Source organism: Herbaspirillum sp. GW821-FHT09A12 (assembly GCF_059418325.1).
In genome coordinates this window covers 168814-210077 of the sequence record NZ_JBWKPR010000006.1, presented here as the reverse complement: position 1 = coordinate 210077, position 41264 = coordinate 168814, and the positions used below count along the sequence as shown (strand labels likewise).

General features: G+C 65.7%; 38 protein-coding genes (1 of these 38 running past the window's edge). 11 read left to right on the top strand and 27 right to left on the bottom strand.

All coding sequences use genetic code 11. The features are described 5' to 3' along the window. Positions 1-263: 263 nt before the first annotated feature. The 5 genes from AC07N6_RS15605 to AC07N6_RS15585 form a co-directional block, all read right to left on the bottom strand. Positions 264-617, bottom strand: a complete 354-nt coding sequence (locus AC07N6_RS15605) for a BON domain-containing protein (RefSeq protein WP_494782250.1) — start codon at positions 615-617, stop codon at positions 264-266. 232 nt (positions 618-849) lie between these two features. Then, the gene (locus tag AC07N6_RS15600; RefSeq protein ID WP_494782251.1) at positions 850-2223 is read right to left on the bottom strand and encodes a sigma 54-interacting transcriptional regulator; all 1374 of its coding nucleotides are present in this window, start codon (positions 2221-2223) and stop codon (positions 850-852) included. Positions 2224-2274: 51 nt separating this feature from the next. Beyond that, positions 2275-2775 carry a hypothetical protein gene (locus AC07N6_RS15595; RefSeq protein WP_494782252.1) on the bottom strand — a complete coding sequence of 167 codons (501 nt, stop codon included), beginning with the start codon at positions 2773-2775 and terminating at the stop codon, positions 2275-2277. Further along, positions 2765-4243 (bottom strand): HAMP domain-containing sensor histidine kinase, encoded by a 1479-nt coding sequence (locus AC07N6_RS15590; protein ID WP_494782253.1) that lies wholly within the window; start codon positions 4241-4243, stop codon positions 2765-2767. The genes AC07N6_RS15595 and AC07N6_RS15590 overlap by 11 nt, the downstream gene beginning before the upstream one ends. 448 nt (positions 4244-4691) lie before the next feature. After that, complete coding sequence (locus AC07N6_RS15585) at positions 4692-5936, bottom strand: ArgE/DapE family deacylase (protein WP_494782254.1); 1245 nt, start codon at positions 5934-5936, stop codon at positions 4692-4694. Between the two features lie 235 nt (positions 5937-6171). Here AC07N6_RS15585 and AC07N6_RS15580 point away from each other — a divergent pair, with 235 nt between their 5' ends. Beyond that, the gene (locus AC07N6_RS15580) at positions 6172-7599 is read left to right on the top strand and encodes an MFS transporter (protein WP_494782255.1); all 1428 of its coding nucleotides are present in this window, start codon (positions 6172-6174) and stop codon (positions 7597-7599) included. Between the two features lie 44 nt (positions 7600-7643). Here AC07N6_RS15580 and AC07N6_RS15575 read toward each other — a convergent pair whose 3' ends face one another. Together AC07N6_RS15575 and folE are read right to left on the bottom strand one after the other, a co-directional pair. Then, positions 7644-8069 carry a BLUF domain-containing protein gene (locus AC07N6_RS15575; RefSeq protein WP_494782256.1) on the bottom strand — a complete coding sequence of 142 codons (426 nt, stop codon included), beginning with the start codon at positions 8067-8069 and terminating at the stop codon, positions 7644-7646. Positions 8070-8198: 129 nt separating this feature from the next. After that, positions 8199-8915 carry a GTP cyclohydrolase I gene (folE, locus tag AC07N6_RS15570; RefSeq protein WP_494782257.1) on the bottom strand — a complete coding sequence of 239 codons (717 nt, stop codon included), beginning with the start codon at positions 8913-8915 and terminating at the stop codon, positions 8199-8201. 340 nt (positions 8916-9255) lie between these two features. On the opposite strand from folE, the gene AC07N6_RS15565 reads away from it, so the two are divergent. After that, positions 9256-9921 (top strand): flagellar basal body L-ring protein FlgH, encoded by a 666-nt coding sequence (locus AC07N6_RS15565; RefSeq protein ID WP_494782258.1) that lies wholly within the window; start codon positions 9256-9258, stop codon positions 9919-9921. Between the two features lie 86 nt (positions 9922-10007). On the opposite strand, the gene AC07N6_RS15560 is transcribed toward AC07N6_RS15565, so the two are convergent. After that, positions 10008-10586, bottom strand: coding sequence for a cell division protein FtsI (locus AC07N6_RS15560; RefSeq protein WP_494782259.1), 579 nt, complete (start codon positions 10584-10586; stop codon positions 10008-10010). A gap of 213 nt (positions 10587-10799) precedes the next feature. On the opposite strand from AC07N6_RS15560, the gene AC07N6_RS15555 reads away from it, so the two are divergent. Then, positions 10800-11243 (top strand): hypothetical protein, encoded by a 444-nt coding sequence (locus AC07N6_RS15555; protein WP_494782260.1) that lies wholly within the window; start codon positions 10800-10802, stop codon positions 11241-11243. 32 nt (positions 11244-11275) lie between these two features. Here AC07N6_RS15555 and AC07N6_RS15550 read toward each other — a convergent pair whose 3' ends face one another. Together AC07N6_RS15550 and AC07N6_RS15545 are read right to left on the bottom strand one after the other, a co-directional pair. Beyond that, positions 11276-12541: a D-amino acid dehydrogenase gene (locus AC07N6_RS15550; RefSeq protein WP_494782261.1), complete on the bottom strand. Its 1266-nt coding sequence runs from the start codon at positions 12539-12541 to the stop codon at positions 11276-11278. A gap of 26 nt (positions 12542-12567) precedes the next feature. Further along, a complete protein-coding gene (locus AC07N6_RS15545) occupies positions 12568-13353 on the bottom strand; it encodes an SDR family NAD(P)-dependent oxidoreductase (protein ID WP_494782262.1) in 786 nt (261 codons plus the stop codon). A gap of 421 nt (positions 13354-13774) precedes the next feature. Between AC07N6_RS15545 and AC07N6_RS15540 the strand changes: the two genes are divergently transcribed. Genes AC07N6_RS15540 through AC07N6_RS15530 form a run of 3 tightly spaced genes read left to right on the top strand, consistent with a single transcriptional unit; the run spans position 13775 to position 15714 of the window. Then, the gene (locus tag AC07N6_RS15540; RefSeq protein ID WP_494782263.1) at positions 13775-14440 is read left to right on the top strand and encodes an amino acid ABC transporter permease; all 666 of its coding nucleotides are present in this window, start codon (positions 13775-13777) and stop codon (positions 14438-14440) included. 21 nt (positions 14441-14461) lie between these two features. Beyond that, positions 14462-15238, top strand: coding sequence for an amino acid ABC transporter ATP-binding protein (locus AC07N6_RS15535; RefSeq protein WP_494782264.1), 777 nt, complete (start codon positions 14462-14464; stop codon positions 15236-15238). 29 nt (positions 15239-15267) lie between these two features. Beyond that, on the top strand, positions 15268-15714 hold the full coding sequence (locus AC07N6_RS15530; RefSeq protein WP_494782265.1) for an Lrp/AsnC family transcriptional regulator: 447 nt from the start codon (positions 15268-15270) through the stop codon (positions 15712-15714). 108 nt (positions 15715-15822) lie between these two features. Here the strand turns inward: AC07N6_RS15530 and AC07N6_RS15525 are convergent, their stop codons facing one another. Continuing rightward, the gene (locus AC07N6_RS15525) at positions 15823-16665 is read right to left on the bottom strand and encodes a transporter substrate-binding domain-containing protein (RefSeq protein ID WP_494782266.1); all 843 of its coding nucleotides are present in this window, start codon (positions 16663-16665) and stop codon (positions 15823-15825) included. A gap of 394 nt (positions 16666-17059) precedes the next feature. On the opposite strand from AC07N6_RS15525, the gene AC07N6_RS15520 reads away from it, so the two are divergent. The 4 genes from AC07N6_RS15520 to AC07N6_RS15505 all read left to right on the top strand — a co-directional run bounded on the left by AC07N6_RS15520 (position 17060) and on the right by AC07N6_RS15505 (position 21384). Continuing rightward, the gene (locus tag AC07N6_RS15520; protein ID WP_494782267.1) at positions 17060-18241 is read left to right on the top strand and encodes a saccharopine dehydrogenase C-terminal domain-containing protein; all 1182 of its coding nucleotides are present in this window, start codon (positions 17060-17062) and stop codon (positions 18239-18241) included. Continuing rightward, entirely contained in the window at positions 18207-19286 is a 1080-nt protein-coding gene (locus AC07N6_RS15515) for a DUF1338 domain-containing protein (protein WP_494782268.1), read from the top strand. Before AC07N6_RS15520 ends, AC07N6_RS15515 begins: the two co-directional genes overlap by 35 nt. Positions 19287-19322: 36 nt before the next feature. Beyond that, on the top strand, positions 19323-20855 hold the full coding sequence (gene amaB, locus AC07N6_RS15510; RefSeq protein WP_494782269.1) for an L-piperidine-6-carboxylate dehydrogenase: 1533 nt from the start codon (positions 19323-19325) through the stop codon (positions 20853-20855). 199 nt (positions 20856-21054) lie between these two features. After that, positions 21055-21384 carry a hypothetical protein gene (locus AC07N6_RS15505; RefSeq protein ID WP_494782270.1) on the top strand — a complete coding sequence of 110 codons (330 nt, stop codon included), beginning with the start codon at positions 21055-21057 and terminating at the stop codon, positions 21382-21384. Between the two features lie 26 nt (positions 21385-21410). On the opposite strand, the gene AC07N6_RS15500 is transcribed toward AC07N6_RS15505, so the two are convergent. The 5 genes from AC07N6_RS15500 to AC07N6_RS15480 form a co-directional block, all read right to left on the bottom strand. Then, entirely contained in the window at positions 21411-22721 is a 1311-nt protein-coding gene (locus tag AC07N6_RS15500) for a DUF2863 family protein (RefSeq protein WP_494782271.1), read from the bottom strand. Positions 22722-22739: 18 nt separating this feature from the next. After that, positions 22740-23675 carry a DMT family transporter gene (locus AC07N6_RS15495; protein WP_494782272.1) on the bottom strand — a complete coding sequence of 312 codons (936 nt, stop codon included), beginning with the start codon at positions 23673-23675 and terminating at the stop codon, positions 22740-22742. Positions 23676-23776: 101 nt separating this feature from the next. After that, positions 23777-25378 carry a carboxylesterase/lipase family protein gene (locus tag AC07N6_RS15490; RefSeq protein WP_494782273.1) on the bottom strand — a complete coding sequence of 534 codons (1602 nt, stop codon included), beginning with the start codon at positions 25376-25378 and terminating at the stop codon, positions 23777-23779. Positions 25379-25595: 217 nt separating this feature from the next. Continuing rightward, entirely contained in the window at positions 25596-25832 is a 237-nt protein-coding gene (locus tag AC07N6_RS15485; RefSeq protein WP_494782274.1) for a tautomerase family protein, read from the bottom strand. Positions 25833-25904: 72 nt separating this feature from the next. Then, the gene (locus AC07N6_RS15480; protein ID WP_494782275.1) at positions 25905-26126 is read right to left on the bottom strand and encodes a tautomerase family protein; all 222 of its coding nucleotides are present in this window, start codon (positions 26124-26126) and stop codon (positions 25905-25907) included. Between the two features lie 343 nt (positions 26127-26469). Here AC07N6_RS15480 and cuyB point away from each other — a divergent pair, with 343 nt between their 5' ends. Continuing rightward, complete coding sequence (cuyB, locus tag AC07N6_RS15475; RefSeq protein ID WP_494782276.1) at positions 26470-27924, top strand: cysteate racemase; 1455 nt, start codon at positions 26470-26472, stop codon at positions 27922-27924. Positions 27925-27937: 13 nt separating this feature from the next. Here cuyB and AC07N6_RS15470 read toward each other — a convergent pair whose 3' ends face one another. The 11 genes from AC07N6_RS15470 to AC07N6_RS15420 all read right to left on the bottom strand — a co-directional run. Then, the gene (locus tag AC07N6_RS15470; protein WP_494782277.1) at positions 27938-28765 is read right to left on the bottom strand and encodes a MetQ/NlpA family ABC transporter substrate-binding protein; all 828 of its coding nucleotides are present in this window, start codon (positions 28763-28765) and stop codon (positions 27938-27940) included. A 103-nt stretch (positions 28766-28868) separates the two neighbouring features. Then, positions 28869-30572 carry an ABC transporter ATP-binding protein gene (locus tag AC07N6_RS15465; protein WP_494782278.1) on the bottom strand — a complete coding sequence of 568 codons (1704 nt, stop codon included), beginning with the start codon at positions 30570-30572 and terminating at the stop codon, positions 28869-28871. 29 nt (positions 30573-30601) lie between these two features. Beyond that, on the bottom strand, positions 30602-31972 hold the full coding sequence (locus tag AC07N6_RS15460; protein ID WP_494782279.1) for an LLM class flavin-dependent oxidoreductase: 1371 nt from the start codon (positions 31970-31972) through the stop codon (positions 30602-30604). A gap of 17 nt (positions 31973-31989) precedes the next feature. Next, on the bottom strand, positions 31990-32541 hold the full coding sequence (locus tag AC07N6_RS15455; protein ID WP_494782280.1) for a carboxymuconolactone decarboxylase family protein: 552 nt from the start codon (positions 32539-32541) through the stop codon (positions 31990-31992). Positions 32542-32550: 9 nt separating this feature from the next. Continuing rightward, on the bottom strand, positions 32551-33438 hold the full coding sequence (locus AC07N6_RS15450) for an ABC transporter permease (protein ID WP_494782281.1): 888 nt from the start codon (positions 33436-33438) through the stop codon (positions 32551-32553). A 10-nt stretch (positions 33439-33448) separates the two neighbouring features. Continuing rightward, on the bottom strand, positions 33449-34498 hold the full coding sequence (locus tag AC07N6_RS15445; protein WP_494782282.1) for an ABC transporter permease: 1050 nt from the start codon (positions 34496-34498) through the stop codon (positions 33449-33451). Positions 34499-34516: 18 nt separating this feature from the next. Continuing rightward, positions 34517-36145 carry an ABC transporter substrate-binding protein gene (locus tag AC07N6_RS15440; protein WP_494782283.1) on the bottom strand — a complete coding sequence of 543 codons (1629 nt, stop codon included), beginning with the start codon at positions 36143-36145 and terminating at the stop codon, positions 34517-34519. Between the two features lie 34 nt (positions 36146-36179). Then, the gene (locus AC07N6_RS15435) at positions 36180-37778 is read right to left on the bottom strand and encodes an ABC transporter substrate-binding protein (RefSeq protein WP_494782284.1); all 1599 of its coding nucleotides are present in this window, start codon (positions 37776-37778) and stop codon (positions 36180-36182) included. 178 nt (positions 37779-37956) lie between these two features. Beyond that, complete coding sequence (locus AC07N6_RS15430) at positions 37957-39216, bottom strand: SfnB family sulfur acquisition oxidoreductase (RefSeq protein ID WP_494782285.1); 1260 nt, start codon at positions 39214-39216, stop codon at positions 37957-37959. A 50-nt stretch (positions 39217-39266) separates the two neighbouring features. Continuing rightward, entirely contained in the window at positions 39267-40514 is a 1248-nt protein-coding gene (locus AC07N6_RS15425; RefSeq protein ID WP_494782286.1) for an SfnB family sulfur acquisition oxidoreductase, read from the bottom strand. A 279-nt stretch (positions 40515-40793) separates the two neighbouring features. Further along, positions 40794-41264 carry the end of an MFS transporter gene (locus AC07N6_RS15420; RefSeq protein ID WP_494782287.1) on the bottom strand. The gene runs 747 nt beyond the window's last position, so only the last 471 of its 1218 coding nucleotides appear in the window; its start codon lies beyond the right edge, outside the window; its stop codon occupies positions 40794-40796.

The window sequence follows — 41264 nt, the reverse complement described above, 5'->3', positions numbered from 1 at the left end:
CGCTTCGTTTTTCTCGTCGCTTCGTGTGTCGCGTCAGCAGGGGGCGAACTATAGCAACCCACCTCAACCCACGCAAGTACTTTTTTAAAAATAATGAAAAATAATTTACCCAACTCCTTCCAACCTACTTCGCCTTCACCGCCAAACCCGCGCCAGCACTGGCTTGGCGGCAAGCGGCACCACGAGTGAATAATTCAAAAAGAGCCGGGGCTGCCCCTGACGGGACGGCCCCGGCTCTTTTTCTGCCTGCTCAATTCACTTCTTCAGCCGGCCTTGACGGTAAGTTCGCTCTTCACATCCTGCACGCCTTCGACCCCGGCGGCCAACTGCAATGCATGCTGGCCGACTTCAGCGCTGGGCACCGCCCCCTTGAGCGTCACCACGCCGTCCTTGGTCGTCACCTTGATCTTCATGGCCGATACCTGCTTGTCCCCCACCAGTGCCGCCTTAACCTTGGCGGTAATAACGGAGTCGTCTATATAGGCGCCGGCTTTCTGGGTGCTCTTGGGCGAACCGCCGGTATCGGCAGTGTCTGCCGCCCGCGCGGCCGGCGCCGCAGCAACGGCCGCGAGGAAAGATGCGGCAACCAGCCTGGCAATGAACTTGGTCTTTTCCATGATGGGTTCCTTATATATAGAGAAGAAAAACGGTGGGCGCCTAAAAAGGCGCCGCCTGCCCTGTTCTTCGCAATCCCCATGCCACCCACTCACTTTTCCAATATTTTCAATGACTTAGGAGAAAGTCCCCCGCCATACATGCGCTCCAGGACCGTCCATATCCCTGCTTTCCGTCTCCTCAAGGCGACAGGGTCATCTGCCGAAATAAGCTAAGTCATTGATTTATAAGGAATCATGCCTGTCGCTCGGCAATGACACTCTCCTCTCCGCCCCTGAACATCCGTGGATCAAGTCCATTCTTTTGCAACAGCCGATAGAACTCGGTGCGGTTGCGATCGGCCAGCCGGGCGGCATCCGACACATTGCCGTCGGTCAACTTCAACAGGCGGATCAGGTAATCCCGCTCGAACTTCTGCTTGGCCTCGGCATAGCGCAGCAGATCCAGCGTCGGCGCATGCAAGGCACGCTGCACCAGCGACGCCGGGATCAGCGGCGCGGTCGACAAGGCGCAAACCTGCTCCACTACGTTATAGAGCTGGCGCACGTTACCCGGCCAATGCGCCAGGCTCAACAGTTCCAGCGCATCGGGCGCGAAGCCGGCCAGGCGCTTGGCATACTTGGCGGCGGTCGTCTTGAGGAAATGGTTGGCCAGCAGCGCAATGTCTTCACGCCGCTCTTCCAGCGACGGCAGGTGCAGCGCCACCACATTGAGCCGGTAATAAAGATCTTCCCGGAACTGCCCCTCGGCCATCGCCGCCTCCAGGTCGCGATGGGTAGCCGAGATGATGCGCACATCCACGCTACTGGACTGGTTGGCGCCGACCTGGCGCAACGTCTTCTCCTGCAGCACGCGCAAAAGCTTGACCTGCAAGGGCATCGGCATATCGCCGATCTCATCCAGGAACAGCGTGCCGCCATCGGCGGCCTGGAACAGGCCTTCCCGGCTGTCCATCGCGCCGGTGAACGCCCCCTTCACGTGGCCGAACAGTTCGGACTCCAGCAACTGCTCGGGAATGGCGCCGCAATTGACCGCGACAAAAGGCTTGTCCGCACGCTGGCTGGCGCGGTGGATGGCGCGCGCCAGCAGTTCCTTGCCGGTCCCGCTGTCGCCACGGATCAGGATGCTGGCATCCGATGCCGCCACCAGCCGCGCCTCGGCCAGCAATTCCGAGACCCGCTGGCTGCGGCTGATCAGGTCGGCTCGCCAGGCCTGGTCTTCCGTTTCGAACGCCGGGGCGGAAAGACTCAGGCCCTGGGCGACCTTCTCCAGCAACAGCGTGCCGTCGAAAGGCTTGGTGAGGTAGGCGAAGGCCCCGCGCGTGGTGGCCTCGACCGCGTCGGGAATGGTGCCGTGGGCGGTCAGCAGGATCACCGGCAAGGTCGGATGGCGGCTGCGGATCTCATCGAACAGCGCCAGGCCGTCCATGCCCGGCAGCCGGACATCGGTGATCACCAGCGACGGCAGCGCGATGGCCAGTTGCGCCAGCGCCGCCTCGGCGCTTTCCACGGCGACCACGCGATGGCCGCTGGCCTTCAGGCGCAGCGTCAGCAGGCGCAACAGGTCGGGATCGTCGTCGACCAGCAATAAGGGGGAAGAATGTCCCATCGGGGCTCCTGTTCCTGATATGGGGAACGGGCCCGACGGGAGATGGCGCTGTTACTTGCCGCCGGCCGGCAGGCTCCGTTCGATGTTCTTGAGGGCCTCAAGCTTGTCGTTGAGCTGGTCCACCTTGCGTTGCGCCTCCTTGAGCTGGATGGACGACTTCTCGGCGTTGTCGGCCACGCGGCGCAAATCGGCGTAAGAGCTGACCAACAGCTGAACCAACGGCTTGAGCTTCTCCGCTTCGACGCTGTTATCGGCCATGACGTTCCACAGTTGGGCTTCGGCCTTGGCCAGATCGATCGGATCGCGCGTCATCGACAGCGCCATGGCGCGCCGCACGTTGTTGGAAGGGCTGGCCGGATAAGCGTTGATGCGCTGCAGTTCGCGCCCCAGCTCGGCCGCCGGCATCTTGCGCAGCACCGCGTTATAGGCCAGCAGCTCATCGGTGTTGCTGGCGGCGTGGATCAGCTTGATATTAGAGGTCGGCGCATCCGGCTGCGCAGCGCAAGCCGCCAGCAAAAGACAGCAGGCCAATAGCAGGATTTTATTTTTCATCAGGCAACTCGATTCTGAAATGCGCGCCGCTCTCGCACGGCATCAACTGCACATAGCCGCTGTGCGCCTGCACATACTCGCGCACCACCGACAGGCCGATGCCATTGCCGCGGCGCGCGCCGGTCGGCTGGTGCAAACCCTGGTAGAACGGTTCGAAGATACGGTTGGCGTCGGTCGGCGCCACACCGGGGCCCTGGTCGATGCATTCTACGCGCACCATCCCCGGCGCATCGGACAGCAAGAAACGGATGAAGCCGCCTTTCGGGCTGAAGCGCACGGCGTTCGACAGCAGGTTGCCCAGCACGATCGCCATCTTCTCCGGATCGACCACCACCGTGCGCGCGGCGCCTTCGATCTCCACCTTCAGCTCGCGCGCCAGCCATTGCAGGCGCTGGTCGTCGATCACCTTGTGCAGCAGCGCACGCAGGTCGACCGGCACCGGCTGGATATGCTGGGCATCGAAGGAAACCTCGTTATAGCGCAACAGGTCCTCGATCTGCGTCTGTAGCGACTGCGTATTCTGGCGCAGGATGCGGGCGATCTCGCGCTGGTTGTCGGAGAGCTCGCCGGCCACGCCATCGTCCAGCAGCGCCGCCCCTTCGCACAAGGCCGACAGCGGCGTCTTCAACTCGTGCGATACATGGCGCAGGAAACGCGACTTCTCCGCCTCCAGGTCCGCCAGGCGCTGGCGCAACCAGTCCAGTTGCTGGCCCAGGCGGCGAATGTCGGCCGGGCCGTGTACCTCGATATGCTGGTCGAAACGGTTATCGCCCAGGCGGCCGATGGCATGCTCCAGCTGCGCCAGCGGGCGCGACAGCCACAGCCCGAAGCAAAACGCCAGCAACACCGCCAGCAGGATGGCGCCGACCACTTGCAACGTCAGCATCTGGCGCTGCTGTTCGAGCGCGGCCGAGAGCGCGTTGTTGCGGCGCTCGACTTCGAGCCGGCTTTCCTGCGACACGCGCTCGTTCAACGGCGGCAGGCGGGCGAAGTCCTGGAACACCTTCAACTGTTCGGACTTGTCCTTGCGCGATTCGGAATCCAGCACGGCCGCCGCCTCGTCGGCATATACGCCCCATTGGCTGAAGATGTCGCGCGGCGCCATCGGCAACGAATCGGACAGCTCGCCCAACGCTTCCCTGGCCTGGTCGCGCGCCTCCACGAAACGGTCGCGGAAGGCCGGATCGTCCAGCACCAGGTATTGGCGCGCGCTGCGTTCCATCGCCACGGTACGCTCGGCCAGGCGTTGCGCGGCCTCGGTCAGTTGCACCGCCTGGCGCGCCGTGTCGCTGCTGTTGGTGGCCATGCGGTCCAGCGTAAACAACGCATGGACGGAGGTACCGCTCAACAGCGCGGCGATCAGCAGGAACGCGGCCAGCAGCAACTGCCGGAACGACAATCCAAGATAGCCGGGCCTGGCGGCAGGCTGTGTCGCCAGATTAGAGGTGTGCTCGATGGCGTTCTGCATGCGATTGATTAGGATCCTCACAAGATTTTCGGTGACATCCTGGCATTCATGCCCTCTCGGAAACCTGCCGAAGCGCTCTCCGAAGGGCCGTACAAATACGCTTTCAGGATAAGGGCGAGGTACAAAACCCAGGCAAACCGTGTGGCCTGGATGCCGCAACCGGCCTGAAGGGCCGTTGAACGGCTCCAGCGGGAAGTGCGAACAAGGTTCTCAGCCCTGCTTCGCATCCGGACCGTCCCTCCGGCACGCCATCGCTCTTTTGTTTGTTATCGGTCGACAGCTGCCGCAGGAAAGCCTGATGCGGGCTCCCATTGTAATCAAGATGAGCTTTCCAGAAAAATTTCTATGCGTTGTCATATCGGCAACGCATGTATCCCGGGCCAAGCGGCGAGGCCGTCATGACAATGGCCCGATCGGCCGATGGCGCCGATCGGGCCGGACGACGCCCTCAAGCCTGCGGGCCGACGAAGTCCAGGAGCGTCATGGCCACTACCTTGGTGGCCTTCTTCAAGTCGTCCAGCGCCAGGTTCTCATCGGCCTGCTTGGCATTCGATTCCATCAGCGTGCGCGGGCCGGCGCCGAACAGCACCACCGGGATGCCATGCTCGCCATACAGGCGCGCATCGGTATACAGCGCCGAACCGTTGGTGGCCAGCGTCTCGCCCATGACTTCCTGCGCATTGCGCAACAGGCTGTCGACCAGCTTCTCGTGGCCCGGCAGCGGGCGCAGCGCGCGCGCCAGCAGCAGGCGGCGGATCTCGACCCGGATGCCGGGCAAACCGGCCACCGCATCCTCGATCATCTTGCGCACGCCGGCTTCGACCTGCGCCGGATCCTCTTCCGGGATCATGCGCCGGTCCATCTTCAGCACCACCTTGCCCGGCACCACGTTGGTGTTGGTGCCGCCGTCGATGCGGCCGACGATCATGGTCGGGTGGCTGATGCCGGGGATCGCCGAACGGATATCCTTCAGGCCCGGTACCGCCGCATAGATGGCATTGAGAATGGCGGTTGCCGCCTGCAAGGCGTCGTGGCCGGTTTCGGGCATGGAGCCGTGAGTCGCCTTGCCATTGACGGTGACTTCAAACTGCAGGCAGGCATTGTGGGCGGTGACGATGTTGTAGCTGAAGCCGGCCGCGATCACGAAGTCAGGTTTGGTCAGCTTCTGCTCCAGCAGCCAGCCGGGGCCGAGCAGGCCGCCGAACTCTTCATCGTAGGTGAAATGCAGTTCCAGCGCGCCGCGCAGATCGACGCCCAGCGCCTCCAGCGCGCGCACCGCGAAGATATAGCTGGCGAAGTCGCTCTTGGAAACCGCCGACGCGCGGCCGTAGATGCGGCCGTCGGCGATCTCGCCGCCGTAGGGATCGTGGCGCCAGCCCTCGCCCGGCGGCACCACGTCGCCGTGGGCATTGAGCGCCACGGTCGGCCCGCCGGCGGCGTAAGGGCGACGCACGATCAGGTTGGTCACGCTTTGCATGCCGTAGTCGGCCACCTGCTGCTGCGGCACCGCATGCTTTTCGGCATTCCAGCCCCAGGCCTTGACCAGCTCGGCCACCGCATCCGCATGCGGCGCGTTGTTGCCGGGCGGGGTATCGGTGGGAATGCGGATCAGCTGCTGCAGGACGCCGACTTCCTCATCGAAATGCTGGTCGATCCATGCACACAGGCGCTGCGACAACTGCTTATTGGACATGCTTGCGACTCCATCATCAAAACGCGCCGGCCGCGCCGGCGCAAACCGCCATCATAGCGCACCATCCCGCCAGCAGGCACCGTCGCCAGCAAACCCCGCGTTTCCCCGCTATCATTGAACGCCGCCTCAACCGAGGGCCGGCCGGAGCCAATGCCGGAAACAGGCTCTTCTATATCAACAGACAAGCGGCGCACCTTGCCGCTAGCAGGCATACCGCCCTACCTCGCCCAACCACATGTCATCGCTGCCCTCATCCACCGGCGCCGCCGAACCCGCCCATCACCTGGTCATCGCCGGCGAAGGCCTGCCGCCCGAACAACGCGGCCGCGCCATCATGACGCTGCTCATCGCCGTCGGCCTGGCCACGCTGGACACCGCCATCGCCAATACCGCCCTGCCGGCCATGGCGCTGGACCTCAATACCACGCCGGCAGGCTCGGTCTGGATCGTCACCGCTTACCAGCTGGCCATGATGGTGTCGCTGCTGCCGCTGGCGGCGCTGGGCGAAATCGTCGGCTATCGCCGCATCTACGTCTGGGGACTGGTGCTGTTTACCGCCGCCTCGCTGCTGTGCGCGGTCGCGTGGTCGCTGCCCACGCTGGTCATCGCCCGCTTCCTGCAAGGACTGGGCGGGGCCGGGATCATGAGCGTCAACACCGCGCTGATCCGCTTCATCTATCCCACCCGCTCGCTGGGCCGGGGCGTCGGCCTGAACACGCTGATCGTGGCCATCGCCTTCACCGTCGGCCCCAGCGTCGCCTCCGGCATCCTCGCCATCGCGCCGTGGCCGTGGCTGTTCGCGGTCAACGTGCCGCTGGGCATCGTCGCCATCGTGCTGGCGCTGCCTTCGCTGCCGCACACCGCGCTGTCCAAACATGCATTCGATGTGCGCAGCGCGCTGCTCAATGCCGCCGCCTTCGGCCTGCTGATCCTGGCCATCGGCGAAGGCGCGCACCAGGCCCAGGCCAGCGTAGTCGGCATCGAACTGGCGGCGGCCATCGTATGCGGGCTGTTCCTGCTGCGCCGCGAGGCCTTGCACCCGGCGCCGATGCTGCCGGTCGACCTGTTCCGCCACCCCATGTTCTCGCTGTCGGCGATCACCGCCGTGTGTTCCTTCGCCGCGCAAGGCCTGGCCTTCGTCTCGCTGCCCTTCTTCTTCCACCACGACCTCGGCCGCAGCCAGGTCGAAATCGGCCTGCTGATGACCCCGTGGCCGGTGGCCGTGGCCATCATGGCGCCGATCGCGGGCCGCATGTCCGACCATTATCCGGCCGGCATCCTCGGCGGCATCGGCCTGGCGCTGCTATGTGCGGGCCTGTTGTCGATGACCTTCATGCCGGCCGCGCCCAGCGTGTGGGAAATCAGCTGGCGCATGCTGTTGTGCGGCATGGGTTTCGGCTTCTTCCAGTCGCCCAACCTGAAAGCCCTGATGACCAGCGCGCCGCCGCACCGCAGCGGCGGCGCTTCCGGCATCGTGGCCACGGCGCGCTTGCTGGGCCAAAGCATCGGCGCGGCACTGGTGGCGCTGTGCTTCAATCTGTCGGAAAGCCAGGGATCGCGTTTCGCGCTGGGTTGCGGCGCCGCCTTCGCCGGCGCGGCCTGCCTGGCCAGCTTCCTGCGTCTGCTGACCAAGAACCCGTATGCGCCGCCGCTGAAAAAATAAGGCAAGAAAACCGATGGCGGCAACGCCATCCGGCATGGCCGGGCTCAGTCGCGCTGGGTGAAGGCCGCGGTCGAGGCCAGCTCGTTGAGCAGCGCCACGGTGGCGCAATTGGAGACCAGGTAAGGATTCAGTTCGCCGCACACCGAATATTTCAGCAGCAGCGAACGATTGATCTTGTCCAACCGGATCTTGCCCATGGTCCATGACGAGTACTGCCGTTCGTCGATCGACTCATACCCCAGCAACACCAGGTCGTGATGGCGCTCGTCGCGCTGCAACTGGCCATACATCTGGTTCACCTGGTCGCGCCCGCCCTCCAGCACCTGCACGAAGATGGCCTCGCTGTAGCACAGCACGCCGGTGATCCCCTGCCGGGGATTGTGCTTGCGCGCGCTGGCCAGGATGGCCTCGACCACCTCGTGGGAAATCGGGCTGTGTGCGCGGCTTGCATAGATCAGACGAACTAACATAATGAGAACTCATTTGATGAATAGGCCTGAGTGCGAGCTTACCCCATTTGGGATGAAGTGCAAGGCGCGCAACGCCGCCAGCGCCCTTTCTGGGCAGAACACATCTCACGCCTGTTCACGCAATGAGTTCTAACCTCGTTGACGTTGGGAAATCAGCGCCAGGAATTCGCGCCGCAGGTTGGCGTCGCGCAAGAAGGAGCCGCGCATGACGCTGTTGATCATCTTCGACTCCATATCCTTCACGCCGCGCCAGTGCATGCAGAAATGGTCGGCTTCCATCACGATGGCCAGGCCGTCCGGCTGCAGTTTCTGCATCAGCAGGTCGGCCGCCTGCGACACCGCCTCTTCCTGGATCTGCGGGCGGCTCATCACCCACTCCAGCAGGCGCACGTACTTCGACAGGCCGATCAGGTTGGAATGCTCGTTGGGCATCACCCCCACCCACACCTTGCCCATGATCGGGCACAGGTGGTGCGAGCAGGCGCTGCGCACGGTGATCGGGCCGACAATCATCAGTTCATTGAGGCGCTCGATGTTGGGAAACTCGGTCACCGCCGGCGGCGCCTGGTAACGGCCGCGGAAGACTTCGTTGAGATACATCTTGGCCACGCGCTTGGCGGTGTCCTGGGTATTGTGGTCGCTCTCGACATCGATGACGAGGCTTTCCAGCACCGCCGCCAGCTTGCCCTGCACTTCAGCCTGCAGCTGTTCCAGCTCGCCGTCTTCGATGAAGGCGGCGATATTGTCGTTGGCGTGAAAGCGCACGCCGGCGGCCTTGATGCGCTCGCGGATGCGTGCCGACACGAGTTGCTCATGCACGCTGGGCTGGTTTTTTTCTGTTGCCATGATTGGGTGCGGGTGCCCCGGACGGGCCCGCCGTATCGGTGGAATAACCGCCATTATGCCCCGAAAAGGACATCCCATCAGGCGCGGCGGCCGCCACGAACCTCCGGAACATCCGTCGGCGGGCACCGCTTGCATGAGAAATACGCCGCAAATACCCGGCATTTCCGCGGCTTGACCATGGCTGATTTTTGTTTGCAGGCATTTACACCGGATTAACCCCCGCTTACACCGTTCGCGAACATTATCCGCAACACGAGCCGCCGCGTATTGCACATATGCCGCCGGCGCTCGGTAGCGCCAGACAGTCCAGTCCGGCCGTCAATTCTCGGGGGGGATCGCCATGAAGTTCCAATATCGTCTGGCCGGCGCATGCGCGCTGGCCGCATCGCTGTCAGCCTGCTACAGCCCGGCGCCGATGGTGAGCGGCCCGACCAGCGTACGACCATCCTATCCGGTGGCCAACGTCGAGAACAACGGCGCCATCTTCCGCGTCTCCAGCGCGCAGCTGTTCGAGGAGCCGACCACCTACAACGTCGGCGACATCATCAAGATCGACATCTCCGAATCCATCAGCGGCAGCAACAAGTCGGCCACCACCAACAGCACCGACACCACCCTGTCGCAGAAGGGCCCCGGCTCATCGGCGCCGCTGGGCGGACTGTTTACCCAACTGTATGACGCCAACTATTCGGCCGCCGGCAGCAATACGTTCAAGGGCTCCGGCGACACCAGCAACAGCAACACCATGACCGGCACGCTGATGGTCTCCATCGTCGAAGTGCTGCCCAACCGCAACCTGGTGGTGGCGGGGGAAAAGCGCATCGGCATCAACAGCAACGTCAACACGCTGCGCTTCTCCGGCGTGGTGCGTACGCGCGACATCCGCGGCGGCGTGGTGGCGTCGGCCAACGTGGCCGATGCGCGCCTGGAGCAAGTGGGCGGCGGCACGGTCGCGGACGCCAGCACGGACAGCGGGTTTTTCCGCCGCCTGCTGACGATCTGGTAAGCCGGCGCGTGGCCGGCATGCGCGCCGCGACGGCGCGCGCAAGAACGGCAACCGAGGTTGCCGTTCTTCATGTTGCCTGGTGAAGTTCAGTAGCCGCCGCTGGCGCTCTTGACGCCTTGCGGCGAGTTGTCGGCGATGATCGCGGGGTTGCCCGGCAACAGCGCATCCACCAGCGGGCCCAGCTTGTCGTTGACGCTGGCCCACTTGTCCTGCCCGAAGGAGCCGATGCGGTATTGGGCCGAACCCAGCACGCGGCCATCGCGGCGCAGCGTCAGGGCGGCATAGGTGAGGTAAGGGGTATAGGCATCGGAGAACACCTTGGTGTCCCATTTGACGTAGCCGACATAGGTCAGCGTCACCGGGCAACCGACGGATTGGGTGCCGGCGTCATACACGCGGCTCGACACGCCGTGCTTTTGCAGTTCAATCTGCAAGCCCGGCACAAAATCGCTCAAGGCCAGGGCGCCGTTCCACTCGATGCAGATTTCGCGGATCGGGTCCTTGCTGTAGACGACGGGATTGATCGGCGGATTGGGCGTCATCCCCTTCACGCCGGATGCGGCGTATCCGACCACGCTGGCGGCATCGACCAGCGGATTGGACGACATCACGATGCAACCCGACAATGACGATGCCAGCAATGTAGCGGAAATGATGGTGCGCATGATGCTCCCCCCGGAACGGAACCCAGTTCGACAGACACGGGCTCCAGGCTGGATATCATATCCGCGCGGATTCCCGCGCCAGGCTTGTTTTACCTTGATTTACGCTGCGTCCGCGCATGCTTTACAGCCGGCATTTTCCGCCTACATTTCCCGCCTGCGCGCGCCATGGCACAATGCCCCCGCACGATGTTCCCTTGTCCACAGGAGATCCGAATGAAGCCATCCATCCCGCGCCCGCTGCTTGCCGCCCTCGCGCTGGCCGGCATCTGCCACACCGCCCACGCCGATACGCTGGCCTCCGAAAGCGAGATCCGGCCGCTGGCCGACAAGATCATGGCGCAGGCCGGCGCCGGCCGCACCGACGACGCCTACGGCGCGATGTCGCCTTACGCATTGATCGACATCCGCGCGCTGGAGGCGGCCCGCGTCAACGCGCGCAGCTCGCGCATGGCGATCGAAGCGCAGGTCGGCAATTCAGTCGGTTACGAATTCATCCGTTCGGAGAAGGTCGGCGACTCGCTGCTCAAGCTGACCTATATCGAGAAGACCGAGAAGCAGGCCATTCCCTGGCAGTTCATCTTCTACAAGACGCCGGCCGGTTGGGCCATCAGCGCTTTCAGCAACGGCGACAACGTGGACGCGCTGTTCGATCGCTGACCAACGTGTAGATCCGCTGCGCGGCGCCAGGCTCAGATCGCCCGCTGCGGCTCCAGATCATCGCTTTCGATATCGGTCGCCACGCCGGCGATCTTGTCGGCGATGATGCGGCTGGAACCGCAGGCCGTGGTCCAGCCGTTCGACCCGTGCCCGGCATTGAGCCACAGGTTGGCATAGGGCGTCTTGCCGATCAGCGGCGCGCCGTCCGGCGTCATCGGCCGCAGGCCGGCCCAGTATTCGACCCTGGCCAGGTCTGCCCCGTTGGGATAAAGGTTCTTCAAGGACTTGATCGCGGTGGCGCAGTCGCGCGGCGTGACCTTGGTGTCCCAGCTGCCGATCTCGGCCGTGCCGGCCGCGCGGATGTGCTTGCCCATGCGGGTGATCGCCACCTTGTAATACTCATCCATGACGCCGCTCCTGGGCGCGCCGTCGGGGTCGGCCACCGGCACCGTGATGGCGTAGCCCTTGACCGGATAGATCGGCAGATCCAGGCCCAAAGGCTTCAACATCGGCACCGATGCGGCGGCGCAGGCCACCACATAGGCATCGGCCTGCAGCGTGCCGGCGCTGGTGCGCACCCCCGCCACCCGGCCGCCGGCGACCTCGATGCCTTCCACCGTCGTCGACAGGCGGAACGCCACGCCCTGCGTCTTGAGCCACGCCGCCAGCGCGCGGGCGAACAGCGGGCAGTTGCCGGTCTCATCCATGGGCAGCAGCAGCCCGCCCTTCAATTCATTGCGCGCCGCGCGCAAACCCGGGTCGAAGGCCACGCAGCCGTCGCCATCGAGCAGCTCGAACGGCACCCCGGCCTCGGCCAGCACCCTGGTCGACAAGCCCGCGTTGTCCACCCCTTCCTGGCTACGGAACAACTGCAGGTTGCCGCCGCTGGTCTGCTCATACTGGATGTCCAGGCGCTCGCGGATCTGCTTCAACTGCGAGTGGCTGTAACGCGCCAGGCGGCCCATGCGCGCCTTGTTGACGGCATAGCGCTCAGGCGTGCATTGCGCCAGGAAGGTCTTGAGCCACTTCCATTGGTGCGCGTCCAGCCGCGGCGTAAACCGCAGCGCGGCTTCGATGCCCAGCCAGCTCTGCAGCGACCACTTGAGCGACTTGGCCGGCATGCCCGGCGCCGCCCAGGGCGTGGCGTAGGAGGGACAGACGTGGCCGGCGTTGCCGACACTGGTCTCGGCCGCCACGTCGGCACGGCGTTCGACCACGGTGACCTCATGGCCGCGCTCGCGGAGAAAATAAGCGGTGGTGACGCCGACGATGCCGGCGCCAAGCACGATGATGCGCATGGTGTTCTCAGAGATGGATAGATGAGTTAAAGGGTCAGTCCGCCGTCCACATGCCAGATTTGGCCGGTGACATAGGAAGCCGCGGGGCTGAGCAGGAAGCCGATGACATTGGCGATCTCCTGCGGCTGCCCCAAGCGGCGCAACGGGATGCGGTCGAGCGCGGCCTGCCAGGCAGCCGGGTCGATGGCCGATTTGGCCGGGTCGCTTTTTTGCACATAACCGGGCGCGACCGCGTTGACCGTGACGCCGGCCGGCGCCAGCTGCACCGCCAGCGATTTCACCAGCGCCTCGATGCCGGCCTTGGCCGCGGCCGATGCCGGAAAGCCCGATTCGCCCAAGCGGAATACATGCGCCACGAAGGAACTGACCGCCACCACCCGCCCCGAGCCGGACGCTTGCAATGCCTCCTTGCAGGCGGTCGTCAGCCGGAAGAATCCCGAGAGCAGCGCATCGAGCGAACGCGACCAGTCGGCATCCGACAGTTCACCGATACGCTTGCGGTCGGCGAAGCCGGCATTGGCCACCAGCGCATCGAGCCGGCCGAACTCATCCAGCGCCGTATCGCGCAGCAATGACGCGGTGCCGGGCTCGGCCATGTCGCCCAAGGCCAGCACGCAGCGTGCGCCTTGTTCGCCGCAGCGCTGCGCGGTGGCTTGCAGTTCAGCGGAGTCGCTGCGCGCATGCAGCACCAGCGACACGCCGGGCCTGGCCACCGAGACGGCGACCGCCGCGCCGATGCCGCGCGCGGCGCCGGTGATGAGGATGGTACGGTGCGCATCGGCGGAAGGGAGGGAAGGGGAAATCTGGCTCATGGTCGTTGTCGGATTGGGCGCTTTCCCAATCGCTGGGAAAGCCGGCGGGCGGCGTATTCAAGCACGTCGCAGCGAGTGCGCTATTTTAGAACTCATTTCATCAACAGGCGCGGGATGCGTTTCAACCGAACGCCACCAAACGCCGTAACGGCGTGGGGCGCCAAGCCGATCCGGCATGGCCCGGATGTGTCCGCCGCCGGCCGTTCTCCATTACAATTGCCGGATTCGCGGGTTGCGACCATGCAATCCTTATAAAAGATATCCGTGCCCTCCCCCATGCCTTCCCGAGACTTGCCAGCGACAGCGGCCCATGCCCGAAACCGTGGCCTTGCGGCATGGATCATGCTTGGACACCCCGCATCCCGCCCGCTCCGAACCAGGCCTCTGGTTCATATTGAATCGTATTGAAGGAAAACCGCAGATGTATCAATGGGACTTCGGCTCGCTCTGGCAATTCAGGAGCATCATCGGCATCGGCTTCGTCTACACGCTGGGCTATACCGTGGCCTGTATCGCGCTGGGCCTCCTGGTCGGGCTGGCGGTCGGCCTCGGCCGCCTCTCTTCCAACCCGTTCATCTCGGGGCCGCTGCGCGCCTTCGTCGAAGTGTTCCGTTGCACCCCGGTGCTGGTGCAGCTGGTGTGGTTCTACTACGCGCTGCCGGTGCTGCTGGGCATCGAGATGTCGGCCGGCACCGCCGCCATGCTGTCGCTGGCGCTGTATGGCGGTGCGTTCTACTCGGAAATCATCCGCGGCGGCATCGTCTCGATCGATGTCGGCCAGTCCGAAGCCGGCTGGGCGCTGGGCATGACCCGCTTCCAGCTGATGAAGCGCGTGATCCTGCCGCAGGCGTTCAAGCGCATGACCCCGCCGCTGGTGAACCAGTCCATCATGCAACTGAAGAACACCTCGCTGCTGTCGGTGCTGGCCGTGCCCGACCTGCTCTACCAGGGCCAGATCATCGCCCACGAGACCTATCGCCCGCTGGAAATCTATACCCTGGTCGCGATCATCTATTTCCTGATCCTGCTGCCCGCCACCATCTGGGCCAAGCGCCTGGAAACCCGCCTGTCGGCGCAGCACGGTTAAGGAACGCTTAAGGAACCAATGATGAGCAACGGCAATTCGATGATCCAGATCAGCAACCTCAAGAAGGCCTTCGGCGACCATGTGGTGCTCAAGGACATTTCCATCCAGATTGACCGCGGCTGCGTGGTCGCCATGATCGGGCCGTCCGGCTCGGGCAAGTCGACCCTGCTGCGCTGCCTGAACCTGCTGACCGTGCCGGACCAGGGTTCGGTGCGCATCGGCGAGCGCCACTTCGACTTCGACAGCAAGAACGGGAAGCAAGCGCGCCTGCCCAAGGACAAGGAGCTGGCCGGCTTCCGCGCCCGCACCGGCATGGTGTTCCAGCACTTCAACCTGTTCCCGCACATGACCGCGCTCGAGAACGTGATGGAAGGCATGCTCACCGTGCTGCGCACGCCCAAGGCCGAAGCCCGCGCCAAGGCCCTGGCGCTGCTGCAGAAAGTCGGCCTGGCCGAACGCGCCGACATGTATCCGCAAAAGCTTTCCGGCGGCCAGAAGCAGCGCATCGCCATCGCCCGCGCGCTGGCCATGCAGCCGGACGTGATGCTGTTCGACGAAGCCACCTCGGCGCTCGACCCCGAACTGGTAGGTGAAGTCCTGAACGTGATCCGCAGCCTGGCAGCCGACGGCATGACCATGATCCTGGTCACCCACGAGATCGCCTTCGCGCGCGAAGTGGCCGACCAGGTGGTGTTCATGCGCGATGGCGTGGTGGTGGAAGCCGGCCCGCCGTCGCAGGTCATCGACAACCCGCAACAGGCGGCGACCCAGGCGTTCCTGGCGCGCTTCAACGCCTGACCGTCCATGATCGCCCACATAGCGACCACATGAAAACGCGGCTCGACACCCTCGACGACACCGACCGCAACCTGATCGCGCTGCTGCAGGTGTCGGCGCGCGAAAGCGTGGCCAACCTGGCGCGCAAGCTGGGCGTGGCGCGCACCACCGTGGTGGCGCGCCTGGCCCGGCTGGAAAAGAACGGCATCATCGCCGGCTACACCGTCAAGCTGGGCCAGGAAGTGACCGACAACGCGCTGCGCGCGTATGTCGGCATCACAGTCGAGGCCAAGGCCGCGCGCGACGTCTTGAAGCGCTTCAAGCGCATGCCCGAGATCGAACTGCTATGTTCGGTCTCCGGCGAATTCGACTACGTCGCCTGGCTGCGCGCCTCCTCCGCCGAACGGCTCGACCAGCTGCTCGACGAGATCGGCGAAATCGACGGCGTCACCCGCACCACCACCTCCATCGTGCTGGCGCGCAAGATCGAGCGCTGATCCCGCGCAGGCCGTCTCTCCCGCATCCGAAAAAAAGCCCCGCAGCTCATCCGAGCGCGGGGCTTGTCGTATGCGGCCATGGCTATGCGTCAGGCCGCCCCGATTCGATTACAGCGGAATCTGCGGCGGCACGTCCTCCGGCTTCACGCCGGAGAACTTCTGCAGGTTGCCCAGCACGGTCGGCTTGATCTTGCCGGCATTGCGTTCGGCCACGATCCACTTATTGATGGTCTCGACCCAGGCCTTGTCGTCTTCCTTGGGCACGCCGATGTTGGTGGAAGTGGCTTCCAGCGGCAGCGGCACGTACATCTTGCCCAGCGACGGGTTCTTCTTGAGGATGTTGAGCGACAGCAGCCACACCAGCACCTGCACGTCGACGCGGCCGGTCTGCAGCGCCAGGGTGGCGTCGTCGGCCTTTTCCAGGCGCACGATGGTGGCGTTGGGGCACACGCGCGAGATCATCTGGTCGTGCGAGGAACCGATGTCCACGGCGATCTTCACTTCCGGCTTGTTCAGGTCGGCCCAGGTCTTGTATTCCTTCTTGGAGACGATGGTGAAGGCGTTCAGGAACAGCGGTTCGGAAAAGCCGATCACTTCACGCCGCGCCGGGGTCGGGTTCATGCCGAAGAAGATGTCGATCTTGCGCGTCTGCAGGTCCAGCACCGAATTGCCCCAGGTGGTTTCGGTGATGTCCAGCTTGACGTTCAGGCTGGCCGCCAGGCTCTTGGCGAAGTCGATCATGAAGCCGCCCCACTCGCCGCTGGCCAGGTCCTTGTTGTAGTACGGCGCCGCGCCGCGCACCGCGCCGATGCGCAGGGTCTTGGTGCGCTGGATGCGCGCGAAGGTGGCTTCGGTGGAAGCCGGCGCGGCGGCTTGCGCGAAGGCATTGGGCAGGTACGACGCGGCGGCGAGGCCGGCGACGTTGGCGATGAAACTGCGGCGGTTGGTCATGGATTCTCCCTGTTTGGCGGATGGCGGCGACTGTTGTGCGTCAAAAATATGTCCGGCAAACAGCCGGACAGCGCCGTTGATTTTAGCCCAGGCGCGGGCGGGTGCGTGGGCAATTGCCGGATGAAATTTGTTGTTGCGGCGTCCTCCGGAGATCCACCGGCCCCGCCCTCCCAACCAACGGGAAACCAGGAAGAATCCGCATCCGGCAGATCGTCGTCCGGACGCAAGCCGGGCCCCGGCCTTTGCCGGGACGATTGCGGATAATTCGACGTTTTGTATTTTCATATAGAACAAAACGTCAGCAAAACCACCATTTCAACGTCAATCTTCATCTTTTTATCGTATGAACCTTTGCCTAGAATGCGCTACAGGGAACATCGAAAAAGGAGCCGCCATGAAGATCGTATTGCTCGGCGCCGGCCACATCGGCCTGGCCATCGCACGCCGCCTGCACGCCTGCGGCGACTATGAGGTGCTGGCCGCCGACCGCGACGCGGCGGCGCTGACGCCGCTGGCGCAACTGGGCGTCGCCACCGAATGCGCCGACTTCAGCGATGCCGCCTGCCTGCAGGCCCTGCTGGCGCGCGGCGACGCCGTCATCAACGCCCTGCCCTGGCACATGGCCATCACTGTGGCCGAAGCCGCGCGCGCGGCCGGCGTGCATTACTTCGACCTGACCGAAGATGTGCAGGCCACGCGCCGCATCATGCAGCTGGCGCAGGACGCCGAATCCGCCTTCATGCCGCAATGCGGGCTGGCGCCGGGTTTCATCGGCATTGCCGCGCACCATCTGGCGCAGGCGTTCGACGACATCGCGGAAATCAAGATGCGGGTCGGCGCGCTGCCGGAGTTCCCCACCAACGAGATCAAGTACAACCTGACCTGGAGCGTGGACGGGCTGGTCAACGAGTACTGCCATCCCTGCGAGGCGATCCGCGATGGCCGCCTGCAGGAAGTGCAGCCGCTGGAAGGCCTGGAACACTTCTCGCTGGACGGCGTCGAGTACGAGGCCTTCAACACCTCCGGCGGCCTGGGCACGCTGTGCGCGACGCTGGCCGGGCGCGCCGCCAACCTCGACTACAAATCGGTGCGTTACCCCGGCCATCGCGACCTGCTGCGCTTCCTGCTGGAAGGGCTGCGCCTGAAGGAGCGACCGGCGCTGTTGAAAGACATATTGCGCAATGCCGTGCCGGCCACCATGCAGGATGTGGTGCTGGTGTTCGTCACCGTCAGCGGCCACCGCAACGGCCAATACCTGCAGCGCGTGTTCAGCCGCAAGGTGTTCGCGCACGAAGCCGATGACGTGCATGAGAGCGCGATCCAGATCACCACCGCCGCCGGCGTATGCGCCGCGCTCGACCTGTTCGTCGCCGGCCGGCTGCCGCAGCGCGGCTTCATCCGCCAGGAGCAGATCGCCTTGCCGGATCTGCTAGGCAACCGCTTCGGCCGCGCGTATGCCGGCAATGACGCGGGAGAAGCGGCGCCTGAACATCCGGCGCGGCGGAGTTACACTGCCCCTATCGCATCCCAGGGAGAACCGCATGACCACCCCAGCCGCCAACCGCTTGCCGCATGATGTGGCCATTGATGCCACCATCGCCGATGCGCAGCTCATCGGCCTGTTGCGCACGCAACGCTCCTCGCAGCAAATCGATTTCCTGCTGCGCGCGCTGCATGTGCCGGCCTGTACCCTCAAGCCCGCGCGCGCGGAAGTGAGCCGGCTGGAACTGGCGCAGGCGCTCAACATGCTGCTGTTCGAAAAGCTGCTGCAGGAAGTGCCGGACGCCGCCGCCTACGTGGCCGACGCCATGGCCGCGGGCGAGCGCATGCACTTCGACCACGGCGCGCTGCGCACGGTGCAGGCCGCCAACACCGGCCTGCTGCCGCCGGGCGAAACCGCCATCACCCGCATCCTGCGTCCGCTGGGTTATGTGCAGAACGGCCTCTATCCGCTGGAACGCATCGGCATGACCGGCCGCACCTACGGCCATGCCGATGCGCCCGAAGAGATCGCCCAGTTCTTCGTCAGCGAATTGCACGCGGATCGCTTCTCGCCGGAGTTTCAGGCCATCGTCGGCCGCGTCATCGGCACCTCGCGCGACCCGCTCGGCGACGATGCCAAGGCCTTGTTGGCACAACTGGAAGCCGACGGCGAACTGCCGCTGGCGGCCGCGCAAGCCTTGCTGCCGGTGCTGCTGTCGTGCTTCGAACGCCAGCACGAACTGCCCAGCCTGGCCGAGTATGAAAGGCTGCGCGCGGAGTCCGCCGAGATGGCCTGGATCGCCACCGAGGGCAATGTCTTCAACCACGCCACCGACCGCGTGCCGGACGTGGAAGCGGTGGCCGAACGGCAACGCGCGCTGGGGCGGCCGATGAAGGACAAGATCGAAGTCTCGCGCAACGGCCGTGTGCGCCAAACCGCCTATCGCGCCTGCACCGTGCAGCGCCCGATGCGCGATGAGCATGGCGCGGTGGTGCAGAAGGCGGTGCCGGGTTCTTTCTACGAATTCATCTCGCGCGACCGTTACATCGACGAACAGGGTGTGCAACGCCTGGACCTCAGCTTCGACAGCGGCAATGCGCAAGGCATCTTCAAGATGACCGCCAGCGGCGGCATGTAAGCGACCGAAGCAACCGACAAAGACCGGGAGAACACGATGACCAGCGCCGACATCCTCAACGCCTGCGGCCTTGACGCCGCCGCGCTCGACCGCATCGATGGCACGCTCAGCGTCCATTCGCCCTGCGACGGCAGCCGCCTGGCGCGCCTGCGCGAACACACCGGCGAAGATGCGCAGCACGCCATCAGTCAAGCCCATGCGGCCTTTCTTCAATGGCGCAAAACGCCCGCGCCGCTGCGCGGCGAGCTGGTGCGCCTGCTGGGCGAGGTCTTGCGCGAGCGGCGTACCGCGCTGGGCGCGCTGGTGACGCTGGAAGCCGGCAAGATCAAGTCCGAAGGCATCGGCGAGGTGCAGGAGATGATCGACATCTGCGACTTCGCCACCGGCCTGTCGCGCCAGCTACATGGCCTGACCATCGCCAGCGAACGCCCCGGCCACCGCATGATGGAAACCTGGCACCCGCTGGGCATATGCGGCGTGATCACCGCGTTCAATTTCCCGGTCGCGGTGTGGGCCTGGAATGCCGCATTGGCATTGATATGCGGCGACAGCGTGGTCTGGAAGCCATCGGAGAAGACGCCGCTGACGGCCCTGGCCGTGATGCGCGCTTTCGATGAAGCCGTGGCGCGCTTCGAACGCGGCCACCCCGGATTATTGCCGCCAGAACTGTGCGGCCTGCTGCTGGGCGGCGCGGCGTTGGGCGAAGCGCTGTCGCAATCGCCGCAAGTGGCGCTGGTGAGCGCCACCGGCAGCGTCGCCATGGGGCGCAAGGTCGCGGCGAGCGTGGCGCAGCGCCTGGGCCGCAGCCTGCTGGAACTGGGCGGCAACAACGCCATGGTCGTCACGCCCAGCGCCGACCTCGAACTGGCGTTGCGCGCCATCGTCTTTTCCGCGGTGGGCACCGCCGGGCAGCGCTGCACCACGCTGCGCCGCCTGATCGTCCACCGCAGCATCGCCGACCGCCTGCATGAGCGCCTGACCCAGGTCTATGCCCGACTGGCCGTGGGCGACCCGCGCCAGGAAGGTAATCTCGTCGGCCCGCTGATCGACCGTCGCGCCTATGAAGCGATGCAAGACGCGCTGCGCGCCGCGCGTGAACAAGGCGGCACGGTCATCGGCGGCGAACGCGTGCCGGTCGGCGCGGCGCAGGCGGCCTCCGCGAGCTGGTATGTGCAACCGGCGCTGGTGCGCATGCCTCGCCAAAGCGGGGTCATGCATGCCGAGACCTTCGCGCCCATCCTCTACCTGGTCGACTACGAGGATATCGACGAAGCCATCGATTTGAACAACGCGGTGCCGCAGGGATTGTCTTCCGCCATCTTCAGCAATGACGTGCGCGAGACAGAGCTGTTCATGTCGGCGCTGGGCAGCGACTGCGGGCTGGCCAACGTCAACATCGGCACCAGCGGCGCCGAAATCGGCGGCGCCTTCGGAGGCGAGAAGGAAACCGGCGGCGGCCGCGAGTCGGGTTCGGATGCGTGGAAGAACTACATGCGGCGCGCCACCAACACCATCAACTACAGCGGCGCCTTGCCGCTGGCGCAGGGCGTGAAGTTCGACATCGCGTGATGCCGGCCCGGCGGCGACAGTGCAGCAGTACGACTGCATCCTTGCAAATCCCGGCGCTTTTTTAACAGCAACGCCATCCGCGTAAATCCGGGTAAGAAGCCCCCTGCCCCGGCCCGCCCAAGCTTACGCTGTGCTTCCTGCGTCTCGTTCTCCGCGGCAACAATGCTGCGGCGATACGCATAGCAAGAGGGGGAATCTCATGCGCACACCACATCCATCCCGGCGCCGGCGCGCCGGTAGCTGGCTGGCTGCCTGCATCGGCGCCGGCACGTTGGCCGGCTGCGCCAATTTCAGCGAAGTGCAATCCGAGCAACGCGACATGTTCATGGTCACCGCCACCGGCGTGAGCTACACCATGTCGATACCCGCGCTGACCGCCGCCGCCAAGGAAAAAGCCAATGACTTCTGCGGCAAGCAGCAGATGAATGCCGACCTGCGGCAACTGGTGCGCGGCTGGCGGCCGATGCAGGTCGACTTGTATTTCCGCTGCCAGCCCAAAGGCATCAGCCTGCAGGCGCTGCTCGATTGAGCCGATAGCCGGCCCCGGCCGCACACTCAGGCCGGGAAGTCGCGCTCGCGCTGCACGCTGCCATCGGCGGCAAAACCGTCGGCCAGCCTGAATCGCGTCACGCCCAGCGTGGCGACCGCATCGGCGGCATCGGCCAGTTGCTCATGCGGGTCGCCCTCCAGCACCCGCGCCGCTTGCGCCAGCACTTGCCCGGCCGCGCGCAGTTGCACCTGCAATACGCTCTCGCCGTCTTCATCTGCCAGCGCGAAGATCGCGATGGCATCGGCGGCGGCCGCGCCTGACTGCGCCAGGCCGTGCTCCAGCTCCGACATCATCTGCAGCGTGCCGTATTCCGCATTGCCGGTCTGCTTGGCGCCGTGGAACAGATCCTGGTACATGAAGTGCAGCTGGCAGCGCGCCTCGTCGCCGGACTTGCCGGTCAGGCAGTGCTGCATCAGCGGCGTGTGCTTGTCGGCCCAGGCGCGAAAGCGTTCGGCGCGCCGTTCGAAGTAGGCGTCGGCGGCGGCCTCGTCCTGCGGCACTGCGTAGAAGGGATCGTCCAGGTCCTTCAGGGCGAAGCCGAGCAGGAAGCGCAACTCCAGCGCCTCATCGTCGGCCGCAAAATCATTGGCCGGCCAGCCGCGCATGCTGCGCTCGATGGCCGGCACGCTCATCACCTTCTTATCGGTCAGCGAGGCGAACGCATCGCGGTTCATGGCATCGACATCGCTATAGGTCAGCGCGCCGATCTCGTCCGGGTGGTACAGGTGGTGCACCAGCACCACGCGGGCTTGCGGGCTTTCCAGTCCGGCGTCCTGCAAGCTGGCGCGCAGCGTGTCGAAGGCATCGCCATCGGTGAACACGCGCGCCGCCTGCAAGCCGCCCCGGGTACGCGCCAGGAACGGGATCAGGAAGGCGTTGATTTCCATTTCCTTCTCGCCGCGGCGCATGAACACGATATCGGCGACCTCTTCCGCCACCGCGCGCAACAAGGCATGGCCGCGGCTGTCTTCGAAGCGCAGCTGCTCCAGCGCTTCGTACAAGGTTTCGTCATCGCGCTGGCGCAGGCACTTGCGGACCATGCGTTCCAGTTCGTCCTGGCCGACGCGGCGGCCGGCCGCATCCGGTTCGCCGGCGGCCACGGCGGCGGCCAGCGCGGCCAGTTGGCGCACCTGTTCCTCGCCTTCGTCGAGCGCCTCGGATGCCGCATGGGCATTGTGCTGGCGGCGACGGGAAGCGTCGGTGGCGACATGGGTCTTGGCCTTGGGCTTGTCCCTGGCCGGCCCTTGCGGTTTGGGCGCAGGCTTGGCGGCAGTCTTGTGTTGCGGCTTGCCCGCGGGACGGTTCGGTTTGTTCATGATATTCCTCGCATAAGATCAGTTCGGCGGCAGTCCGCTCTTGGCGGCGCGCCCGGGCAGGGTGGCCAGCAGCATGCCGGCCAACGCCACGGTGAACGCCGCGCCCTGCAGCCAGCTGAGCTTTTCGCCCAGCGCCAGCACCCCCACCAGCGCCGCCGACACCGGCAGCATCACGGTGAATACGCCGGCGCGGCCGGCCGGCACCACCTTGAGGCCGGTCATCCACAGCCATACCGTCCACACGCTGGCGGCCAGCGCATAGAACAGCAACAGCAGCCAGATGTCGGCCGGCACCGCGGCGAAATCGAAATCCAGGGCCAGGTAGAAGCCCATGGGCGTCATCAGCAGCAGGCCCCACAGGTTGATGATGGCGCTGATGCGCTTGGGCGTGAGCACCGAGGTCAGCTTCTTGCCGATGACGGCGTAGGCGGCCTCGCACAGCACCGCGCAAAACACCAGCACGTTGCCGAGCCAGGCATATTGCCCGTGGCCGGCCGCTGCGCCGCCGCCGTGGGTATCCTTGGCGAAGGACAGCATGCCGATGCCGAGCACGCCGCAGGCGATCGCGCCCCAGACCCGCAGACTGATCCTTTCCTTGAGGAAGAGCCAGCTCATCAGCGCCACCACGGCCGGAATCGACGACATGATCACCCCGGCCGATACGGCGCTGGTCATCGACACTCCGGTGATCATGCAGATGCTGAAAAGAAAATTGCCGAGGAAGGACTCCAGGAACAGCAGGCGGCGCGACTGTGGCGTCAGCGCCGGTTCGCCGGCCGGCTTCTTGATCCAGCGCAGCATGGCCACGGCGCCGATGCCGAAACGCAGCCAAGCCAGCAGGAACAGCGGCAACGCCGCCGCCAAGGGCTTGGAGAGCGCCACATAGGCCCCCACCAGGGACATGCTCAGGATCAGGCAAGCGTAGCCCATCGGGCGGCTGGGGGTGTAGCTCATTCGTTCCTTGTCAATGATGGCCTGCGCCCCTGCCGCGGCGTCGGCGCGGGCATCGGACAGGGCTGCATTTTAATCTGAAACGAATGGCGTGCCGGCGCGAACTACATCAAACCATCCCACAGCCTGCGCTCGTCGCCGGCGGGGTCTTGCCACACCGTGCTGCCGGCGCTGTCCAGCAGCATGGTGCTGCGAGCGTCGGTATCGTAGCGCGGCCACACCGGCAACCGGGCGTGCCGCGGCCGGCCGTCGCGGATGAAGGAGATCCATGTGGCATGCACCACATCGGCGAAGGGCGGCACCTCCGGATCGCGGCCGTACAGCATCTCCAGGAAAGGCTCGTTGAAATTGCGCCAGGTGAAGGGCTGCTCGCCGGCGTGCACCGCGTAACCGGAGAACGGCCCTTGCCTGGCGCTCTCGTCGAAGCGGTAAAGATAGGTGACGCCGCCGGCAGCGGCATGCGCATCCGCCAGGCGCAGGGTCGGTATCCAGTATTCCTCCGCGCTCAGCAGGCGCACCCGGCGCTCGAATGCGCTTTGCTGCGGAAAGCGCATCCGATACAAGCCGGCCGCCTGCGCCATCGCCGGCGCATCGAGCTGGGCCAGTTCGCGTCCGGCAATGGGCGCGTCGGCAGCCGGATCCTTGCGGTGCGCCGCGACCAGTTGCGGCGGGAAAAACAGCAAGGCCTCGTCGCGGTTGCTGCCGATCAGCAACGGCACCTTGGCGGAGGCGCCGTCGGCCACCATTTGCTGCGGCGAGCGCGGCAGGAAACCGCCATCGACCACCGACCTGAAGGCGAAGTTGCGCGGGTAGCCGGCAATCGCCGCCGCCTGGGCCTGCAACAGCGCCTGCGGGCTGGCCTGGCGCAGCAGCGTGGCCACGTCGATATCCGCCCGTCCTGCGCGCAGGGCGGCCACAAAGAGCGCGGCCACCTTGTCCGCCTCTGGCGGCGCATGCGAGGTCAGCGCGCCGCCGCTTTGCACGATGGCCTGCGCGAACAATCCGGCCGCCGAAGGCGCGGCCAGCAGCGCCGACACGTTCTTGCCGCCCGCCGATTCGCCGGCCAAGGTCACCCGCGCGGGGTCGCCGCCGAAGGCGGCGATATTGTCGCGCACCCACTGCAACCCCATCACCTGGTCGCGCAGCGCGTTGTTGCCGCTGCCGCGCCAGGACTCGCCGAGCACCCCGCCCAGTTCGAGGAAGCCGAACGCGCCCAGACGGTAGCCGATGGTGACGCACACCACGCCGTTGCGCGCAAAACTGCCGCCGTCGTAGATCGGCTGGCTGGTGGCGCCATACACGTTGCTGCCGCCGTACACCCAGACGAATACCGGATGCGGCCCCGGCGTATCCGGCGCCCATACGTTGAGGTACAGGCAATCCTCGCCCTGCGTGGCGTCGCCGATGAAATGGCGCCCGCTTCCGGCCTGCACGCGGTCGGGCTGCATGGGCGCCGGCCCGAAGGAAAACGCATTGCGTATCCCGGCGGCCGCAGGTAGCGGTTGCGGCGCCATGAAGCGCAGCGCCCCCACCGGGGCCTGCGCGTAAGGGATGCCCTTGAAACTGCGGACGCCGCCGGCCACCGCGCCGCGTACCGCCCCGCAGGCGGCCTGCACCGTCAGCGCACGGCGCTGCTGCGCCGGCGTCTCGGCGCCGGCGGCAAAAACCGGCAGGGGCCATGCAGCCAGCCCTGCTCCCTGCAACAAAAACGATCTGCGGCCGCCCTTCATATCGCTTCCTTTCGATGGCAAAGTCGGGGATAAAAAATGGGCACGCGCAAACGTGCCCATGAAAAGGTCCAAACTGCAAAACACAACCACGACATCTCGGACCAGCCAAATGACCATTGATGCTGCCGGCCCCGACGCTTGCCGGGCCGATAGCGCCAATGGGAAAAACCGGCGCCGCCGGCGTCACCTGCCGTCAGGCGGCATCAGACGGATCAGGCGCGCGACCATGGCGGTCGACGCCGCGGCCCAGCGATTTCGCCGTCTTGCCGGCGATGCCATATTCGGTGTTGGGAACGTCCTTGAGGATGACGCGCACTTCGGCGCGGTCGATGCCCAGCGTGTTCACGGCGGCGTCCGTCAGCGCGCCGATCAGGCGCGCCTTCTGCTCGTCGGTACGGCCGGCGATAAAAAAAACCTGGATGATGGACATGTACTTCCTCTCACTTCCCCTGAATGGCGCCACGCCTCGCGGCCGGTCTCGCCCGGTTCGCCGACGGCCCGCTTATCCGGTTTTGTCCGCGGCATCTCCGGCCGCCGCCTGCCAGGCCGCCACCGACTTGCCGGCGATGCCGAACTGCCTGGCCGGCACCTCGGTCAGCCACACGCGTATCGAGTCGATGGGCGCGCCGATGGCGTCGACGGTGGCATTGGTCAAGGCGGCGACCAGCGCTTCCTTCTGCTGGTCGGTATAGCCTTCGACGACGAACATTTCGATATTGGGCATGACGGCTGGAATGGACGTTTCCCGCAAAGGAAACATGGGCAAAGACGTGCTGAGATGGTAGGTGGGGACAGGGGATAAATCAAATTCATGCAATGCATGGAGGCGATAAGCCGAGCGGATGGGGAACCCGTTTTACCCTTTATGCCTTATCTGCATAAGAACCTGTTGATGATCTCGCCGGGAGTTGATCGAATGCCATATCAGGATGGGCTGCAAGGCGCAAAAGCCTGCCGCCATCGGCGCCGCCCCATCATGCATGCTAAGCATGAACGCCGCCCGTCCCGGAGCGCATACTGGCCGGTATCGGATCACATCTCCGGCCCACTACCGCAAAGGAAACACCATGGCTCCCCTCATCGAAGGCACCCGCTCGTTCGGCATCATCGGCGGGCTCGGCCCGCTGGCCAGTGCCGACGTTTTCTTCAAGCTGATGAAGGCCATGGCGGCGCGCGGCAATATCGAACAGGCCGATGTGGTGTTCGAGCAGCATCCGTTCCACGGCAGCGGCTCGACCAGCGCCGCCACCACCGAGCGCAAGCTGTATGTGTTCGACATGATCCGCGATTTCGAACGGCGCGGCGTCGGCGCGGTGGTGCTGCCCTGCTTCCTCAGCCACACCTTCCTCGACGAACTCAAGGCCAACACCACGCTGCCCATCGTCGACCTGATGGAGGCGCTGCGCAGCCATCTGCGCCGCGTCCACCCGCAGGCCGCCCGCATCGGCGTGCTGACCTCGGACTACACGCGCGCCAGCGGCCTGTTCGAACGCTACTTTCCCGCCCCGGCCTTCGATGTGATCTATCCCCGCATGCCGCAGGGCCGCGATGCGGTGACCGAGGCGGTCTATGGCGAAGGCGGCATCAAGCGGGGTTCGCTCACCGGCAAGCCGTTGCAGTTGCTGACTGAGGCGGCGCAGGATCTGGTGGCGCAAGGCGCGGACCTGATCCTGCCCGGCCTCACCGAAGTGGCGCTGGTAGCGCATGCCATCGGCACGCTGCCGGTGCCGATCGTCGATGCCAACCAGGTCTACGCGCAATGCGTGGCCGATGGCCGGCGCCAGGCGTCGGCCAAGCCGTTCAAGATCGGGGTGGTGGGTGGCGTGGGGCCGGCGGCCACGGTAGATTTCATGCAAAAGATCGTGCGCAACACGCCGGCCGAACGCGACCAGGACCATATCAAGGTGCATGTGGAACAGAACCCGCAGATCCCCGACCGCACCGAGAATCTGGTCGGCCAGGGGCCGGACCCGACCATCGCGCTGTACGCCACCTGCAAGAAACTGGAGGAAGGCGGCGCCGACCTCATCGCGATTCCCTGCAACACCGCGCACGCCTATGTCGAACGCATCCAGTCCAGCCTCTCCATCCCCATCGTCAACATGCTGACGGTGACGGTGGAAAGCATCCGCGCGCGTTTTCCTGAGCTGAAGCAGGTCGGCCTGCTGGCGACCTCGGGCACGGTCGGCAGCGGCGTCTACCGCCGTGCGCTGGAAGAACAGGGACTGGAGCAGCTGGTGCCCTCGCCGGCCATGCAAGAGCGCGTGATGAACGCCATCTACGGCCGCGAAGGAGTGAAGGCCGGTTATACCGAAGGCCAGTGCCAGGACGACATCCGCGCCGGCCTGGATGACCTGGTGCGGCAAGGCGCCGACGTGGTCATTTTAGGTTGCACCGAACTGCCGCTGCTGCTGCCGTACCCGCAACTGGAACACGGCAGCGGCAAGACCGTCGTCCTGGTGGATCCCACCGATACGCTGGCGCGGCGCTGCGTGGCGGATGCGGGGACAGCAGCGGAATAAAGCGAAATCGGCATTACCAGGCGGCCAGGATGCCGCCCTTGAATTCGGTTTCGATGAACCGCTTCACTTCATCCGACTGGTAGGCCTGCACCAGCCTGGGCAACCAGGGCTGCGCCTTGTCCTTCTCGCGCACGGCGATCAGGCAGGCATAAGGGCTGTCTCCGTTCTCCACCACCAGGCTGTCCCTGGCGGGGTTCAAACCGGCCTTGGCGGCGAAGTCGGCGTTGATCGCGGAGGCATCGAGGTCATCCAGCGTGCGCGGCAATTGTCCCGCATCGATTTCGATGAACTTCCACTTCTTCGGATTCTCGACGATGTCGATAGGCGTGGCATTGGTGCCGGTCAGGGCATCGATGCCGGCGCGCAGCTTGAGCGCGCCATGCTTTTGCAACAGCAGCAGCACGCGGCTTTCATTGGCCGGGTCGTTGGGGATGCCGATCTTGGCGCCGGCGGGAATGTCTTCCAGCTTGCGGTACTTCTTGGAATAGACCGCCATCGGCCCGATCATGGTCTTGCCCTCGGCATACAGCTTGTAGCCGCGCGCCTTGATCTGCGCATTCAGGAACGGACGGTGCTGGTAGCTGTTGGCGTCGAGTTCGCCGGCATCGAGCGCCGCATTGGGCTGGATGTAGTCGTTGAATTCGATGATCCTGATCTTGTAACCCGGATTGTCGCGCTCGAACACGCGCTTGACCGCTTCGAAGATCTGCGCATGCGGGCCGCTGGTCACGCCGACCTTCAGCACTTTATCCTGCGCCTGGGCCGGCGCATGCAGCGCCAATGCCGCCGCCAATGCGGTCCCCGCCACTGCCCTGATCCATGTCGCCACTGCGTGTTTCATCCTTCGTCCTCGGCAAGAAAAACAGCCAATGTAGCGACGGCCCCGTGGCAGTGGAACGAATCTTTTCCCGCTTGTTTATGTGCGCAGCGACTAAGAACCTGTTCTAAGCGCGCAGCAGCTCCGCCTGCGGCGCCCGCGATGCCGCAACGCCCGGCGCCGCCGCGATCAGCGCACGGGTATAGGCATGCTGCGGCGCCTGCCAGATCGCGTCGTGGCCGCCTTGCTCGACGATGCGCCCGCCGTTCATCACCAGCACGCGGTCGGCGATGTAGCGCACCACCGACAGGTCGTGCGAGATGAACAGGTAGGCCAGGTTGAACTCGCGCCTGAGGTCGACCAGCAGGTTCAGTATCTGCGCCTGCACTGACACGTCCAGCGCCGATACCGGCTCGTCGCAGATCACCAGCGCGGGCTTGAGCACCAGTGCGCGCGCGATGCCGATGCGCTGGCGCTGGCCGCCCGAGAACTGGTGCGCGTAACGCTCCAGCGCGCCCTTGGGCAGGCCGACCAGGTCGACCATCTGTGCGATGCGGCGATGCCGTTCCTGGCGCTCCTGCACCCCGTGGATCACCAATGCGGCGTCGAGGATTTGCGCCACCGTGTGGCGCGGGTTGAGCGAGGCGTAGGGATCCTGGAACACCATCTGCACCCGCTTGCGCCAGGGGCGCAGGGGCGCGCGCCCAAGCTGCGCGAGGTCGGTCCCGTCCAGCACGATGCGCCCGGCGGCGGCATCGGTCAGGCGCACGATGGCGCGCGACAGCGTCGACTTGCCGCAGCCCGATTCGCCCACCAGCCCGACCGTCTCGCCGGCGGCGATGTCGAAGGACACGCCGCGCACCGCATGCACCGGGCCTTTGCCGGTGTCGTAGCGCACGTGCAGATCCTGCACCGACAGCAGCGGCGCGGCGGACTCATGCGTGGGCGCTACGGCGAACGGCTGGGCGAGTTCACGCGCGCTGAGCGTGAACTCGCGCTGGCCATCGGCGCCGATGCTGCTGCGAATTTCCGGCAGGCGCGCGCGGCGGTAATGCAGGTCTTGCTCCATGCGCAGCGAAGCGCCCAGCAAGCCGCGCGTATAGGCATGCCGCGGCCGCGCAAACAGTTCGGCATTGGCGGCCTCTTCCACCTTCAGGCCGCCGTACATCACGGCCACGCGGTCGGCCCATTGCTCCACCACGCCCAGATCGTGCGTGATCAGCAACACCGCCATGCCCAGTTCGCGCCGCAACTGGTCCAGCAGTTCCAGGATCTGCGCCTGGATGGTCACGTCCAGCGCCGTGGTCGGCTCGTCGGCCACCAGCAGGCGCGGCCGGTTGGCGACCGCCATGGCGATCATCACGCGCTGGCGCTGGCCGCCGGAAAGCTGGTGCGGAAAGTCGTCGATGCGGCGCGGCGCATCGGCAATGCGCACCAGTTCCAGCAACTCGATGGCGCGTCGGCGGGCGGCCGCGCCATCGAGCGCCTGGTGCAGGCGGATCGCCTCGATCACCTGCGCGCCGATGGACAGCACCGGGTTGAGCGAGGTCATCGGCTCCTGGAAGATCATCGAGATGGCATTGCCGCGCAGCGCCGCCAGTTCGGCCTCGGGCAGCGCCAGCAGGTCGCGCCCCTCGAAGCGGATCTGCCCCGACACGCGCGCGCTGCCGTCCAGCAGCCGCAGCAACGACAAGGCGGTGGTGGACTTGCCGCAGCCGGATTCGCCCACCAGCGCCACCATCTCGCCGGGCGCGATGGCCAGGTCGAGGCCGCGCACGGCATCGTGGCCGGGGAAGGAAACTTTCAGGTCGCGGATGTCGAGCAAGGGCATGGCATTCTCCTCGTTGGCGCAACGCGCTTTCAGGCGGTCACACCGGTACGGTAGCCGGCGCCGACATGGTGCGCCGGCAAGGTCGGCCCGCCGCGGAACAGTTTCTCGCGCAGCGTACCGGCGGCGTAGTCGCGCTTGTAGGAACCGCGCTCCTGCAGCACCGGGATCACCAGGTCGACGAAATCCTCGAAGCTCTCGGGTGTGACCGTGCGCGTGAGGTTGAAACCGTCGACCCCGGTATCGCCCACCCAGGCTTCCAGCTCATCGGCCACCTGGGTCGGCGAGCCGACCACGGTGGCGTAGCGCCCGCCCAGTTCAAGCTGTTGCAGCAGCTTGCGCTTGGTCCAGTTGAGTTCGGGGTTGGTCACGGTCTTGACCAGCGATTCGATGGAATTGGTCTTGGCCGCGCGGATCGGCTCGTCCAGTTCATATTGCGAGAAGTCGATGCCAGTGCCGGCCGAGAAATGCGCCAGCCCGGCTTCCGGACTGGCATAGCTGGCGTATTCGCGGTACTTGTCGCGCGCGGCCTGTTCGGTGGCGGCGGTGATCACGGTCAGGCCCATGAAGATCTTGACGTCGTCCGGGTTGCGCCCTTCGCGCGCGGCGCCCTCGCGGATGCCCTGCACCAGCTTGCGAGCGGCATCGCGCGTCTGGCTGGAGATGAACACGCACTCGGCATGGCGCGCGCCGAAGGCCTGGCCGCGTCCCGACGAACCGGCCTGGTACAGCACCGGCGTGCGCTGGCGCGACGGCTCCGACAGGTGGATGCCCTCGACGCGGTAGTAGTCGCCGCTGTGCCTGATCTTGTGCACCCTGGACGGGTCGGCATAGACGCGGTTGGCGCGGTCGCGCACCACGGCGCCGTCTTCCCAGCTGCCTTCCCACAGCTTGTAGACCACTTCCATGAACTCGTCGGCGCGGTCGTAGCGCTGGTCGTGTTCCAGCTGCTCGGTCAGGCCCATGGCGCGCGCGGCGCTGTCGAGGTAGCCGGTGACGATGTTCCAGCCGACCCGTCCCTTGGTGAGATGGTCGAGCGTGGACATGCGGCGCGCGAACAGGAACGGCGCCTCGTAGCTCAGGTTGGCGGTGATGCCGAAGCCGAGGTGTTCGGTCACCGCCGCCATGGCCGAGATCAGCAGCAGCGGATCGTTCACCGGCAACTGGATCGATTCGCGCAGCGTGATGTCGACCGACTGCTGGTAGACATCGTAGACGCCGACGATGTCGGCCAGGAACAGGCCGTCGAACTTGCCGCGCTCCAGCAGTTGCGCCAGGTGCGTCCAGTAGCCGATGTCGGTGTAGTCCTGCGAGCGGTCGCGCGGGTGCGTCCACAGGCCGTGGTTGATGTGGTTCACGCAGTTCATGTTGAATGCGTTGAGCCGGATTTCCTTCTTGCTCATATTCCCTCTCCTGCCGCTCAGGCGGCCTGGGCAGCCGCAGCCGCGTATTGCGGCTCCAGCTGCACGTCGAGCGCCTCGTTGAAGCGCGCGAAGAATGCGCACAGCGCGGCGCGCAGGGTCAGCTCGACGATCTGCGATTCGTTGAAGTGCTCGCGCAGGCGCGCCACCAGGCTGTCGCCTACGCGCTGGCGGGTGACGGCCAGCGCGTAGTCGCGCACCAACTTTTCCAGCGGGCCCAGGCCGGGCACGTCGGGGTCGAGGATGCGCTCCACCGTCTCCGCCGCGACATGCTCGGCGCGCAGCTTGGGCGCGTGGTGCGAAACGCAGTAGCTGCATTCGTTGGCCCTGGAAGCGGTGACCAGCACGATCTCCAGGTGCAGCTTCGAAATATTGCCCTCGGCGGCGAAGCCCAGCAGCAGGCCATAGAGGTGTTCGATCGAGGCCGGCTTGTGGGCCAGCACGCCCAGCATGTTGCCGAAGTGGCCGTATTCGTTTTCCACCTTCTCGAAGATGGCGCGGGCCGGGCCCGGTTGCAGCTGGCTGGACAGGAGCGTGGATACGCGTGCCATGTGTTTCTCCTATTTTCTGTGGCGCGGGTCGAGCACGTCGGCCAACCCGTCGCCTAAAAGATTGAGGGCCAGCACCGTGATGACGATGGCGATGCCGGGAATGGTGGCGATGGTCCAGTCGGTGCGCAGCACTTCGCGGCCGGCGCCGACCATGTTTCCCCAACTGGCGGCGTTGGGGTCGCCCAGGCCGAGGAAGGCCAGGCTGGATTCGGTGAGGATGGAGGTGGCGACCATCAGCGAGGTCGACACCAGGATCGGGGTCAATGCGTTGGGCAGGATGTCGCGCAGGATGATGCGCGCGTCGGAAGCGCCCAGCGCCACGCTGGCCTGCACCATCTCGCCATGGCGCAGCTTGAGCACTTCGGCGCGCACCAGCCGCGCCAGGCTCGGCCAGGCGGTCACGCCGATGGCCAGCGCGATAGTCAACAGCGTAGGCTGCACCACCGCCACGATGGCCAGGGCGAACAGGAAGGACGGGATGGTCTGGAAGAATTCGGTCACCCGCATCAGCAGCGCGTCGGCGCGGCCGCCGTAGTAGCCGGCCAGCAAGCCGCCGGACACGCCCAGCAGCAGCGCGAGCGCGGTCGACACCAGCGCGATCAGCAGCGAAGCGCGCGCGCCGTGGAAAATGCCGGCCAGCATGTCGCGCCCCATCATGTCGGTGCCCAGCACATGGCCGGCATCGGCGAAGGGAGGCAGGAAGGGTTCGGCCACCATGTCCAGCGGATCGCCCGGGAACAGCCAGCCGGCCAAGACCGCCATGGCCAGCACCGCCAGCAACAAGAGGCTGCCGGCCAGCGCCGAAGGCGAGCGCAACAGGCGTGCCCACCAGCCGCGCGGCGCCGCCGATGCCAGCGTTGCCGCCGGCACGGCCACGTTGGTGACGAATTTGCTCATGCCATGCTCCTCATTGCAGGCGGATGCGCGGATCCAGCCGCACATAGACGGCGTCGACGATCCAGTTGACCAGGATCACCACCACCGAGCTGCACAGCAGGATGCCGAGCAACAGGTTGAAGTCGCGCTGGAACAGCGCCTCGAAGGCCAGGCGGCCGAGTCCGGGCCAGGAAAACACGGTCTCCACCAGCACCGCGCCGCCGACGATGGAGCTGGCCTGCACGCCCAGCATGGTCACCAGCGGCAGCAAGGCGTTGCGCAGCACATGCGCGAACAGCACGCGCGGGGCGCGCGCGCCCTTGGCCACAGCGGTGCGCACGAAATCCTGGCGCCGCACCTCGATCATGGTGGCGCGCATCAGGCGCGTGTAAACCGCCATGTAGAACAGGCCCAGCGTGACCGCCGGCAGCACCAGGTGGCGCGCCACATCGAGCACATGGGCCAGGCCGGTATAGCCGGCCTCGACGGTGAACATGCCGCCCACCGGCAGCCAGTCCAGCCAGACCGAGAACACCACCACCAGCATCAGCCCGATCCAGAACAGCGGCGTGGCGAAGAACAGCAACGCCAGCGTCGACACCAGCACATCGGCCAGCCTGCCGGCGCGATAGGCCGCCAGCGTGCCGAGCGCGGCGCCGGCCACCACCGCGAACAGGATGGCCGCGCCCATCAGCAGCAGCGTGGCCGGCACGCGCTGGCCGATCAGTTGCGCCACCGGCATGCCGTGGCGGAAGGAATAACCGAGGTCGAACTGCGCCAGGTGCAGCAGGTACTTGCCGAACTGGACCGACAGCGGCTGGTCCAGCCCGAATTGCGCGCGCAGCGCCGCCATGTATTCAGGCGTGGCGGCGCCGGCTTCGCCGGCCAGCACTTGTGCGGCATCGCCGGGGGCCAGCCGCAGCAGGAAGAAATTGATCACCGCCACGCCCAGCACCACCGCCGCCAATTGCAGCAGGCGACGCAGGGCCTTGCGGGCGAAGGCGCGCGGTGCGCCAAGCAGTTCAGGTGCGCTGCGGGCGACAACTGCCGGCTCAACCGATGCGCTGTGCGGGGTACTCATGGGCGGCCTCCGATCCGCTCAGCGTTGCGGCGCGGCCGCGTTGGCGGCCACCTTGGCGCCGCTGTCGAACCAGGCATTCTTCAGCGAGCTGTAGATCTGGTCGACGCCGGACACCGTGTCCTTCAGGCTGGCGGATTGCACCGTGAAGAAATGCAGTTCCAGCAACGGGATCGATGGCAAGTCCGCCTGCACACGCTGCTGGAATTTCTTGAACAACGCCACGCGCTCGGCCTGGCTGGGCGAACCCTGGGCCTGCTCGATCAGCTTGTCGGCCTCGACGCTCCGGTAGCCGGAAGCGTTGGTCCACGGGATATTCTTGCCCACCGAATCGCTCCAGTAGGCGCGCGTGACGCCCACCAGCGGATCGGCGAAACCGGCGAACCACACCACCGACAGGTCGAAATCGCGGTCGCCGTAGACGCGCTTGGTATAGGTCGGCGTATCCTGCGCGCGCACGTTGACCTCGATGCCCACGCGCTTCAACGCGCCGCGGATGAATTCGCCGCTGCGCTTGAAGTCGTCGCCGTAAGGCAGGTAGTCGAGGTTGATGCGCAGGCGGGTGCCGTCGGCGCCGCGCTTGAGGCCGGCCTCATCCAGCAGCGCCTCGGCCTGCTTCGGGTCGTAGCCGTATTGCGGCAGGCCCTCGGCGTGGAACTGCTTCAAGGTCGACACCACGGGGCTGTCGGCCGGCTTGCCGAAGCCGTACCACACCACCTTGTTGAAGGCATTGCGGTCGATCGCATACGCCAGCGCCTGGCGCACGCGCACGTCCTTGAAATAAGGCTTGTCGGTGTTGATGTCGACGAACAGCCACGGCGAGATCCAGTCGTAACCGCGCGTCTCCAGTTTCAGCGACGGCAGCTTGGCCAGGCGCTCGGCATCCTTGAGCGGCACCGGGGAGAACGGCGCGTACTGCGCCTCGCCCTTTTCCAGCGAGGCGGCGCGGGCGCCGGCGTCAGGCACGATCTTGAAGACGATCTTGTCGAGGTAAGGCTTGCCGCGATCCCAGTAATCCGGATTGCGCTCCAGCGTGATGTAGTTGCCGCGGCTCCATTCCTTGAACACGAACGGGCCGGTGCCGACCGGCTTGTTGTTGTACGGGTTGTTCAGGATGTCGGTGCCTTCGTAGAGATGCCTGGGCAGCACCTGGGCGCCGTTGCTGTTGAGCGAACTCAGCACCGCCAGCGAAGGTTCGCTGAAGCGGATCACCACCGTGTAGTCGTCGGGCGTGTCGGTGGCGATGACCTTGCCGAACAGGATCTGGTTGCGCGGGTGGATCTTCTTCCACACGTTCTCCAGCGTCCACTTCACATCGGCCGAGGTGAACGGCTTGCCGTCGTGCCACTTCACGCCGTGGCGCAGGTGGAAGGTCAGCGTCTTGCTGTCCTTGGAGACTTCCCAGCGTTCGGCCAGCGCCGGACGCAACTTGAAATCGTTGTCGTATTCCACCAGGCCGTCGAACACGTTGGCGCTGAAGAAGCCGGTCGGCGCCGCGGTGTTGAGCGCCGAGGTCAGGATCACCGGTTCCGGCTGCAGGATGGCGGTCAGCGTGCCGCCCGGCGTGGGCGCGGCGGCCTGGGCGCCGGCGCCGGCCAGTGCCAATGCGGCCCCGGCCAGCAGCGTGCGCAGTTTGATGCGGTTGGACATGGTCGTTCCCTCTGATGTCGTTAGTCGTTGCCGCTCAGTCCAGCCAGGCGTTCTTGAGCGAACCCTGCGACTGGTCGCCCTGCCCGGCGATGCCATGCAGGCGCGGCGAATGGATGGTGAAGAAATGCAGCTCCAGCAGCGGCAACGTCGGCAGTTCGCTTTGCGTGATCTGCTGGAAGCGCTTGAACAGCGCCACGCGCTCGGCCTGGGTGGCCGCGCCCTGGGTCTGCTCGATGATCTGGTCGACCTCGGCGTTCTTGTAGCCGGAGGCATTGGTCCACGGCACGTTCTTGCCGACCCAGCCCGACCAGTACATGCGCGTCAGGCCGATCTGCGGATCGGGGAAGGAGGCGTTCCACGAGATCGAGGTGTCGAAGTCGCGCTCGCCGTAGACGCGCTTGGTGAAGGCGGCGGTGTCCTGGCTGCGGATATTGACGTCGATGCCTACCCGTTTCAGGGATTGCTTCAGGTATTCGGCGGTGCGGCGGTAATCGTCGCCATAGGGCAGGTAATCATTGTTGATGGCGAAGCGCACGCCGTCCGGGCCACGCTTGAAGCCGGCCTCGTCCAGCAAGGCTTCCGCCTTTTTCGTGTCGTACGCGTAGCGCGGCACGCTGCCGTCGAAGAACTGCGACAGCGTAGTCGGCACGATGGATAGCGCCGGCTTGCCGTAGCCGTACCAGACTACCTTGTTCAGGCCATCCAGGTTGGCGGCGTAGGCAATGGCGCGGCGCACGCGCACATCCTTGAGGTATTTGTTGTCGAGGTTGAAGTCGAGGTACATCACCGGCGACGACCACTGGTAGCCGCCGGTCTCGACCTTCACCTTGCCGGAACTCGCCAGGCGCTGCGCCTCCTTGGGCGGCACCGGGCTGAACACGGCGTACTGCGCCTCGCCGTTTTCCAGCAGCGCGGCGCGCGCGGCGGCGTCAGGCACGACCTTGAAGACGATCTTGTCGAGGTAAGGCTTGCCTTTGTCCCAGTAATCCGGATTGCGCTCCAGCGTGATGTGGCTGCCGCGGCTCCACTCCTTGAAGATGAAGGCGCCGGTGCCGACCGGCTTGTTGTTGTTCGGGTTGTTCAGCACGTCGCTGCCTTCATACAAGTGCTTGGGCAGCACCGGCGCGCCCCACGAATTGAGCGTGGACAGCAGCGCCAGCGAAGGCTTGGTGAAACGGAACACCGCGGTCAGTTCGTCCGGCGTGTCGACCTGCGTGAGGTTGACCAGGATCGCCTTGTTGCGCGGGTGCAGCGTTTTCCACACGTTCTCCACCGACCATTTCACATCGGCCGAGGTGAACGGCTTGCCGTCGTGCCACTTCACGCCGCGACGCAGGTGGAAGGTGATCGCCAGGCCATCCCTGGAGACTTCCCAGCGTTCGGCCAGCTGGCCGTGCGGCTTCAGTTCGCTGTCGTAGCTGAGCAGGCCGTCGTAGACGTTGGTGGCGATCAGCGAGGTCGGCTGCGCGGTGTTGACGGCGCCGGTCAGCGTCACCGGTTCGGGCTGGACGATGGCCAGCAGCGTGCCGCCGGATTTGGGCGTGCCTTCGGCGGCGCCGGCATGGACGCCGACCATGGCCAGCGCCGACAGCGCCAGTCGTGCGGCGGTTTTGTTGGTGATGCGGCTCAGCATGTTGTTCTTGTTTCCTCGTGATGTCGTGATGGCCAGCGGGCGCGCAGGCGCCGGCACGGCCGCCCTTCCCGGGCGACCATGACCTGTGTGATGAAACGGCGCGGATGCGCCGCGGGGTCGGCTTCAGCAGCTCAGCGGCAACATCGCCGCCGGCCGCCGACGATCGGCGTGGCGTCTCTCACAGCGCGCCGTGACGTGGCGGCTTCTTGCCGTTCAGGTAGAAATTGCCGATGGCGTGGTACTTCCAGCGCACCGGGTCGTGCAACGTGTGGGTGCGGGCATTGCGCCAGTGGCGATCGAAGTTGTGTTCGGCCAGCGTCGATTGCGATCCGGCCAGTTCGAACAGCTTGCTGCCGGCCGCCAGCGAGACTTCGGTGGTCAGCACGCGCGCTTCGGCCACGGCAATGGAGGCTTCGGCCACGCTGTCTTCGGTGGGCGCGGCGGCGGCCGCATCCACCTTGTGCCCGGCGCGCTGCACCAGCGCTTCGGCGGCATGCAGCTGGATGGTCAGGTCGCCCACTTCGCGGATGGTCAACGGATCGTCGCCGGCGCGTTCGACGCCGCTGTCGATCCAGGGGCGCGAACGCGTCTGCACGAAGGCGATCAGGTCGCGGTAGGCGGCGCGCGCGATGCCCAGGTCGATGGCGGCGTGCTGGATCTGCGCCATCGGGCCGATCTGGGTCGGACGGGTGAAGGCGGAGGCGAAGCCGATCACGGCATCGGCCGGCACCTGTACGTTGTCGAACACGGCGCTGCCGCTGCCGGTGGTGCGCTGGCCGAAACCGGACCAGTCGTCGATGATGGTCAGGCCCGGCGCGTGGCGCGGCACGATGGCCAGCTGCTGTACGCCGGCCTCGTCGATCACCGAGGTCGGCACCCAGTCGGCATACAGCGCGCCGGTGGCGTAGAACTTGCGGCCGTTGATACGGTAGCCGGGGCCGTTCGGATCGCGCGTGAGGCTGGTCTTGCGGTCGTGCGAAGTCTTGGTGCCCAGCTCGGCCAGCGCGTTGCCGAAGCGGTCGCCTTGCAGCACGCGTTCGAAGAAGAAGCGCTTCTGCGATTCGTTGCCGTTGACGCGGATCAGCTCGACCGCATAGAAATGGTTCTGCGGGATCTGGCCGATGGAGCCGTCGCCCGAGGAGATGGTGGCGATCACTTCGGCCAGCGTGCCGTAGGAGACGCCGGCGCCGCCGTATTCCCTGGGCACGGTGATGCCCCACAGGCCGGAACGCACGTAGCGCTCCAGCTCGTCCCAGGGTAGCTTGCGCTCGCGGTCGCGCAGGGCGGACTCGCGCGCGAAGTCTTCAGCCAGCTTGCGCGCCACGGCCAGCGCCTCGGCGTCGTCGCGGATGCGGGCGACGATGCGCGGGGTGGCGGAAGCCGAGGACGACGGCAGGGAATCGAGCGCGGTGGCAGTGGTGGCTGCGGTCTGGGTCATGGCGTTTCTTCGGACAATGGTCAATGGGCGGTTGGTGACGGCGGAGCGCTTCAGCTCCACGAATGGCGCGGCGGCGGCGTGCCGTTCAGGGCGTAGTTGCCGACCGCGTGATACTTCCAGCGCACCGGGTCGTGCAGCGTGTGCACGCGCGCATTGCGCCAGTGGCGGTCGAGATTGTGGGCAGCCAGCGTGGAAGCCGAGCCGGCCAGTTCAAACAATTTTTCGGACGCCAGCAGCGCCAGTTCGGTGGAAAGCACCTTGGCCTCGGCCACGGCCACCGAGGCTGCGGCCATCTGCTCGAAGCTGATGGCCTCGGGCAAGGCGTCCAGCACGCCGGCGGCGCGTTCCAGCAGCGCGTCGCTGGCGTGCAGGCGCAGCTTCAGGTTGCCGATGTCGCGGATGATGTAGGGATCGTCAGAAGCATGCTCGAGGCCGCTGTCGGCGTAGGGGCGCGAGCGCGTGGTCACGAATTCGATGGCGTCGCGCACCGCCGCATGGGCGATGCCGGCGTCGATGGCGGCCTGGATCAGTTGCGATACCGGGCCGATGTTGTTGGGTTGCTTGAGCAAATCCTTCACCTGCAGCACCTGCGATGCCGGCACCCGCACGCGCTCGAACACCACGCTGCCGCTGGCGGTGGTGCGCTGGCCGAAGCTGGACCAATCGTCGACCACGCGCAAACCCGGCGCGTCGGCACGGTTGTAGACGAACAGCGGATCGCCCCGGTCGTCGATGGCGCGGCTGGGAATCCAGTGCGCATACAAGGCGCCGGTGGAATAAAAACGCGTGCCCGTCAGCAGGTAGCTGCCGTCGCCGGCCTCGTCGTCAAGCACGGCGCGGGTACGCACGTCGAGCACGTTCTTGCCGTTGCGTTCCGGCCCGGCGTTGCCGAAGCGGGCGCCGTCCAGGGCCTCGCCGAAGAAAAAGCGTTTCTGCTCCTCGCTGCCGGCATTGGCGATGACGTTGAGGTTGCCGAAATGGTTTTGCGGAATCTGGCCGATCGACGGGTCGGCGGCGGAGACGATCTTGAAGACCTCGGCCACCGTAGCCCACGAGGCGCCGATGCCGCCATAGGCGCGCGGCACCGAAATGGCCCACAGCCCGCTGTGCGAGAAGCGCTCGATCTCCTCGAACGGCAAGCGGCGTTCGCGGTCGCGCCCGGCTGCGCCCTGGGCGAATTCCTGCGCCAGCGCATGCGCGACTTGCAGCGCCTGGGCCTGGCTAGCGATGCGCTGGGCGGTGCGTTGGGAGAGGCGCCGCACGCTGGGTGCGCGCAAGGCGTCGATGGCCGCTGACATGAAACAATGATCCTTCCTGAGATGGCCGGCGCGGCCCCGATGTGGGCGCACCAAGGCGGAGGATCATTAAAGCAAAGCACGGCGTCGAGCAGAACGAAGCATTTTGCATGTGCTTGCTTGGATTTCGCATGCCGCATTTTTCGCACATGCATATGCGCTGTGTGTTGCGAACGCCTGGCCTGAATGCGGAGGTAAAACAAAGGCAAAAAAAATGCCGCCCGGCTGGCCGGACGGCATGTCCATCGACACCGCAATGTGCGTGCGCTTATGTGCGTGCGTTTATTCCGCGCAAACTTCCTCTTCCTGCTTGGCCAGCCGGGCCTGGTCATGCAAGGCATGGTCGGCCGGCCTGGACGCACGGCGGTCCAGCGCCGCGCCCAACAACGCCAGCCCCAGCGAGACGAACGCCAGCACCGCGCCCAGCAGGGGGATGCCGGCCAGGCCGAAGCCCAGCGTCAGCACCGCGCCGCCGCCGAAGGCGCCCAGCGCGTTGCCGAGGTTGAAGGCGCCGATGTTGAGGGTGGACGCCAGGATAGGCGCCATCGCGGCCTTGTTCATCACGTTCATCTGCAATGCCGGCACGGCGGCGAAGGCGGCCATGCCCCACAGGAAGACCGTGACGATGGCCGAAACCGGCGCGTGGCTGGTGAACATGAAGACCAGCAGCACCACGCCCAGCACGATGAAATTGAGGCGCAGCGCCAGCATCACGCTGCGGTCGGCCAGCTTGCCGCCGATGATGTTGCCCAC

Excerpts from the sequence above, each read along its gene's own strand:
- AC07N6_RS15605 (WP_494782250.1), bottom strand. The coding sequence starts at position 617 with ATGGAAAAGACCAAGTTCATTGCCAGGCTGGTTGCCGCATCTTTCCTC.
- AC07N6_RS15600 (WP_494782251.1), bottom strand. The coding sequence starts at position 2,223 with ATGGGACATTCTTCCCCCTTATTGCTGGTCGACGACGATCCCGACCTG.
- AC07N6_RS15595 (WP_494782252.1), bottom strand. The coding sequence starts at position 2,775 with ATGAAAAATAAAATCCTGCTATTGGCCTGCTGTCTTTTGCTGGCGGCT.
- AC07N6_RS15590 (WP_494782253.1), bottom strand. The coding sequence starts at position 4,243 with ATGCAGAACGCCATCGAGCACACCTCTAATCTGGCGACACAGCCTGCC.
- AC07N6_RS15585 (WP_494782254.1), bottom strand. The coding sequence starts at position 5,936 with ATGTCCAATAAGCAGTTGTCGCAGCGCCTGTGTGCATGGATCGACCAG.
- AC07N6_RS15580 (WP_494782255.1), top strand. The coding sequence starts at position 6,172 with ATGTCATCGCTGCCCTCATCCACCGGCGCCGCCGAACCCGCCCATCAC.
- AC07N6_RS15575 (WP_494782256.1), bottom strand. The coding sequence starts at position 8,069 with ATGTTAGTTCGTCTGATCTATGCAAGCCGCGCACACAGCCCGATTTCC.
- folE (WP_494782257.1), bottom strand. The coding sequence starts at position 8,915 with ATGGCAACAGAAAAAAACCAGCCCAGCGTGCATGAGCAACTCGTGTCG.
- AC07N6_RS15565 (WP_494782258.1), top strand. The coding sequence starts at position 9,256 with ATGAAGTTCCAATATCGTCTGGCCGGCGCATGCGCGCTGGCCGCATCG.
- AC07N6_RS15560 (WP_494782259.1), bottom strand. The coding sequence starts at position 10,586 with ATGCGCACCATCATTTCCGCTACATTGCTGGCATCGTCATTGTCGGGT.
- AC07N6_RS15555 (WP_494782260.1), top strand. The coding sequence starts at position 10,800 with ATGAAGCCATCCATCCCGCGCCCGCTGCTTGCCGCCCTCGCGCTGGCC.
- AC07N6_RS15550 (WP_494782261.1), bottom strand. The coding sequence starts at position 12,541 with ATGCGCATCATCGTGCTTGGCGCCGGCATCGTCGGCGTCACCACCGCT.
- AC07N6_RS15545 (WP_494782262.1), bottom strand. The coding sequence starts at position 13,353 with ATGAGCCAGATTTCCCCTTCCCTCCCTTCCGCCGATGCGCACCGTACC.
- AC07N6_RS15540 (WP_494782263.1), top strand. The coding sequence starts at position 13,775 with ATGTATCAATGGGACTTCGGCTCGCTCTGGCAATTCAGGAGCATCATC.
- AC07N6_RS15535 (WP_494782264.1), top strand. The coding sequence starts at position 14,462 with ATGAGCAACGGCAATTCGATGATCCAGATCAGCAACCTCAAGAAGGCC.
- AC07N6_RS15530 (WP_494782265.1), top strand. The coding sequence starts at position 15,268 with ATGAAAACGCGGCTCGACACCCTCGACGACACCGACCGCAACCTGATC.
- AC07N6_RS15525 (WP_494782266.1), bottom strand. The coding sequence starts at position 16,665 with ATGACCAACCGCCGCAGTTTCATCGCCAACGTCGCCGGCCTCGCCGCC.
- AC07N6_RS15520 (WP_494782267.1), top strand. The coding sequence starts at position 17,060 with ATGAAGATCGTATTGCTCGGCGCCGGCCACATCGGCCTGGCCATCGCA.
- AC07N6_RS15515 (WP_494782268.1), top strand. The coding sequence starts at position 18,207 with ATGACCACCCCAGCCGCCAACCGCTTGCCGCATGATGTGGCCATTGAT.
- amaB (WP_494782269.1), top strand. The coding sequence starts at position 19,323 with ATGACCAGCGCCGACATCCTCAACGCCTGCGGCCTTGACGCCGCCGCG.
- AC07N6_RS15505 (WP_494782270.1), top strand. The coding sequence starts at position 21,055 with ATGCGCACACCACATCCATCCCGGCGCCGGCGCGCCGGTAGCTGGCTG.
- AC07N6_RS15500 (WP_494782271.1), bottom strand. The coding sequence starts at position 22,721 with ATGAACAAACCGAACCGTCCCGCGGGCAAGCCGCAACACAAGACTGCC.
- AC07N6_RS15495 (WP_494782272.1), bottom strand. The coding sequence starts at position 23,675 with ATGAGCTACACCCCCAGCCGCCCGATGGGCTACGCTTGCCTGATCCTG.
- AC07N6_RS15485 (WP_494782274.1), bottom strand. The coding sequence starts at position 25,832 with ATGTCCATCATCCAGGTTTTTTTTATCGCCGGCCGTACCGACGAGCAG.
- AC07N6_RS15480 (WP_494782275.1), bottom strand. The coding sequence starts at position 26,126 with ATGCCCAATATCGAAATGTTCGTCGTCGAAGGCTATACCGACCAGCAG.
- cuyB (WP_494782276.1), top strand. The coding sequence starts at position 26,470 with ATGGCTCCCCTCATCGAAGGCACCCGCTCGTTCGGCATCATCGGCGGG.
- AC07N6_RS15470 (WP_494782277.1), bottom strand. The coding sequence starts at position 28,765 with ATGAAACACGCAGTGGCGACATGGATCAGGGCAGTGGCGGGGACCGCA.
- AC07N6_RS15465 (WP_494782278.1), bottom strand. The coding sequence starts at position 30,572 with ATGCCCTTGCTCGACATCCGCGACCTGAAAGTTTCCTTCCCCGGCCAC.
- AC07N6_RS15460 (WP_494782279.1), bottom strand. The coding sequence starts at position 31,972 with ATGAGCAAGAAGGAAATCCGGCTCAACGCATTCAACATGAACTGCGTG.
- AC07N6_RS15455 (WP_494782280.1), bottom strand. The coding sequence starts at position 32,541 with ATGGCACGCGTATCCACGCTCCTGTCCAGCCAGCTGCAACCGGGCCCG.
- AC07N6_RS15450 (WP_494782281.1), bottom strand. The coding sequence starts at position 33,438 with ATGAGCAAATTCGTCACCAACGTGGCCGTGCCGGCGGCAACGCTGGCA.
- AC07N6_RS15445 (WP_494782282.1), bottom strand. The coding sequence starts at position 34,498 with ATGAGTACCCCGCACAGCGCATCGGTTGAGCCGGCAGTTGTCGCCCGC.
- AC07N6_RS15440 (WP_494782283.1), bottom strand. The coding sequence starts at position 36,145 with ATGTCCAACCGCATCAAACTGCGCACGCTGCTGGCCGGGGCCGCATTG.
- AC07N6_RS15435 (WP_494782284.1), bottom strand. The coding sequence starts at position 37,778 with ATGCTGAGCCGCATCACCAACAAAACCGCCGCACGACTGGCGCTGTCG.
- AC07N6_RS15430 (WP_494782285.1), bottom strand. The coding sequence starts at position 39,216 with ATGACCCAGACCGCAGCCACCACTGCCACCGCGCTCGATTCCCTGCCG.
- AC07N6_RS15425 (WP_494782286.1), bottom strand. The coding sequence starts at position 40,514 with ATGTCAGCGGCCATCGACGCCTTGCGCGCACCCAGCGTGCGGCGCCTC.